This is a genomic window from Butyrivibrio sp. MB2005, from assembly GCF_000424285.1.
Taxonomy (GTDB): Bacteria; Bacillota; Clostridia; order Lachnospirales; family Lachnospiraceae; genus Butyrivibrio.
The window spans coordinates 115344-173014 of record NZ_AUJP01000010.1 but is presented as its reverse complement, the minus strand read 5'-3'; the positions used below and the strand labels follow the sequence as shown (position 1 = coordinate 173014).

55 protein-coding genes and 1 tRNA gene (2 of these 56 cut by a window edge) are annotated in these 57671 nt (G+C 41.2%); 43 read left to right on the top strand and 13 right to left on the bottom strand.

Annotated features, from left to right (window positions below; genetic code table 11):
• Both G610_RS0106495 and G610_RS0106490 read left to right on the top strand, forming a co-directional pair.
• On the top strand, positions 1-540 hold the 3' end of the coding sequence (locus G610_RS0106495) for a methyl-accepting chemotaxis protein (RefSeq protein WP_026524154.1). Its footprint begins 996 nt before the window's first position; only the last 540 of its 1536 coding nucleotides appear in the window; its start codon lies beyond the left edge, outside the window; its stop codon occupies positions 538-540.
• A 389-nt stretch (positions 541-929) separates the two neighbouring features.
• Entirely contained in the window at positions 930-1436 is a 507-nt protein-coding gene (locus tag G610_RS0106490; protein WP_026490262.1) for a nitroreductase family protein, read from the top strand.
• Positions 1437-2032: 596 nt separating this feature from the next.
• Here G610_RS0106490 and G610_RS0106485 read toward each other — a convergent pair.
• The 3 genes from G610_RS0106485 to G610_RS0106475 are packed head-to-tail and all read right to left on the bottom strand — an operon-like array spanning position 2033 to position 5991.
• Positions 2033-3124 (bottom strand): restriction endonuclease subunit S, encoded by a 1092-nt coding sequence (locus tag G610_RS0106485; RefSeq protein WP_026524153.1) that lies wholly within the window; start codon positions 3122-3124, stop codon positions 2033-2035.
• Complete coding sequence (locus G610_RS0106480; protein ID WP_026524152.1) at positions 3114-5138, bottom strand: HsdM family class I SAM-dependent methyltransferase; 2025 nt, start codon at positions 5136-5138, stop codon at positions 3114-3116. Before G610_RS0106480 ends, G610_RS0106485 begins: the two co-directional genes overlap by 11 nt.
• Positions 5139-5187: 49 nt before the next feature.
• Complete coding sequence (locus G610_RS0106475; protein WP_026524151.1) at positions 5188-5991, bottom strand: hypothetical protein; 804 nt, start codon at positions 5989-5991, stop codon at positions 5188-5190.
• A gap of 186 nt (positions 5992-6177) precedes the next feature.
• Here G610_RS0106475 and G610_RS0106470 point away from each other — a divergent pair, with 186 nt between their 5' ends.
• From G610_RS0106470 to G610_RS23015, 34 genes are all read left to right on the top strand, one after another.
• Positions 6178-6408, top strand: a complete 231-nt coding sequence (locus tag G610_RS0106470) for a hypothetical protein (RefSeq protein ID WP_026524150.1) — start codon at positions 6178-6180, stop codon at positions 6406-6408.
• Between the two features lie 17 nt (positions 6409-6425).
• Positions 6426-6881, top strand: coding sequence for a hypothetical protein (locus G610_RS0106465; protein WP_026524149.1), 456 nt, complete (start codon positions 6426-6428; stop codon positions 6879-6881).
• Complete coding sequence (locus G610_RS0106460; protein ID WP_026524148.1) at positions 6874-8163, top strand: FtsK/SpoIIIE domain-containing protein; 1290 nt, start codon at positions 6874-6876, stop codon at positions 8161-8163. The genes G610_RS0106465 and G610_RS0106460 overlap by 8 nt, the downstream gene beginning before the upstream one ends.
• A gap of 70 nt (positions 8164-8233) precedes the next feature.
• Positions 8234-9391, top strand: coding sequence for a replication initiation factor domain-containing protein (locus G610_RS22025; protein ID WP_026524147.1), 1158 nt, complete (start codon positions 8234-8236; stop codon positions 9389-9391).
• Between the two features lie 20 nt (positions 9392-9411).
• Positions 9412-9612, top strand: a complete 201-nt coding sequence (locus tag G610_RS0106450) for an excisionase (protein ID WP_026524146.1) — start codon at positions 9412-9414, stop codon at positions 9610-9612.
• A gap of 83 nt (positions 9613-9695) precedes the next feature.
• The gene (locus tag G610_RS0106445) at positions 9696-10826 is read left to right on the top strand and encodes a tyrosine-type recombinase/integrase (RefSeq protein ID WP_026524145.1); all 1131 of its coding nucleotides are present in this window, start codon (positions 9696-9698) and stop codon (positions 10824-10826) included.
• Positions 10827-10941: 115 nt separating this feature from the next.
• Entirely contained in the window at positions 10942-12039 is a 1098-nt protein-coding gene (gene ychF, locus G610_RS0106440) for a redox-regulated ATPase YchF (RefSeq protein ID WP_026524144.1), read from the top strand.
• A gap of 103 nt (positions 12040-12142) precedes the next feature.
• Positions 12143-13063 carry a CPBP family intramembrane glutamic endopeptidase gene (locus G610_RS19965; protein ID WP_051197739.1) on the top strand — a complete coding sequence of 307 codons (921 nt, stop codon included), beginning with the start codon at positions 12143-12145 and terminating at the stop codon, positions 13061-13063.
• A 278-nt stretch (positions 13064-13341) separates the two neighbouring features.
• A complete protein-coding gene (gene mraZ / locus G610_RS0106430; protein WP_026524143.1) occupies positions 13342-13782 on the top strand; it encodes a division/cell wall cluster transcriptional repressor MraZ in 441 nt (146 codons plus the stop codon).
• Positions 13783-13834: 52 nt separating this feature from the next.
• A complete protein-coding gene (gene rsmH, locus G610_RS0106425; protein WP_026524142.1) occupies positions 13835-14779 on the top strand; it encodes a 16S rRNA (cytosine(1402)-N(4))-methyltransferase RsmH in 945 nt (314 codons plus the stop codon).
• Positions 14780-14869: 90 nt separating this feature from the next.
• Entirely contained in the window at positions 14870-15316 is a 447-nt protein-coding gene (locus G610_RS0106420; protein ID WP_026524141.1) for a hypothetical protein, read from the top strand.
• A 22-nt stretch (positions 15317-15338) separates the two neighbouring features.
• Positions 15339-17648, top strand: a complete 2310-nt coding sequence (locus G610_RS19960) for a penicillin-binding transpeptidase domain-containing protein (protein ID WP_051197738.1) — start codon at positions 15339-15341, stop codon at positions 17646-17648.
• Positions 17649-17664: 16 nt separating this feature from the next.
• Positions 17665-19038: a UDP-N-acetylmuramoyl-L-alanine--D-glutamate ligase gene (gene murD / locus G610_RS0106410; RefSeq protein ID WP_026524140.1), complete on the top strand. Its 1374-nt coding sequence runs from the start codon at positions 17665-17667 to the stop codon at positions 19036-19038.
• Positions 19039-19056: 18 nt separating this feature from the next.
• Positions 19057-20205, top strand: coding sequence for an FtsW/RodA/SpoVE family cell cycle protein (locus G610_RS0106405; protein WP_026669164.1), 1149 nt, complete (start codon positions 19057-19059; stop codon positions 20203-20205).
• 85 nt (positions 20206-20290) lie between these two features.
• Positions 20291-21016: a cell division protein FtsQ/DivIB gene (locus G610_RS0106400; RefSeq protein ID WP_242829621.1), complete on the top strand. Its 726-nt coding sequence runs from the start codon at positions 20291-20293 to the stop codon at positions 21014-21016.
• A gap of 76 nt (positions 21017-21092) precedes the next feature.
• Positions 21093-22364, top strand: coding sequence for a cell division protein FtsZ (ftsZ, locus tag G610_RS0106395; protein ID WP_026524137.1), 1272 nt, complete (start codon positions 21093-21095; stop codon positions 22362-22364).
• Between the two features lie 185 nt (positions 22365-22549).
• A complete protein-coding gene (gene nrdR, locus G610_RS0106390; protein WP_026524136.1) occupies positions 22550-23062 on the top strand; it encodes a transcriptional regulator NrdR in 513 nt (170 codons plus the stop codon).
• A gap of 116 nt (positions 23063-23178) precedes the next feature.
• The gene (locus G610_RS0106385) at positions 23179-24792 is read left to right on the top strand and encodes an ABC transporter substrate-binding protein (RefSeq protein WP_051197736.1); all 1614 of its coding nucleotides are present in this window, start codon (positions 23179-23181) and stop codon (positions 24790-24792) included.
• Positions 24793-24847: 55 nt separating this feature from the next.
• Positions 24848-25792 (top strand): ABC transporter permease, encoded by a 945-nt coding sequence (locus tag G610_RS0106380; RefSeq protein WP_026524134.1) that lies wholly within the window; start codon positions 24848-24850, stop codon positions 25790-25792.
• On the top strand, positions 25792-26631 hold the full coding sequence (locus G610_RS0106375) for an ABC transporter permease (protein WP_051197734.1): 840 nt from the start codon (positions 25792-25794) through the stop codon (positions 26629-26631). Before G610_RS0106380 ends, G610_RS0106375 begins: the two co-directional genes overlap by 1 nt.
• Before the next feature lie 29 nt (positions 26632-26660).
• On the top strand, positions 26661-27455 hold the full coding sequence (locus tag G610_RS19955) for an ABC transporter ATP-binding protein (protein ID WP_051197732.1): 795 nt from the start codon (positions 26661-26663) through the stop codon (positions 27453-27455).
• A gap of 23 nt (positions 27456-27478) precedes the next feature.
• The gene (locus tag G610_RS0106365; protein WP_026524132.1) at positions 27479-28234 is read left to right on the top strand and encodes an ABC transporter ATP-binding protein; all 756 of its coding nucleotides are present in this window, start codon (positions 27479-27481) and stop codon (positions 28232-28234) included.
• Between the two features lie 128 nt (positions 28235-28362).
• Positions 28363-28779, top strand: a complete 417-nt coding sequence (locus G610_RS0106360) for a hypothetical protein (protein ID WP_026524131.1) — start codon at positions 28363-28365, stop codon at positions 28777-28779.
• Between the two features lie 73 nt (positions 28780-28852).
• Positions 28853-29407, top strand: coding sequence for a YqeG family HAD IIIA-type phosphatase (locus G610_RS0106355; RefSeq protein WP_026524130.1), 555 nt, complete (start codon positions 28853-28855; stop codon positions 29405-29407).
• Positions 29404-30792 (top strand): shikimate kinase, encoded by a 1389-nt coding sequence (locus tag G610_RS0106350; protein WP_051197730.1) that lies wholly within the window; start codon positions 29404-29406, stop codon positions 30790-30792. The genes G610_RS0106355 and G610_RS0106350 overlap by 4 nt, the downstream gene beginning before the upstream one ends.
• 24 nt (positions 30793-30816) lie before the next feature.
• Complete coding sequence (locus tag G610_RS0106345; protein WP_026524128.1) at positions 30817-31257, top strand: type II 3-dehydroquinate dehydratase; 441 nt, start codon at positions 30817-30819, stop codon at positions 31255-31257.
• 89 nt (positions 31258-31346) lie between these two features.
• Complete coding sequence (efp, locus tag G610_RS0106340) at positions 31347-31904, top strand: elongation factor P (protein WP_026497156.1); 558 nt, start codon at positions 31347-31349, stop codon at positions 31902-31904.
• 108 nt (positions 31905-32012) lie between these two features.
• On the top strand, positions 32013-32969 hold the full coding sequence (locus G610_RS0106335) for a DUF5688 family protein (RefSeq protein ID WP_026524127.1): 957 nt from the start codon (positions 32013-32015) through the stop codon (positions 32967-32969).
• A 31-nt stretch (positions 32970-33000) separates the two neighbouring features.
• Positions 33001-33072 (top strand) — tRNA-Arg (locus G610_RS0106330).
• Positions 33073-33111: 39 nt separating this feature from the next.
• The gene (locus G610_RS0106325; protein ID WP_026524126.1) at positions 33112-34542 is read left to right on the top strand and encodes an SH3 domain-containing protein; all 1431 of its coding nucleotides are present in this window, start codon (positions 33112-33114) and stop codon (positions 34540-34542) included.
• Between the two features lie 8 nt (positions 34543-34550).
• Positions 34551-35768: a Gfo/Idh/MocA family protein gene (locus G610_RS19950; RefSeq protein ID WP_081667272.1), complete on the top strand. Its 1218-nt coding sequence runs from the start codon at positions 34551-34553 to the stop codon at positions 35766-35768.
• 279 nt (positions 35769-36047) lie between these two features.
• Entirely contained in the window at positions 36048-37382 is a 1335-nt protein-coding gene (gene gdhA / locus G610_RS0106315; protein ID WP_026524125.1) for an NADP-specific glutamate dehydrogenase, read from the top strand.
• A gap of 259 nt (positions 37383-37641) precedes the next feature.
• A complete protein-coding gene (locus tag G610_RS19945; protein WP_035791717.1) occupies positions 37642-39177 on the top strand; it encodes a Na+/H+ antiporter NhaC family protein in 1536 nt (511 codons plus the stop codon).
• Between the two features lie 342 nt (positions 39178-39519).
• Positions 39520-39684 carry a hypothetical protein gene (locus tag G610_RS23015; RefSeq protein WP_155830974.1) on the top strand — a complete coding sequence of 55 codons (165 nt, stop codon included), beginning with the start codon at positions 39520-39522 and terminating at the stop codon, positions 39682-39684.
• Between the two features lie 128 nt (positions 39685-39812).
• Here G610_RS23015 and ptsP read toward each other — a convergent pair whose 3' ends face one another.
• The 5 genes from ptsP to G610_RS0106280 all read right to left on the bottom strand — a co-directional run bounded on the left by ptsP (position 39813) and on the right by G610_RS0106280 (position 45616).
• Complete coding sequence (gene ptsP, locus G610_RS0106300; protein WP_026524124.1) at positions 39813-41519, bottom strand: phosphoenolpyruvate--protein phosphotransferase; 1707 nt, start codon at positions 41517-41519, stop codon at positions 39813-39815.
• A gap of 100 nt (positions 41520-41619) precedes the next feature.
• Positions 41620-41883: an HPr family phosphocarrier protein gene (locus tag G610_RS0106295; protein ID WP_026524123.1), complete on the bottom strand. Its 264-nt coding sequence runs from the start codon at positions 41881-41883 to the stop codon at positions 41620-41622.
• Between the two features lie 16 nt (positions 41884-41899).
• Positions 41900-43831: a PTS fructose transporter subunit IIABC gene (locus G610_RS0106290; protein WP_026524122.1), complete on the bottom strand. Its 1932-nt coding sequence runs from the start codon at positions 43829-43831 to the stop codon at positions 41900-41902.
• Between the two features lie 94 nt (positions 43832-43925).
• On the bottom strand, positions 43926-44831 hold the full coding sequence (gene pfkB / locus G610_RS0106285; protein ID WP_026524121.1) for a 1-phosphofructokinase: 906 nt from the start codon (positions 44829-44831) through the stop codon (positions 43926-43928).
• A 29-nt stretch (positions 44832-44860) separates the two neighbouring features.
• Positions 44861-45616, bottom strand: coding sequence for a DeoR/GlpR family DNA-binding transcription regulator (locus G610_RS0106280; protein WP_026524120.1), 756 nt, complete (start codon positions 45614-45616; stop codon positions 44861-44863).
• Positions 45617-45883: 267 nt separating this feature from the next.
• Between G610_RS0106280 and G610_RS0106275 the strand changes: the two genes are divergently transcribed.
• The 7 genes from G610_RS0106275 to G610_RS0106245 all read left to right on the top strand — a co-directional run bounded on the left by G610_RS0106275 (position 45884) and on the right by G610_RS0106245 (position 55586).
• Positions 45884-47056, top strand: coding sequence for a glycoside hydrolase family 88 protein (locus G610_RS0106275; RefSeq protein ID WP_026524119.1), 1173 nt, complete (start codon positions 45884-45886; stop codon positions 47054-47056).
• A gap of 34 nt (positions 47057-47090) precedes the next feature.
• Positions 47091-49229 (top strand): DUF2264 domain-containing protein, encoded by a 2139-nt coding sequence (locus G610_RS0106270; RefSeq protein ID WP_242829620.1) that lies wholly within the window; start codon positions 47091-47093, stop codon positions 49227-49229.
• Between the two features lie 21 nt (positions 49230-49250).
• Positions 49251-49901, top strand: a complete 651-nt coding sequence (locus G610_RS0106265; protein ID WP_026524117.1) for an HAD family hydrolase — start codon at positions 49251-49253, stop codon at positions 49899-49901.
• Positions 49902-50011: 110 nt separating this feature from the next.
• Complete coding sequence (gene fliY, locus G610_RS19940) at positions 50012-50686, top strand: flagellar motor switch phosphatase FliY (RefSeq protein WP_330368101.1); 675 nt, start codon at positions 50012-50014, stop codon at positions 50684-50686.
• Positions 50687-50690: 4 nt separating this feature from the next.
• A complete protein-coding gene (locus tag G610_RS0106255) occupies positions 50691-51830 on the top strand; it encodes a DUF4317 domain-containing protein (RefSeq protein WP_026524116.1) in 1140 nt (379 codons plus the stop codon).
• A 15-nt stretch (positions 51831-51845) separates the two neighbouring features.
• A complete protein-coding gene (locus G610_RS0106250; RefSeq protein ID WP_026524115.1) occupies positions 51846-53594 on the top strand; it encodes an ABC transporter ATP-binding protein in 1749 nt (582 codons plus the stop codon).
• 54 nt (positions 53595-53648) lie between these two features.
• Positions 53649-55586 carry an ABC transporter ATP-binding protein gene (locus G610_RS0106245; protein WP_026524114.1) on the top strand — a complete coding sequence of 646 codons (1938 nt, stop codon included), beginning with the start codon at positions 53649-53651 and terminating at the stop codon, positions 55584-55586.
• A 102-nt stretch (positions 55587-55688) separates the two neighbouring features.
• On the opposite strand, the gene G610_RS0106240 is transcribed toward G610_RS0106245, so the two are convergent.
• The 5 genes in view from G610_RS0106240 to G610_RS0106220 are tightly spaced (at most 13 nt apart) and all read right to left on the bottom strand, a layout consistent with a single transcriptional unit that may run on beyond the window.
• Positions 55689-56129, bottom strand: a complete 441-nt coding sequence (locus G610_RS0106240) for a hypothetical protein (protein ID WP_026524113.1) — start codon at positions 56127-56129, stop codon at positions 55689-55691.
• Entirely contained in the window at positions 56119-56706 is a 588-nt protein-coding gene (locus G610_RS0106235; RefSeq protein ID WP_026524112.1) for a hypothetical protein, read from the bottom strand. The genes G610_RS0106240 and G610_RS0106235 overlap by 11 nt, the downstream gene beginning before the upstream one ends.
• Entirely contained in the window at positions 56703-57206 is a 504-nt protein-coding gene (locus G610_RS0106230) for a DUF4860 domain-containing protein (protein ID WP_026524111.1), read from the bottom strand. Before G610_RS0106230 ends, G610_RS0106235 begins: the two co-directional genes overlap by 4 nt.
• 6 nt (positions 57207-57212) lie before the next feature.
• Positions 57213-57569 carry a hypothetical protein gene (locus G610_RS0106225; protein WP_051197727.1) on the bottom strand — a complete coding sequence of 119 codons (357 nt, stop codon included), beginning with the start codon at positions 57567-57569 and terminating at the stop codon, positions 57213-57215.
• Between the two features lie 13 nt (positions 57570-57582).
• On the bottom strand, positions 57583-57671 hold the 3' end of the coding sequence (locus tag G610_RS0106220; protein WP_026524109.1) for a type II secretion system F family protein. 961 nt of this gene lie beyond the right edge of the window; only the last 89 of its 1050 coding nucleotides appear in the window; the start codon falls outside the window, past its right edge; the stop codon is at positions 57583-57585.

Here is a 57671-nt window from a genome sequence, read left to right as displayed (position 1 = left end):
ACGCTTGAACTTATTCAGGGAATTTCGTCATCAACAAGCCTTCTTGCTCTTAATGCTTCAATTGAGGCCGCAAGAGCGGGTGATGCTGGAAAGGGATTTGCTGTTGTAGCAACTGAAGTTGGTAAGCTTGCAGAAAACACGCAGAGCTCACTTAAGGACGTTGGTGCAATAATTGAAAGAGTTCAGAAGAACGTAGAAGAGATTACAGGACAGGTTGAGATAAATGCCAATAAGCTTGCTGAACAGAATGAACAGTTTAAGACAGTATTTGGCGACATAAGTGAAATGACTACAATGCTGAATGATTCGGTTAATGCAATTGAAGAGATGAATGAGGCACATAAACGCCAGTCAGAAATCATCAAAAAAACTGTTGAGATTAACCAGAATATCGCAGAGAGTATCAGAAGTGAGAACGAGCAGTTTGTGGCTATCAGTACCATGGCTGGAAATAATGCTACAAATACTGAGCATGTTGCACAGCAGGCTAGTGCAATCAATGACATGGTTGATGAGATTAATCGTCTTCTAAATAATTAAAAAGATGTGAGTGTCAAAAGACTGTGCCTTCTAAAAAAGAGGGCACAGTCTTTTTTTTAATACGAGGAAATTGCGCCTTGTCGGCGCAACCTTGAATTAAAGGCCCGGACAAGACCGGGCCATGCAAAGCGGAGGTATGCAGAGTATTATTATCAGTCTACCTCATCAAAGAATTCATCATCTTCGTGCATAAAGTAAGAAATTTTTCACTGACATTTTTAAAATTCATCCCGTATAATTGAGGATGAGTTATTTAACTTATACTTAGTAAATTCGCCGGAGGAACGAGATTCATGAAATTTGCTATGTTACTGTGGAGTTTTGGATTTTTTGAATAACTGACATATCTTTTAAATAACAGAATCAATGTAGCAAAGGAGATTATAGATATGGAATTTAATAAAGTTATTCAGAAGAGAGAGTCTGTTCGTAAGTACAGCGATACAAAGCCAACAGAAGATCAAGTGAAATATATTCTAGAAGCGGGGCGCTTAGCACCAACAGCTTTTAATAAACAACCACAACGAGTGTATATACTAAAAAGTGGAGAAGCTCTTCAGAGGATGGACAGTGTTCATCCATGCCGTTATGGAGCACCGATGGTAATTCTAGTATGTTCCGATAAAAATGCTGCAAGTAATTTTCAGGGTGGAAATAGCTATTTGACAGATGGTGTTATTGCAGCAACACATATGATGCTGGCAGCAACAGATATAGGATTGGATACATGTTGGGCTGGAGTGAATGATGTTCTTAAAACACAGAAGGTTTTTGACCTGCCAGAAAACATCTATCCTATTTGTTTCCTGGATTTGGGATTTCGCGCTAGCGATTTCAAAGGTGTATCTAGCGATAAAAAAAGGAATCCAATTGATTCAATGGTAACTATTTTATAAAAAATTGCGGCGTAGCCTTAGGGCGATTGTAAAGCAGGAGTCATAACCTGCCGCCGTATTTACTCCTGAAGAGGAGTATAGCGGAAAATTCCGCGTTAATTAATGCAGCGCTGTGTCGGAAAAGTCACTGCATGTTTTTACAAATCCGTCCTGACATGGTAATATATACTCGCTGTGTCAGGACTATTTTTATGTCACAATGTGTCATAACGCATAATTAATACAAAAATGGTGCCCGGCGTGGTGCTTGGTACAACAAGCTGAGATAACAAATGGCTTAAATAAAGCATTTATAGAAGGAGAAATATAAAAAATGAAACTAGGAATCGTAATTAAAAGCCAGTTCCTAGTATTTCCTTATAATTCTTTAGAAGTTGATAAATATAGGCATTAGCAGATTTATGATTGATTTCTAACTAGATGGATTTGCTTATAAATCCTTGTAAAACAAAATTGATTGTAACACTAAATGTAACACTGGACAGAAGTCTAAATACAGGTATGTTTATTTGATTATAAAGTTCACCATTTAATACTGGGTGCTTGGATAAACATATGATGATTTGAAAAAGAGCTTCCAAGATGGAAGCTCTCTTTTATATGATTTTTTTTGTTGTATTGATGATTTTGTCTTTCCAATTAATTACCGATTTAATGGATTTCTTTTCAAATATTGAAATGTATTTTTCCATATAATCATAATTGATGGTTTCGTCTTTATTTATAGGTATTTCTATTTTTAAGTCTTTAATCTTATTCCAAGTAGCCATTTCGTCATAAGAGAAAATTTTCTTGAAATATTGCATTTGACTAACTAGATAAAGACCAACTTTATCGTTTTTGATTATAGAACCAGATAAAGAAAAAACATGGTTATGAGTCGCCATTTTATATTTGAATGGTCTAAAATACACATTTCCAAAAAAATCCACAGTTATTGTGTTTGCAGCAAAAATTTTAGCAGGACGAGAAGTCTTCCCTTTTATACCATAATTTTGAAGACCTGAATTTATAAAGTATTCACCCTTTCCATCGATATCTTTTTGCTGCAAGTCAACATCACCAGTTTCTGATGTAAATAGCTCAGAAAGAGAGAATTGCTTTGTTAATGGTTTTTCTGAAAATAATTGTTCTTCAGAGGCTGTTATTTGATAATTATCTAGTCCGCTTGCTGATAAGTAAGCGGAGAGTTCACGTATACGTTCCTCCTCGAGTTCACGTATACGTTCCTCCATGTATGTATAATCAATTTCATCTGATGAATTAACAGGTAACTCAATATAGGTGTTTTTTAGTGCTATTTTTGTTGCTTTCTCATTATAAGCAAACTTCTTTGTGATGACTTTTTTAATGCAAGTTATGATATAAAGTGCATTTTTTTCGTTGAGCTTATCAGATTGAAGAACGCTAGTAGCACCGTGTCCATCTTTTAAATAAAATGGTGTTTCAAGATACACAATGTTTTGATTGTTGGAGTGTATTAAAATGGTAGGTTTTCCATCTTTGTTATTTAACACATTAGGAGTCAATGTTTCGAATGAAATGATTCCATTGTTAATTGTAGCCTGTCCGTAAAATGGATATGAAAAATCGCCTTCAATAGTAAGCTCATTTAGTTTTAATGGGTCGATTTCCTTTTGTGACTGCCATTGTAAAACATCGGAAATTTTAAAAAGCTTAGTTTTCATCTGACATTTCACCTTTCATAATCATTGAGACTTTCCAACTTAGATATTCTTTCACAACATCCATGAAATCATCTTGAGTAGGAACAGTGTCTATTTTTTGATGCTGTTTGTATGTCCAATCGTTTCCATCTAAAGAAATAACATCTTCGGTGTATTCATCCTCTGAAAAATAATGAAGATAAGACTTTCCATATAATACAAGGTTAACGATTTCGTCATATCTTTCGATGGCATGGTCTGTGTTTTTGAGGTTTGTTTCTAGACTAGATTTTTTTCGGTTTTGTCTAGTATAACCGTCGTTTGAAAAGTCGATGAATTTAACCATTTGCCTCTTATCATGTGGAACACCTACATTGAAGACGTATATAGCAGTCTGAACGCCAGCTTTTCCATGGAATATATCTGACATATGTATGCTTGCAAGAAGCGTATTCTTTTCAAGAATACGCTTTGTATATGGTAATCCATTACCACTACCAGCATTTTCTTGAATGAGAATTACAGCCCTTCCATTTTTCATATTATTAAGTGCTTTTTCTACAAATACAAAACCTTTACCTGCTGCAGAATATGGTGGATTAAGTAAAAAAACGTTTGCTGGATATGGCTTGTCTTTTAAATCACCTTGTTCATAAATGCCTTCATATTCAGTCAAACTATCTTTATGAATGATGTTTGATGAACCATCGCCCATAAGAATCATATTTAGTACAGCGAGTAAATAAATATCTGAACGTTTTTCTATACCAAGTAATTGCTGACATTTAATTTGTACAATTTTTTTCTCTAATTCTTTAGGACTTTTAATTTTTTCTTCAGCATCCTTAATCATTAGTTTCATTGATGAAATTAAGAATCCTGCCGAACCAGCTGCGTAATCCCAAACATAGCTGTCTTTGTTTACTTGAGCAAGCTTTGCCATAAGTTCAGTTACATATCTAGGAGTGAGAACAACATCATTTTTATCGCTATCTGGAATATCTACCCAAGCATTTAATACATTGAAAAGTCTACCAGTAAAATCAAGATGTCTAGCAGATGTAAAAATAGGCATTATATCGTTTTTGACACTTGTATAAACTGTTTTTAATTTGCTTTCACCATTAATAGTCTTCCATAAATCTGAGTAGATAAATACTCGTGAGAGGTCATTTATAATCATGGCTTTTTTCTCTTTAGGAAGATTTCTTTCTTCGAGGAAAGAATCAATCTTATTAATGATTACTTGACCATCATTTGTTTTTGAACCAGATTCACCTTTTAGGTCAGATATTTCGAGTGGAGAAACTTTTCCTTCTACACCGAGGGATGCCATAATCATTCCAGTGACTAATTCTACACGGGAGCCGACAGATATTTTGAGGTCGTCCTGCATAACTTGATTTAGTTTTTTTAACTTTATTTCAATTTCATTTTCAAATTCCTTTGCCTTTGCTTCTAATTCCTCTTCTGTAAGGCTGGACTTATCGATTTCATCAATTAATTTATCGATGTTCTTTGGTAATAAGAATGATAAATCTGCATATGACTTTAATCGTTTTGGAATGCAGTAGTTATCAAGTGATACATAGTATGTTTCAATTTCTATAATTCGTCCGCTTGGCTCATCATAACCATTTAAGCCTATGGCAAGTACTTCCTTGTAACTAGTGGAATTATTTATGATTGCATTAGCGTAATGAATGGCACCATTTACAGCATATTTATTAATGTTGGTGAAATTTGGCGTTCCATCTTTTTTTACATTATCGACATCGCCAGAAGCTGTTAGTTTTTGTAAAGCTCCCTTTGTACCTTTCACTTCAATCATTACAGGAATTTTTCTTAGTGATTTAGTTTCTATAAATAGTTTAATGTCTGGATAGTTAGTACCAGAACCACCACTTTTAGAAGGCGCAGTTTTTAACGCATTTTCAATTTCGGGATTGATGCTTTCTGTCTTTGTGTAATATTTTGTTTTTCCTAATTGTTTTTTGCCCCAATCTTCAATTTGTTCTTCAATACTTTTTGCCATGAATAAGGTCTCCTTTATGAATGTTGTTATAATATCTAGTAATATATAGCTATGACTTCTTGATGAAATCCAAATCTTTTAACATTTTTAGATAAGCAAAGTACCGTCTGTTTGCTTGAATTATGCGTTCTTGTTCTTCTGGTGGTAAATTAATAGTAGGGTCGTATTTATCGAGCAATTCATTGTCGCTAACGTCAAATGGTACATTTTTGAGAAATGTAAGGCATTCTTTTATTTTGTCTGTATCTATAAAACTGTTTGAATTCGATGAGTATTCTTTTAGTAGCGTTTGTAGTATTACATGGTCTATTTCTGCTTGCGTTGCTTCTATAGTGTCATCTTCTTCATAAAAATCTGATTCTTCATAGGTTCTTATATAATCATATGGTCTGAGAGGATTGTTACACCAGTCATCAAATGAAGGGGTTGGTGCCTTCGCGTTTTTGTTATGGATTGCGTGGCATAAGAGTTGGTATTTCTCCCTTTTGACTGATTCAGTATCATCAGGATTATAGTACTGTTCATAGATTGCTCCTATAATTGAATTATGTTTTCGCAATGCTAAATCAGATTCCAAAATTGAAAATTGATTTTTTAAATAATCATCGATTCTCTTATTGATTTTATTATGCTTTGAAGCATCGACATATTTATCAAGGATTTTTTGACGAATAGTGATGTATACAAAAGCATCCTTTTCAATTTTTGAAAGTTCATTCCAAGTTTTCCCAGCATAGTTTTTTTCTAAGTGTCTTTTTACAAGACTTCTAATTTTTTCTTTTGTGGGTTTTGATGCTTGTTTAAGACCGTATATTTCAAAAACTACGTCGTAAACAGTTTCGATTTTTGACATATTTTCTCCTGAATGTGATTAAAAATTTAAAAATATACTTTTTTAAAAATGCGATATTTATAGATAGTATAAGGCATATTTGATGAAAATGGAATGATTTAAATAAATATAAATGTACTTTTTAATCGTGCTATTCTTTTATCAATCAAAGAGCTCATTGATTAAATAATAAAGGAGGTTTTCGATATGAAACCAACAGTTTCTTATTTTGATTCGGAATTCCAAATGGGTGATTTACTTACTCATTACAGAGTACCGTTTGAAGAGTTCACTGACGATGAACTTGAAAGTCTTCGTAACAATCTTATTGATTACATGAAGTTTCGACCATGTGAAGAAATAAAAGTAGATTTGAAATCTATCTACTTGCTAATCAAAGGTGAAGACGAAGCAAGCATGTTACTTTATTATCTTTAATTTTGGAGGAAAAGATTATGGCATTACAGAATTTATATAAGTTTGCCCGTACAGTAATTGATGCGGATAAACTTCTCGAAGCTTTTCATAATGAAATGCTCGTTGTTGCTTGTAGAGATTACAGTGACAAGAAAGGTGTTTTGAAGGATGGCAAAACCCTTACATTACAGGTTCTTTATGATGATACGGATTATGGTATCAATAAGAAGACAGGAAAACCTATACAGGACAATGTTATGCAGAACTTTGATGTAACTGTACTGGGTTGCGACACTGATTTTCAGAGGGGCGATAAGGTGGCTCTATTCGATTTTGATGAGGAACATTCTTATTACATCGATAATAATTTGATTCTTAGATTTAATAGTTGTAAGAAGCTTTCCTCGACAGGAGCGTCTGGGGGCAATGCTCCTTCAGTTCCGACAGGATCAGCAGGAGCATTGTCTAAAGGTTTAGGCAAGCTACATGCGTAAGCAACAAGCTACGAGACTATTGTTTTTAATCCTTTCTATTTCAATCCTTGCGTGTGGTCTCGGCGCAAGGATTACATATAAAAAACTGAATATTGTGGTATTGAATTCTTTATCAATGGCTATGTTTCGTATAGGTATAGTGTTTTTAGTATCTGTTGTTATTGAGTATATGCTTGCTCATAAAATACATAAGGGATTCAAATACTTTTTTCGACATGTGATTGTAATGAATTCATTGGAATTGCAAATGATAGATGCAGGCATCTATATACAGAGAGGGAAAATATTTGAGTTGCCAAAGATAGAGCTTTCTTTTGATAAGCGACTTGATAAAGGTATTTTGAAGATTAGGAATTCTATTAAATTTGATAAGAAACTTGATGGCATGTCTTTATCGTCAGCGTTGGAAAGATATATTGTTGAACGTCATTATATGACAGATGATGGCAACTATTATATCTATGAACTTTTAGATGGCTCTATTGATTTCAAAATGAAATTCAATTCTTTTGAAGAGTATATTAAGCACAATGAGGCTATCCCAACATATTCCTTGTTTCTTGATAGGAGAAGCATAGTTAAGTTGCAACATACTCTTTTGGTGGGTGTGACAGGAAGTGGGAAGACTTATTGTTTGTATAATTTGCTTTTGCAATTCTTTAATAAATCCATTCCTTATGTGATTTATTTTGCAGACCCTAAAGGAAGCTCTCTTGCTGTGATTGGACAGATTATAGCACCAGATAAGACTGCTGTAGACATGAGTAAGATTATTGAGCAGTTGGAAGAATTTGTCTTTAAGATGCGTGAGCGTAAAGAAGAAATCAAAGAATTGCTGAAAAGCAAATTGGATGCGGATTATTCTGATTTTAATAAGTCACCCTATATATTCTGCTTTGATGAGTATGCGAGTTTTGTGTCTGTGTTAGCAAATGAGGATAAGAAAACTCGCGACAAGGTAAATGGACTAATGGCAGAAGTGATATTGCAAGGCAGACAGTTAGGATTCTTCATGTTCATAATAATGCAGAAGTCTGATGCAAACTTAATCAGTACATCTTTGAGAGATAATATTCCGTTAAAGGTTGTGCTTGGCAATTCGGAACAACAGACCTATGTGACAGCTTTTGGTACGGGAGTAGATATACCGAATCGTCATTATAAGGTGGGCGAGGGGGTTTTTACAGAGCCAGTGATTGCTTCTGAGCCGAAACTTTTACAATGTCCTTTTCTTAACTTTGACATATTAGAAGCTGTGAGAAAGGCAACCCCCGTGATGTAATCACGGGGGTTGCTGAAAAGGGCAAGATAATTATATATGGATGCAGACCCTTAGAAGGAAGGTGGTGTGATTGCTTGAATTAGGGGTTGATGAAATAACTTTAGTTCTTCAATTGCCTACTGTTAATAAAAGCTTATTATCAGTATCAGATTGGAGAGATATTGCAGAATATCTAATACATAAATTTGAAAAGAAGTCGGATGTATTAAATATTTTTGGTGAAAAAGAATCAGAACCGAAATCACCTGCAGGATATACAGTGGCTTATAAGTATGGAGAGCATAATTTTTATTTTGCAGTAGCTTATCATGAATTCATGATTGATATGGGGGTTGTGATAAAGTTTTCTGCTCAAGCGTTGGATTTCTATTTAGAAAGTACAGGTATAAGGGTTTATCAATTCCTTCAAATGGTGTCATGTGCTGATTATGAGCAAAGACTTTCGAGGATTGATTTGACGGCTGATTTTATTGATGAAGATGTTGATATATCTGAAATCTATCAAACTTTAATGGATAAGAAAGTTGCTATATTTCGTGAACAGTACAATGCAAGAATTGGAAAAAAGGAATATAGAAAAGTACCAATGAAGTTTAAAGGGATTATTACAGGAGAAGAGGTTGGAACAATCTATGTAGGCTCAGAGAAATCAAATTCTCGATTGAGAGTATATGATAAGAAAACAGAACAGATTTCTAACAAAGGTAATAAGTTAGATAAGGCGTTGCAATGTAAAAACTGGGTGAGATTTGAAGGAGTATTTAGAAATGAGTATGCGCATCAATTATCTAGTGCCTTGATGAATATACAGAATGATGATGAATTTGGAAATCTTATTGCTTCGACAATTTATCAAAAGTATTTATTTATGCAAATTGATAATGGTAAAGCAGATGCTCCAACATATTACGCTCAAATGATAATCGATTGTGTTTATGATAGCAGTTTTAAACTGAGAGCTTCGCTAACAAGGAATTATGAACTTGCAAAGAACATAGCTTACATTTTTTATGGCTCTGGTGTTATGAATACTTTTTATAAACTAAAAGAGTTTTGGGGAATGGATGCTGTTATGTGGGTACTAGAGTACATTGCTGAAAAACTTCAAGATGATTATATTCCAAACGATGATTGTAGATATTGGATAAAGAAGAATAAGACGGATTATTTGAAGGATTATCCTGATTTTAATAAATACGTAAATGACAATCTTACGAAATTGCTTTAGAAAAAGGATGGTGGTTAAAAATGGAAAAAGAAATACCAATTTGGGAAAAGTATCTTCTTACCATTGATGAAGCTGCTTTGTATACAAATGTGGGGCAAAATCGATTGGCTGAAATGCTTAGAAAACCCTCATGTAGTTTTGTCCTTTATTGCGGAAGGAAGAAACTTGTGAAACGCAAAGAATTAGAGAAGTTTTTGGATGAAAACATAGAACTAGATTAAAGAAATGTAACACAAAGAAGCTTATATATGGTATTATATAAAATACTGTATTTAGGCTTCTTTTTTATTGAAAGGAGCTTATTATGGGAAAAGACTTAAAAGGTAAAGAGTTGGGCGTAGGTATTACCCAACAAAAAAATGGTCTTTATAATGCAGGCTTTGTAGATAGGTTAGGAAAAAGGAGAGTAAAGCGTTTTAAAAAAATACAGGAATGTAGGAAATGGCTTGATGAAGCAAAGTTTATAGATGAGCATAGTAGCATAACAGAAGCTAATTCTATGATGGTGGATGCTTTCTTTGATTACTGGATTTCTATAAAAGAAAAAACAGTAAGACCCAATACTGTGAGGAATTACAGAGAGCGTTATCATAGAAATATCAGCAAGGTTATAGGTAAAATGCTTCTTGTTGAGGTTAAGCCCATTCATTGCCAAAAGATTTTTAGTGATATGGCTGATGAGGGGTATAAGACAACAACAATGTACCAGACAAGAATTGCATTATATAATATGCTAGAGTTTGCCAAGGAAAATGATATCATTATTCATAATCCTTGCAAAAAGTCGGTGCGAAGCGATATGGGTAAACCTTCTGAGAAGAAACATGCGTTGGAGATTGTTGAACAGCAGAAATTCTTGGAATATGCGCATGGGCGAAGCTACGAGAATCAATATAAATTCATTCTGCAAACTGGTCTGAGAACTGGTGAACTTGTTGGATTGAAATGGAGTGATATTGATTTTGAAAAAAGAGTGCTAACTATTAGCAGGTCTATGGAATATAGACATTCTTCGAAGATTTGGAGAGTGGGAGAGCCAAAGAGTGCATCTGGTTATAGAACAATACCTCTTACTGATGAAGCCATAAGGATATTAAAAGACCAAAAACTAAAGAACAGTACAATTAAAGTAATTCCTATTGAGTGGAGAGAGTTTGTATTTCTTTGTCGTAAAGGAACACCGATAAAGAATAGTACTTATGATACTGGACTGTATAAAATATGTGAAATGGCATCAATTAAGCCATTTGGAATGCATATTTTGAGACATACATTTGCTACTCGGTGTATTGAAGCAGGGATGAAACCGAAAACACTTCAAAAAATCCTTGGACATTCTAATATAGGAATTACAATGAATTTGTACGTAACAACTACAGAGGATGAAAAGCAAAAAGAAATCGAGCTTGTTGCAGAAGCATTGATGGTTATGTAACTTTATAAAAGTCCTTATAATTATCAAAACAATGTAACACCAATTGTAACACCAAATAATTGGAAAGCTTTGAAAACCTTGTAAAATCAATACTTTTAAAGGAGATACATAGAAAATGAAACTAGGAATCGTGGGGCTTCCGAACGTCGGAAAGAGTACCCTTTTTAATTCACTTACAAATGCAGGAGCACTTGCTGCAAACTATCCTTTTGCAACAATTGATCCCAATGTGGGAATCGTAGCAGTGCCGGATAAGAGACTAAAGCTTCTTGGCGACCTTTATAATTCCAAGAAGGTTACACCTGCAACAATCGAGTTCGTTGATATTGCGGGACTTGTTAAGGGTGCATCCAAGGGTGAAGGACTTGGAAACCAGTTCCTTGCTAACATCCGTGAGACAGATGCAATCGTACATGTTGTAAGATGTTTCGAAGATCCCAACGTTGTTCACGTTGATGGAAATGTTGATCCTGCAAGAGATATTGAGACAATCAACTTAGAGCTTGTATTTGCTGATCTTGAAGTTCTTGAGAGAAGAATTGCCAAGACCACCAAGGCTGCAAGAATGGATAAGAGTGCAGCAAAAGAGCTTGAGCTTCTTAATAAGATTAAGGAAGTTCTTGAAGCCGGCAAGATGGCAAGGGAACTTGAGCTGGATGATGAAGATGAGAAGGCTCTTATGAATTCTTATGATCTTCTTACATGGAAGCCTGTAATTTATGCAGCAAACGTTAAGGATGATGATCTTGCAGATGATGGTGCTTCTAACCAGTATGTGGCAGCAGTTCGTGAGCTTGCTGCAAAGTCAGGAAGTGAAGTATTTGTGATCAGTGCTCAGATTGAAGCTGAGATTTCAGAGCTTGAAGCTGATGAGAAGGCAGAGTTCCTTGAGAGCCTTGGTCTTAAAGAGTCAGGTCTTGATAAGCTCATCGCAGCAAGCTACAGAACTCTCGGTCTTATGAGCTTCCTTACATCCGGAGAGGATGAGACCAGAGCATGGACCATCAAGATCGGAACAAAGGCTCCTCAGGCAGCAGGTAAGATTCACACAGACTTTGAGCGTGGTTTCATCAAGGCTGAGGTTATCAATTACGAAGACCTTCTTCGTGAGGGTTCCATTGCAGCAGCAAAGGAGAAAGGCCTTGTCCGCATGGAAGGTAAGGAATATGTAGTACAGGACGGAGACGTGATCCTGTTCAGATTCAACGTGTGATAATTTAAAGCATAGCAGCAAAATATCGAAGGTACCAATGCAAGACAGATTGCCGATTGGTACCTTCTTTTAGATTATTTAATCCCAAAGAAAGAGGTATATTATGAACACTACAAAAAACACAGACTCTAATTTAATGAAATACCTTCGCTGGGTATTTATCATTGCATGGACAATGCAGGTTGCCGTATGGATGCTATATCAGAATGGAGGAAGGTCTGAAGGGCAGCTTCTTATGGCTGTTATGATGTATGTTCCATTGATTGCGGTTCTTATTTCCGGAGAAAAACTTAATGGAATGGGCTGGAAACCCAAATTAAAAGGCAATATAGGAACGCTCCTTTTTGCATGGTTTGCACCGACAGTGCTCACAGCAATTGGCGCGGTAATATACTTCCTGATTTTTTCAAAACATCTTGATCTGACCGGACAGTATATACTCTCTGCATCGGGAGATGCCGGAACGGCTGCTCTGAAGGAACTGGATAATCAGGGTATTTCCTATTTTCAGTATATTCTGATCACATCTGCCAGCGCTTCGCTGTATGCGCCTTTTCTGAATATGTTTGCTGCAATCGGTGAGGAAGCAGGCTGGAGAGGATATATGCAGCCGGTGCTTAATGAGAAATTCGGCAGAACAAAGGGAATCATAATAGGCGGAATAATCTGGGGCATGTGGCACTGGCCGATTATAGGGCTTATTGGATATGAATACGGCTCCAACTACTTTGGATATCCTGTTACCGGAATGCTGCTGTTTTGTGTATTCACAATTGCCATGGGTATCTTATGTGAGATGGTTTATGAAAAAAGCGGATGTATATGGTTTCCTGCGATTTTGCATGGGTCAATAAATGCAGCTGCAACAATTCCGATAGCGCTATGCGTGCCGGATACCGGAAGCTTCAGACTTTTAGGACCTGCACCAAATGGCCTTCTGGCAGGGCTCCCGTTATTTATTGTGGCCGGACTTGTATTTAAATCAAGGTATGCGAGCAGTAAGGAAAAACAGTCTGAGTTTTGATAAAACGAACAAATACATCCGCATGAAAGTTCCGGCATAAAAGTTTATAAAAATTTAGCAATTTACAAAAAATATCACTGGCACAATATATGTCGGCAAAATGTCGACAAATACAATATCTTGTATGGGCGAGCCTCCCACCGGACGGTGAGGGGCTTTTTTGTGCCCAAAATCAGACAAAATGAGCTTTTCGCAAGGTTGTTAAATGAAAAAAAATGGTTTATTATACATGTAGGTGGTAAAAAGTGTCACAAAGTGGTGAAATGTGGTAGAGAATAATGGGAAAGGCGTACAAGGGCGAATATAGCCATTCAATCGATGCAAAAGGGCGACTGATCATCCCGGCCAAGTTTCGCGACCTGCTCGGAGAACAGTTCGTTGTAACAAAAGGCTTTGATGGATGTCTTTTTGCGTTTGATCAGGAAGGCTGGGACGCTTTTGAAGAGAAGCTTAAAGCTTTGCCCATGGATATACCCGGAGCCAGACAGCTTGGAAGATTCTTCATGGCAGGAGCAGATGATGTTGAACTGGATAAGCAAGGAAGAATCCTTCTTAAATCCAACTGGCTGACCCACGCTTCCATAGATAAAGAAGCTGTTGTTGCAGGTGTCGGCAATCGTGTCGAAATCTGGAGCAAGGACAAGTGGGAGGAAGCTACTACTTTTGATGATATTGACAGTATTGCAGCCAAGATGAGCGAGTACGGTTTGAGCATCTAAACCGCAGCTTTTGAGTCCGGAGCATTGCGCCCGGTACAAGGGAAGAGAACAAATGGAATTCAAGCATTACTCAGTACTTCTTAATGAAGTAATAGATAATCTGAATATAAAGCCTGATGGCATATATGTAGATGGAACACTGGGCGGTGCCGGACATTCCAGCCATATTGCCGAGAAACTCTCTGATAAAGGAAGGCTTATCGGTATAGATCAGGATGAGGATGCTATCAAAGCCGCCAGTGAGAGACTTAAGCCCTTCGGCGACAGAGTGACCATCATCCGCGATAATTACGAGAATGCAGTAAGCAGAATAAAAGAGCTTGGAATAGACAGCGTTGACGGGATTCTGCTTGATCTTGGAGTCTCTTCATTCCAGCTTGATAACGAAGAAAGAGGTTTTACCTACAGATTCGATACTCCGCTCGACATGAGAATGGACAGAAGACAGGAACTCACAGCCGGAACAATAGTAAATGAATTCTCTGAAATGGAGATTTTTCATATTATCAAGAATTACGGCGAGGATAAATTCGCCAAAAATATCGCCAAGCACATAGTTGCCAGACGAAGCGAGAAGCCGATTGAGACTACTTTTGAACTAAATGACATCATAAAGGCTGCCATTCCTGCGAGAATGAGAGAAAAGGGAGGACACCCCTCAAAGAGAACTTTTCAGGCTCTCAGAATAGCTTGCAACAGAGAACTCGACGTCCTCGAAAACTCTCTGGATGGAATGATAGATTTTCTCGCTCCCGGCGGAAGGATATGTGTAATAACCTTCCATTCGCTTGAGGACCGAATTGTTAAGAACAATTTCAGGAAAAACGAGAACCCATGCACATGCCCTCCGGAAATTCCGATATGTGTATGTGGCAAAAAATCAAAAGGCAAAGTAATTACACGAAAGCCTATCCTGCCTTCGGAGCAGGAACTTGAAGAGAATAGCAGAAGCGCCAGTGCAAAGCTTCGCGTATTCGAGAGAAGAGAAGAGGCGTAAGAGCCGATCATTTCTTATGGGGGAACAACAAAATGACTAGACGTTAAATCCCATTGCGCTAATTTTTAGGGGATTTACGAGGGGTATATTATGGAGAGAAATTACGTTTACGGTAACACCGTAAGAAAACAGAATGAGCCTGTCAGAAGACAGGAAAGGGAAGTGCCGCTTCACGTTCAGAAGAGAGCACAGGCCAGAAAAAGAGCGCACAGAATGAGTCTCCCTACACTGCTTGGACTTTCACTTGCAGTAGTACTTGCGGGCGGCGTACTTTCTATGTATATAACACTTCAGGCTGATATTAAATCCAGTGTAAAAACCATATCAACCATGGAGGCCAGATTAAATAGTTTGAAACAAGACAATGATGAGGCTTATAATAAAGCGGTTAGCAATCTTGATCTTGAGGAAATAAAAAGAATCGCCATAGGCGAATATGGTATGACTTATGCTACTGAAGGACAGATTGTTACTTATTCCGGTGGCGGCGGAAACGACTATGTAAGACAGGTTGCACCGATACCGGATGGAAATTAAGAGGAATGCCCGGAAGTAAGTTATGAGTAAGAAAAAGAACACCCAAAAATTCACATTGGCAATGAAAAAGAAGCTGGCAGTACTTTTTGCAATTGTACTGCTAGCTTTTGTACTGCTTGGAGTCAGGCTTTTTGTTATAACCAGAGATAACGGGAAAGAATATGAAAAGCAGGTTTTATCCCAGCAAAAATATGACTCATCAACAATTCCCTTCAGAAGAGGCGAGATTGTGGATGCAAACGGAACGGTTCTTGCTTACAGTGAGAAGGTTTACAACGTAATCCTGGATGCCAAGATCATTCTTTCTGATGAAAAGTTCTTAGAACCTACAGTTGAAGCGCTGGTTTCACATTTTGGCTTTGATGAGGGTGAGCTTAGACAGTACATCAAGGATAATCCTTCATCCCAGTATTACACACTGGCCAAGCAGCTTTCTTATGATGAGATCAGTGAATTTCAGTCCATGATAACCTACGGTACTGATAACTATAATAAGCTTATCCAGGGTGTGTGGTTTGAAGAAAACTACATCAGAAAATATCCAAACGGCTCAATGGCAGCCGATGTTGTAGGCTTCACCACAAGCGATAACAACGGAATTTTCGGACTTGAAGAATATTACAACGATGAGCTTAGCGGATCAAACGGCAGAATTTACGGCTATCTTGACGAGGATTCCAACCTTGAGAGAACAACAATTCCTGCAATTGACGGAAACACCATAGTTTCCACAATTGATGGCAATCTCCAGTCCATAGTTGAGAAGCATCTTCGTGAGTTCAACGAGACATATAAAGACAGTGCCCGTGAAGGAAACGCTGCAAATAATGTAGGCTGTATCATGATGGATATCCATACAGGAGATATCCTTGCTATGGCCAGCTATCCTACTTTTGATCTGAATGATACCAAGAATACAGATAATCTTATCGGTATGCCGCGAGTTGATGAAAACGGAAACAAAGTTGCCGGAGAAAGTATATATGATTCCGGTGTGTACATCACTCAGGAAATGCTTGATGAAATGAGCGATGAGGAGAAAATGTGGAACCTCAACGCTCTATGGAGGAATTTCTGTATTTCCGATACTTATGAGCCCGGTTCTGTAGCAAAGCCTTTTACTGTGGCAACAGGACTTGAAGCAGGCAAAATAACAGGTAATGAAGTATATGACTGTAACGGTTATCTCGAAATCGGCGGATACAAAATCCACTGCCACAACAGATACGGTGACGGCGCTGTTTCTGTTGAAAGAGGTATAGAGATTTCCTGTAACGTTGCCATGATGAAAATCGGTCAGGTTATCGGCCAGGATACTTTCTGTAAATTCCAGAAGCAGTTTGGCTTCGGTCTTAAGACAAACATTGATCTTGCGGGAGAGGCCAGAACAGAAGGCCTTACCTACACGGCTGAAAACATGGGATCCACAGAACTGGCAACAGGTACCTTCGGACAGGGCTTTAACGTCGATATGATCGAGATGATCTCTGCTTTCAGCTCACTTGTAAATGGCGGCAATTTTTACGAGCCTCACATTGTAAGCAAAATTCAGAATTCATCCGGTGCTACTGTTAAGAGCATCGAGCCAAGAATCTTAAGACAGACAGTTTCTGAGTCTACCTCAGATAAAATAATTGAGTATTGTAACCAGGTTGTAGCCGGGGATGAAGGTACAGGTAAAACTGCAAGACCTGCAGGATATATGATCGGTGGCAAAACAGGAACCGCTCAGACAGTACCCCGTGGAAACAGACAGTATGTCGTTTCTTTCATGGGCTATGCTCCTGCAAATGATCCTCAGATTGCAATCTATGTTGTAGTAGACAGACCAAATACAGTTGAGCAGGACGATGCAAAGTTTGCTACAAGAATAGTAAGAGCGGTCCTTACAGAAGCGCTTCCTTACCTTAACTTCCCTATGACAGAACCTGTTACAGAGGAAGAGCAGGCAGAGCTTGAAGCACTCAGAGAAAAAGAAATCATGATGAGTGCTGCCCAGGAAGCAGAGGTTGTGGAATCCGAAGACGGCGAAGAAGGCGAAGCTGCTGAAGGTGCAGAAGAGGCTACAGGCGAGAATGCCGAAGGCGAAGAAGGCACAGTAGAAGGTGATGATGCCGATGGCGGCGACGGAATCTGGGAAAAAATTCCTGAGGGCGAAGAAAAACCTGAAAATGCAGGCGAAGCCGAGGATGAAAACAAGGAACCTATTTGGAAGTCATTTGAAATGGATCCAGAAACGGGGTATTATATTGACCCGGAAACAGGCGGATTTATAGATCCGGAAGACGGACATATGATCGGCGGAGATCCGCTTCCTGATTTTGGTGAGTAAAAGGGGAAATATTGTTATGAAAGCACAGGATTTAAAAGGTAACAAGGTACTTATAATCGGAACAGGTATTTCGGGTATCGGAAGCGCGAAGCTTCTTGGAAAAGCCGGAGCTGTTCCTGTTATCCTTGATGAAAATACCAAGGTATATGAGAGAGAAGTAAGGACAAAGCTTGAGGGATACACCGGAGAAGAGCCGGAGATAATAATCGGTCAGCTTCCCGATGAAAAAATAAAGGAAATCGTTCTTGTGGTACCAAGCCCTGCTGTACCCATGGACTCACCTATAATGCTCAGACTTAAAGAAGCAGGAATCCCGGTATGGAGCGAGATCGAACTTGCTTACAATTTTGCAAAGGGCAGAATGATTGCGATCACAGGAACAAATGGAAAAACCACCACAACAACACTTGTGGGCGAGATAATGGCTGCTCATTTTGCATCCACTTATGTGGTTGGAAATATTGGATATTCCTATGCAGAGCGTGCTCTTGAGATGACAGACGACACAGTATCAATAGGCGAGATAAGCAGCTTCCAGCTTGAAGCTGTTGAGAATTTCCATGCATCCGTTTCTGCGATTCTCAACATCACACCGGATCATTTGAACAGACATCACACCATGGAATGCTATGCATCCATGAAGGAGAATATTACCAATAATCAGACAAAAGAGGACACCTGTGTCCTTAATTATGATAACGAATATACAAGGGCTTTTGCAGACAGATGTCCTGCTAAGGTTGTATTTTTCTCATCTGCATCAAAGCTTGAAAATGGCTATTATCTTGCGGATGACGAGATCATGTATGCAGAAAACGGAAGTTCAACCTTTGTTATGAATGTTCATGACATGAATCTTGTGGGCACCTGCAATTATGAGAATGTCATGGCGGCTATCGCTATGGGCAGAGCCATGGGCGTGCCTATGGAGACGATTCTTAAGGCGGTCCATGATTTCAAGGCGGTTGAGCACAGAATCGAGTTTGTGGCAACCAAGAACGGTGTGACCTACTACAATGATTCCAAGGGTACAAATCCCGATGCTGCCATCCAGGGTATCAAGGCAATGTGCAGACCCACATACCTTATCGGAGGAGGCTACGACAAGGGCAGCGAGTATGATGAATGGATAAATGCTTTTGACGGAAAAGTGAAAAAGCTTGTTCTTATCGGAGCAACAAAGGAGAAGATAGCGCAGTGTGCCGATAAAAACGGTTTCCATGACTATGTTTTCATGAATTCTTTTAAGGAAGCGCTTAAATATTGCAGCGATAATGCTGTTTCGGGAGATGCGGTTTTACTTTCGCCCGCATGTGCAAGCTGGGATATGTTCCCCAGTTATGAAGTGAGAGGTAAACAGTTCAAAGACTATGTAAATAGCCTTAAATAAACCTTTGAGGGGAGATTTATGCAGGCAGCCAGAACCATCGACAGACCAAAGAGAGAGCTGTACGTAGATTACAGTATGATATTTATCGTACTGTTTCTGCTTGCTTTTGGTCTGATCATGCTATATTCAACAAGTTCATACGAAGCGTCGATCGATTATCATGATTCGGCGTACTATTTCAAGAAACAGCTAGGCTTTACCATATTCGGAATAGGTGTAATGGCTGTTGTTTCAAGAGTTCCATATCGTATTTACAAAAAGTTTGCGGTTTTTATGTATGCATTTGCAGCGGTTATGGTACTTCTTGTAAAAACAAGTCTTGGAAAAGAGGTAAACGGTGCCAGGAGATGGCTCAGATTCGGACCTTTGGGTATTCAGCCCGCAGAGGTTGCTAAGCTGTGTATGATCATCGTTATGGCTTCGTTTATCGCTGCAGCCAACAGGAAAATAGCCACGACCAGAGGCTTTTGGACCACGTTTTTGATCCCTGCTCCAATCAGTATTATGGTGTGGCAGATAACTGAGAATCTAAGTTCAGCCATAATAATTTACGGAATTACGTTTTTGATGCTCTTTGTTTCAACTCCGGGATATCGACGATTTATCCTGATTGCTACGGGAGCGGTAGGCCTTGCGGCGATAATCGTATTCGCCATTGCCAAGGCCGGATATAACAGTGAACTAAACTTCAGATTTGTGCGAATTCTTGCATGGCTTGATCCGGAAGCCTATGTAAACGATAAGGGGTATCAGACCCTTCAGGCTCTTTATGCCATCGGCTCCGGCGGAATTTTTGGAAAAGGCCTGGGGGAAAGTATGCAGAAGCTGGGCTTTATTCCTGAAGCTCAAAATGATATGATATTCTCTATTATATGCGAAGAATTGGGGCTTTTAGGCGCCATTGCGGTTCTTTTCATGTTTGCGCTGCTTATATGGAGAATGGTCATTGTAGCCAATAATGCACCGGATATGTACGGGGCTCTCCTTGTTATAGGCGTAATAGGTCATATCGCGCTGCAGGTTATCCTGAATGTGGCGGTTGTGACCAATACTATTCCCAACACGGGTATTACTCTGCCTTTCATCAGTTATGGTGGTAGTGCGACGGTATTTTTGCTGGTCGAAATAGGAATAGTGTTTAACGTGGCGAGAAATATTGAACTTTGAGTAGAACAAAAAGATGGTAAAAAGACGAAGGCGTGTAAAAAGATATAGGGAAAAGGCTCCCCGAATGAGCTTTGGGGAGCTGTTTATGTTACACAAAAGTCTTTTCATTCTTGGCGCTTTTGCCATTATTCTTCTGATAGCGATTTTGTCTGCCGCCATATATATTTATAAAAATTATACGGTTGTAAATACATATGTTGACGGAAATACGCATTATACCGACCAGGAAATAATGGATATGGTCATGGATGGCAGATTTGGTCATAACTCCATCTACCTGTCCTTTAAATACAGGGATAAAGCCATTACAGGTATCCCTTTTGTTGAAAAAATGGATGTTGAGGTCGTTTCACCTGACACCATCAAGATAAATGTGTATGAGAAGGCTGTTGCGGGTTATGTTAAGTATCTCGACAGATATATTTATTTTGACAGGGACGGAATAGTGGTTGAGACCTCCAGTGAGCCTTCAGAAGGCGTTCCGCTGGTTTTGGGCCTCGATTTTGACTACGTGGTGCTCCATGAGAAGCTTCCCGTTGCAGATGACAATATTTTTGCAGAAATTCTCGATGTTACACAGGTTTTGACCAAATACAATCTGGATGCCGACAAAATATTTTTTGACAGTGAATTTCACATTTACATCTATTTCGGCTCTGTAGAGGTAAGCCTGGGAACTAATGAAAATATTGATGAAAAAATCATACAGTTACAGTACATTTTGCCGAAACTTGAAGGGAAAAGCGGCATATTGGAAATGTCAGATTACGATGCAAATACTCAGAACATAACTTTTGAGGAGAAAAAATAAAAATTCTATGTTGTAAAATTTCTAAAAAAATTATAATATAGTTTAGGAGTTTTAGTTATGAAGGAGGAGCACTATCTTGCTTGAAATAAAGTCAAACGAGGCAGAATCCGGTGCCAAGATCATAGTTGTTGGGGTTGGCGGTGCAGGAAATAACGCTGTTAACAGAATGGTGGAAGAAAGTATTTCCGGTGTAGAATTTATCGGAATTAATACAGATAAGCAGGCGCTTCAGCTTTGCAAAGCACCTAAGCTTTTGCAGATCGGAGAGAAGTTGACCAAGGGCCTTGGTGCGGGAGCCAAGCCTGAAATCGGTCAGAAAGCAGCTGAAGAGAGTCAGGAGGAGATTACCGAAGCTCTTAAGGGAGCAGACATGGTATTCGTTACCTGTGGTATGGGTGGCGGTACCGGTACCGGTGCAGCTCCTGTTGTTGCCAAGCTTGCAAAGGATATGGGTATTCTTACTGTAGGTGTAGTAACGAAGCCTTTTGCTTTCGAGGCAAGAGTTCGTATGCAGAACGCACTTAATGGTATCAATACCATCAAGAATAATGTTGATACTCTTATCGTTATTCCCAACGATAAGTTACTTCAGATTGTAGACAGACGTACTACTATGCCTGATGCTCTTAAGAAGGCTGACGAAGTACTTCAGCAGGCTGTTCAGGGAATCACTGATCTTATCAATGTTCCTGCAGCAATCAACCTTGATTTCGCTGACGTACAGACAGTCATGAAGGATAAGGGTATTGCTCATATCGGTATCGGATCCGGTAAGGGTGATGACAAGGCTACAGACGCTGTTAAGATGGCAGTTGAGTCACCTCTTCTTGAGACCAAGATCAATGGTGCGTCCAATGTTATCATCAATGTATCCGGTGATATCTCTCTTATGGATGGTTCCATTGCAGCTGATTACATCCGTAATCTTGCAGGTGATGATGCTAATATCATCTTCGGTGCTATGTATGATGAGACTATGTCTGATTCCTGTAACGTAACTGTTATCGCTACAGGTATCGAGGATAAGAACAACGGACCTTTACCCAAGGTTACAACTCGTCCTCAGGGAGCAGCTCAGCCTACAGCTACACAGGCAGCTCCTGCACAGACAGCAGCACAGCAGCCCACAGCTCAGACGGTAACTCCTCAGACAACTGTGCAGCCCACAATCAGTACTCTTGAGAATGCTCATACAGCTCAGGAAGTGACAGCACCCAAGACTGCTCCTACACCGGCACCTACTCAGCAGGCAGCTAAGCCTACATCAGGTCTTAGATCTACACCTGAGGTACGCAGCAGTGTAGCTCCCAGAAGTCTTACAATTCCGGATTTCTTACAGAAGAAATAATAGATAGTGTTTAATGAATATATAAGAACAACTGCAAACCTGCAGTTGTTCTTTTTTACACCTTTCTGCATGATATTTTGTGTGGATTATTACGAAAAATGGTGTTACAATAACTTGTGTGGGTAAATTTTGCGAGCCCCAAATATTGACATTGGTTGTGTGCAATACACAGAAAGGTTAGTGTTATGAAATGTCCCTTTTGCGGTAAAGACAACACTCGGGTAATTGATTCCAGACCTGCTGATGAGAATACTTCCATCAGACGCAGACGTGTCTGCGATTCATGTGGTAAGAGATTTACCACCTATGAGAAGGTCGAGACTATTCCTCTTATTGTTATCAAGAAGGATAATAACCGCGAGCCTTATAATCGTGCCAAGATTGAGGCCGGTGTTTTGAGAGCTTGCCATAAGAGACCTGTCAGTGCTGAACAGATTACCCAGATTGTTGATGCTGTTGAGACAGAAGTATTTAACCTTGAACAGAAGGAGATACCCAGCCGTATTATCGGTGAGCTTTGCATGGAAAAGATGAAGAATCTCGATCCTGTTGCTTATGTAAGATTTGCATCTGTTTATCGTGAGTTCAAGGATGTTAACACCTTCATGGATGAGCTCAAGATTGTTCTTGAGAAGGAAGAGGAAGGCGTTATCACTGACGCAACTGATAAAAGCACACCGCTTCTTAAAAAAGAATAATAGTGCCCTTGACACGTGACCTATCTTTCCGTATAGTTTATAGGCGTGGGTAAAAGGTGCTTAAACCAGGTGCCTGAATACTCGGAAAAATTTAATACAGAAAGAAGGATTGTAACATGATGAAGAAAAAGATTGAGAGGAAAAGAGGCCTTTCTATTCTCTTAGTTGTGTTGACGACACTGACTCTTACATTGGGCGGATGCTCAAGTAAAAAGGCAGACGATTCCAGTACAGATGCGAATGGACAGACTGCAGATGCCAGTTCAGAGGTGAACGGTGAAGCAGGTAGCGAAGATGGCACTGTATCAGCGGAAGATCTTTCACAGATTACTATCGGTATTCCTCAGGATATTGACAGTATGGACCCGCATCTTGCAAAATCAGCGGGAACCAGAGAGATACTGTTCAATGTTTATGAAGGACTGGTAAAGCCCGATGCAGATGGTAATCTTCAGCCTGCCATAGCCAGTGACTACACAATTTCAGATGATGGAAAGACTTACACTTTCACACTGAGAGATGGAGTTAAGTTCCATGATGGATCCACGGTTACGGTAGAGGATGTAAAATATTCGATTGAGCGTAATGCCGGTACCGATGGAAGTGATCCGTTGATATCGGCTTTTTCTAATATTGAAAGCGTTGAGACACCGGATGAGTCCACTATTGTACTGACACTTAAGGAAGCAAACACAGAGTTCCTTGCATATATGATAGTATCTATCATACCTGCATCTAATGAGGATCCTGAGGGTAATCCTATCGGAACAGGCCCTTACAAGTTTGTATCCCGTTCTCCTCAGGAGAATGTCATTCTCACAAAGTTTGATGATTACTGGGGTGATGCAGCTTACATCAAGGATATCACTCTCAAGGTTGTAGCTAACTCAGATTCAATCGTAATGGAGTTAGAAGGCGGCTCACTTGATATGTACGCACGTGTAACAAGTGCTCAGGTTTCACAGCTTTCCGATAAGTTTGATGTTTACGAAGGAACCATGAACCTGGTTCAGGCTCTTTACCTCAACAATGCAAAGGAGCCCTTTAACAACGTTCAGGTACGTCAGGCTCTCTGCTATGCAATTGATCCTCAGACAATCATGGACTTTGTTTCAGATGGTAAGGGTACAGAGATCGGAAGTAGTATGTTCCCTTCATTCGGTAAGTACTTTGATGAGAGTCTTAACGACACATATAACCAGGATATAGCTAAGGCTAAGGAGCTTCTTGCAGAAGCAGGATATCCTAACGGCTTTGATTTCACAATCACTGTTCCTTCCAACTACACACAGCACGTTGACACAGCACAGGTGCTTGTTGAGCAGTTCAAGGAGATCGGTGTAAACGCTACTATCCAGGAAGTTGAATGGAATACATGGCTTGATGATGTTTATACTAACCGTAACTTCCAGTCAACAGTAGTAGGTGTTGATGCTTCTACACTTACAGCTTATGCGCTTCTTTCCAGATATGGTTCAGATGCACATAACAACTTCATCAACTTCAGCGATGCTGATTATGATGCAGCTCTTGCAGCAGCAGTTAAGGCAACTGATGACGCTGAGAAGACAGCTAAGTACAAGGAATGTGAGAAGATCCTTTCCGAGAAGGCTGCAAACGTATACATTCAGGACCTTCCTGAATTCGTAGTTCTCAATAAGAATTACACAGGATATACATTCTATCCGCTTTATGCGCAGGATTTTGCAAAGATCAAGCCTGCACAGTAATGACTGCTTAATAAGAGCAGGGATTCAATAATTTTGTAAAAAGAGGAACACGCATATGAGATATATATTGAAAAAGGTTTTAAGCATGGTGCTTACTTTGTTCGTTGTATCTCTGTGCGTGTTTTTAGCTTTCAGCCTTATCCCCGGAGATCCTGTAACCAGAATGTTCGGAACAGAGGCTACACCGGAGCTTATAGCTCAGTACAGAGAGAAGATGGGACTTAACGACCCGCTTCTTGTGAGATATTTCAGATGGTTTACTTCTTTTATTCAGGGAGACATGGGTACTTCTTATGATTACAAGATTCCTGTAGCAGGAATGATAGCTGAGAAGATACCGATCACTCTTACTTTGGCGATTATGTCATTCGTAATCATGGTTCTTATTTCAATTCCCCTTGGAATATATATTGCCAAGCATGAAAACGGAATCATGGATCATATCATTTCAATATTAAATCAGATAATAATGTCGATCCCGCCTTTCTTTTCAGGTATTCTCATAACCTTCTTTTTCGGAGTTATATTGAGGGTATTTAAGCCCGGCGGTTTCGTTTCATATACAAAGGATTTTGGAGCATTTATTAAGTATTTGATTCTTCCTGCGGTTGCCATTGCTCTTCCTAAGGCTGCTATGGCAACCAAGCTTCTCAGAGGTTCGGTTATTGAGGAAGCGGGCAAGGATTATACAAGAACTGCTTACAGCAGAGGAAATACAACCAATGCGGTGCTGTACCTCCACGTGCTTAAGAATGCCATGATTCCCGTAGTTACTTTCATGGGTATGGCTCTTGCAGACATGGTTGCGGGAAGTATTGTTATCGAGCAGGTTTTTGGTATTCCCGGAATCAGCAGGATTTTGCTCACGTCCATAAACAATAGAGATTATCCCGTTGTCGAAGCCATTATAATGGGCATAGCGATAATGGTTCTTGTTATAAATCTTTTGGTTGATATCATTTACAGGATCATAGATCCCAGAATCGAGGTGGAGGAGTAATGAAAAGATTTTTAGCACTTTTCAGAAAAAACAAAGCCACCGGCAAAAGGAATTCATACCTGATTTTGGGATGCATATTTACAGGTGTGATCCTGCTCATGGTTTTAATAGGAATTTTTTATATGCCGTATTCACCCACCAAGATGGATGCGTCCTCCAAGCTTCAGGGCTTTTCCTTTAGGCATTGGATGGGAACTGATCACATGGGAAGAGATGTTCTTAGCAGAGTTATGTACGGAAGCAGAGTGACTCTTGCAATTGCGGCATCCACCATTGTTATCGGCGCCGGACTTGGCACTATCATTGGGGCTCTTACGGGATATTTTGGCGGAATATTTGATGAGATCAGCATGCGAATCATTGATGCCATGCTGGCTTTCCCAAGTATTTTGTTGTCTCTTGTGTTTGTCAGCCTTTTTGGAACAGGTACATATCAGGTGGCTGTGGCTCTTGGTATTTCCTTTGTTCCAAGCTTTGCAAGAATTGTAAGGGGCGAATTCCTTAGAAGTAAGAACATGGATTATGTAGAAGTTGCAAGGCTTCAGGGCGTATCAGACCTTCGAATCATTTTTGTACATATATTGCCCAACACTGTGGGTGTCCTTATGTCATCTATTATGATCGGCTTCAACAATGCGGTACTTGCTGAGGCGGGACTCAGTTTCCTTGGAATAGGAGCACAGCCGCCTTATGCCAGCCTTGGAAATATGCTCTCGGATGCGCAGAGTTATCTTTTCAACAGACCAAGCTATGTTATCAGCATAGGTGTCGTGATAGTAATTATGGTTTTGGGCTTTTCGTTCCTCAGTGAGGGAATTAAGAGAATCTCAAATTATTGATTCAGACCTGTAAATTTAGGAGCATTTACATGGAAGTTATTTTGGATGTAACAGATCTTCATATTGAGTTTCATGATCATGATAAGCCTGAGACTGTGGTTGAGGACTTTGATCTCATGCTGGAAAAGGGTGAGATCGTCGGTATAGTTGGTGAGTCCGGATCAGGTAAGAGTATGAGCGCCCTTGCAATTGCAGGACTTCTTAAGAGACATGCCCTTACCAAAAACGGAAGAATCATGTTTGACGGACATGACCTTCTTACCTGTGACCGTAAGATATTAAGGTCATATCAGGGAGATGAGATTTCCATTATTTTCCAGGAGCCTATGACATCCCTTAATCCTGTTAAGAAGATTGGCTGGCAGGTTGAGGAATCCCTTAGAATCCATCACAAGGAGATTGATAAGGCTACCAGGAAAAAGAAAGCTATTGAGATGATGGATGCCGTGGGCCTTCGTGAGCCGGAGAAGGTGTACGACATGTATCCCCATGAATTATCCGGCGGTATGAGGCAGAGGGTTATGATCGCAGCAGCAATGATAGCAGAGCCAAGAATACTTATAGCCGATGAGCCTACAACAGCCCTTGATGTGACGATACAGGCTCAGATAGTCGATCTGCTCAGGAAGCTTAACAGGGAAAAGGGAACAGCTATTATTTTCATATCACACGATCTGTCACTTATCAGACAGCTCTGTCAGAGAGTAATAGTTATGCAGTCCGGCAATATAGTTGAGACCGGAAATGTTGAGGAGATATTCAGAGCTCCCAAAATGAGTTATACAAGGAAGCTTATAGCAGCAATACCGCAGATTGATCTGTGAGGTTTTTGTATACAGGAAATAGTATGGAACAGAGAAGAGTAATTCAGATAAGAAATCTGAATGTTTATTACAAAAATCATAAGAAGACACCCTTTAGTAAGGACAGAATGAATCATGTATTAAAAGGTGTTGATCTTTATGTTTACGAGGGCGAGATACTGGGACTTGCCGGTGAGTCAGGCTGCGGTAAATCTACCCTTGCCAAGACTATTGTTGGCATGAACAAGATTTATGACGGTGTGCTGAGTCAGACATATTCTGATCCGCAGATGGTTTTTCAGGATCCATATTCATCTCTTAATCCCAGTAAGAAGATTGGCTGGCTTTTGGAGGAACCTCTTAAATCCGATAAGAAGTATAAATGGACAAAAGAGGAGCGTGAAAAAAGAGTTAAGGAAATTATTAAGGCAGTGGGTCTTACGGAGAATATGCTGGATAGATATCCTTCCCAGCTATCAGGCGGACAGAGACAGCGTATCAGCATAGGAGTTGCTCTTATGAGAAATCCCAAGGTGCTGGTGGCTGATGAGCCTGTTTCTGCATTGGATGTTACGATCCAGGCCCAGATACTTGAGCTTTTGCAACAGCTTCACAGAGATATGGGAATTACCATTCTTTTCATATCTCACGATCTTAGGGTTATTTACCAGATATGTGACCACGTTGCCGTAATGAAAGGCGGAGTTATTCAGGAGTACGGAGAGACCAAAAGTGTCTACAAAAATCCTTCTTCCGAGTACACCAAAGAACTTTTGCGAGCAGCCGGAATCAGAAAATGATGTTAAATTTCATTTTAGCTATTAAGCTTTGAAACATTCTTGCCGATATAGCTTATAGATGCGGGTCAGTTATTGAATCATACCATGTTTTAAGATAGAATATGATGGTATGAAGAAAGGAGGGGGCCATGCGTTTAGACGGTTATAAGGTAGAAAACGCATATCTGAATACATCTTATGATAAATCAATAGCTTCCCCCGGGAATGTTGGATCTCCAAGATATGATGCACCTTCATATCAGCCTGAACAGGGCGATAAGAAACCTGTTGCAGATGCTGTGAAGGAGCCTGAACAGAAAACTCAGCGTAGAAATTCTTCGCTTGATAATATTCAGATAACACTTGGTAATAGAGACAATTCTTTAGTTGGACTTGGCAACATTGGGGGCATTCAGTCAGGAGTTATGAAAAAGGCAGTTTCCACGATGCAGAAGGATTCAGTTCTTCACGAGTATCAGTACTTCGTAGGAAACGGAGCTTTGACTACAGGTAAGAACACTGACGTTATTCTCAGCGATGAGGATGGTACAGTTATAAGAAAATAAATTCAGAAACTTTTTCGAGCAGGATTGAACTTCCTGCTCGATTTTTTTATGCATATATTGTAAAATTTGTCCCATGAGACATTTACTATTCCCGAGTGATACCTCGGATTCAACTTTTGAAATTCCATTTGAAGAACTTTATGAAAAAGGTTACAGAGGAGTTATTTTCGATATTGATAACACTCTGGTTCCTCACGGAGCACCGGCTGATGAGAGAGCTGTGCTGTTTTTTAAGAGACTCCACCAGATAGGCTATGATACTGTGCTTTTATCCAACAACAAAGAGCCAAGAGTAAGCTCTTTTGCTGATGATGTGGAATCAAAGTATATCTACAAGGCCAATAAGCCTATGAAAAAGGGCTACATGAGGGCTATGGAGCGCATGAACACGGAGCCTTCCAATACACTTTTTGTGGGAGATCAGATTTTTACAGATGTGTGGGGGGCTAACAGAGTGGGAATCCGCACATATCTTGTGAACCAGATCGATAAGAAGGAAGAGATCCAGATAGTTCTGAAGAGAAAAATAGAAGCTGTGGTCCTGGTATTTTACAAGCTTCATCTTCATAAACAGAAGAGAGCTGAAAAGAGGAGAAAGCATCAGGGCACCGGTGGGAGGATAAAATGAGAAGAGACATCTTGGGAACCACCAGGGTTTGCGGTCTTATAGGTAACCCTGTTCATCACACAATTTCGCCGGATATTCACAATACTCTTGCGGCAAAAACAGGAACGGATCTGGTATATGTTCCTTTTGAGGTTCAAAACGATAAGGTGGGAGATGCAGTTAAGGGAGCGCTGGCCCTTGATATTTTGGGGCTTAATGTGACTGTTCCCCATAAGAGCGCTGTTATTCCATACCTTTCTGATATCGATCCTGTGGCTGAGAGAATCGGCGCTGTTAATACGCTGGTCAGGACAAAGGACGGCAGTGGTTATAAGGGATACAATACCGATTACTATGGCATCAAGAAATCCTTTGAACATGAGAAGGTTAAGTTAAAGAATAAGTCAGTCATAATCCTTGGGGCAGGCGGCATCAGTAAGCCTGCAGCATATCTTTGTGCTAATGAGGGGGCTAAAGAGGTGTTTATTCTTAACAGAACCCTGGCAAACGCAGAGAAGGTGTGCAGTGATGTGAACGATTTTGCCGGTAAAGAGCTTTGCAAAGCCATGGAGCTTTCAGATTATAAAAAGCTTCCTTCCGACAGGACATATATTTGTTTTCAGATGACATCAGTAGGACTTATGCCAGATTCTGATAAGGCTGTCATTGAAGATCCTGATTTTTACAGCCTGATCGAGGTTGGATATGATGCGGTTTACAGACCCTTTAAGACCAAATTCCTTCGCTGCTGTGAGGAAGCGGGATCCTACGTAATAACAGGACTAAGGACTTTGCTTTATCAGGGTATTTGTGCCTACGAGCTTTGGAATGACACTCAGATCTCCGAGAAGGACTGCGAGGAGGTTTACAGAACCCTTCTGAAGACTCTGCTTAATGGCGAGAATATCATTCTTGTGGGCTTTATGGGCAGCGGCAAAAGTGCTGTTTCAAGAGCTGTATCAAAATTCTTTGGCTATGATAAAATCGACTCCGACGCAGCTATTGAGAAGGAACAGGGCAGGAAGATTAAAGAAATTTTTGCCACAGAAGGTGAGGAATACTTCAGGGACACAGAGACCAGGTATCTTGAAAAGCTCATAGAATCCGGCAGGAAAAATATGGTGCTGGCTGTGGGCGGAGGGCTCCCTTTAAGAGCAAAGAACAGAGAGTTTCTTAAAAAGATAGGCACTGTTGTTTATCTGAAGGCTACTCCTGAGACAGTATATAAAAGAGTAAAGAGGGATACCTCAAGACCACTTCTTAATACTGATGATAAGCTTACAAGGATCAGGGAACTCCTTGATTCAAGGAGGGAGATCTACGAATCCGCTGCGGATGTTGTAGTTTCAACCGACGGGAAGAATATTAAAAGAGTAGCGGTAGAGGTGGCAGAGACTGTTCTGTAAATATCATTTGGGGAGATGCGACTTATGAAGATACTTGTAATAAACGGACCAAATCTGAATTTCCTTGGTATCAGAGAGAAAGCTGTCTATGGAAATCAGGATTATGATTATCTGCTTAAGATGATAAGCGATAAGGCAAACGAGCTTGGGGCTGAGGTTGAGAGCTGGCAGTCCAATCATGAGGGAGCTATTATAGATAAGCTTCAGGATGCATATTTTAACGGCACTGACGGAATCGTAATAAATCCCGGCGCATATACACATTACAGCTATGCAATACATGATGCCCTTAAGAGCCTTGAGAACATCATAAAAGTTGAAGTTCATATATCAGATATTACTAACAGAGAGGCTTTCAGAGCTAATTCAGTTACAGCCCCTGCCTGCGATAAACAGATTTATGGACATGGACTTGACGGATATCTTATGGCCATGGATTATATAGCTGATATCATTAAAAAATGATAAAGCTTTGAAAAAAGGGTATTGAAAAAAAGAAAACATTAGTATAATATTATGTAGTTGTTTGATTTGTAATTATTAGGAGGATTTTTATGATTTCTGCAAGTGATTTCAGAAACGGTATGACTATCGAAATAGATGGTAATGTATGTCAGATAATCGAATTCCAGCATGTTAAGCCCGGTAAGGGAGCAGCTTTCGTAAGAACTAAGCTTAAGGACATCATCAATGGTGGTGTTAAGGAAACAACTTTCCGTCCTACTGAGAAGTTCCCTGCTGCACGTATTGATCGTAAGGATATGCAGTATCTTTATGCTGATGGAGATCTTTTCAACTTCATGGATAATGAGACTTATGAGCAGATCTCTCTTACACAGGATCAGGTTGGCGATTCAATGAAGTATGTTAAGGAGAATGAGACAGTTCAGATTCATTCTTACAATGGTAACGTATTCGCTGTTGAGCCTCCGCTTTTCGTAGAGCTCGCTATTACTGAGACAGAGCCCGGCTTCAAGGGCGATACAGCTACAGGTGCTACAAAGCCTGCTACTGTTGAGACAGGTGCTGTTGTTCAGGTTCCTCTCTTCGTTAACGAGGGTGACGTGATCAAGATCGACACAAGATCAGGAGAATATCTCTCCAGAGTTTAATTTACCGTTTTTCTGAAACATAATGTATAGACTTGTAAGGCAATGAAGAATTTAGATTTTTCATTGCCTTTTTTGTCGTTATTTTTTAGAAAAAGGAGAATTTTAGGTATGAAAAAAGAAGAATTTTTTGAAAAGGTATTTGAGCGCATTAGCGCATATTATGGTGACAGCGCAGATGTTTCTGCACATGAAGTGTGTAAGAACAACGGACTTAAGAAGTATGGCCTCTGCGTAAGGAAGAACGGTAGTAACTGCGCTCCAACAATATATTTGGATGATCTGTATCAGAACTATATGGGTGATGAGAATGTAGAGGCTATGGCCAATGCGGCGATTGGTATTTTTAATGAACATCTTGTTGATAAAGAAGTGGATGTCTCCTTCTTTGAGGATATAGAAAAGGTGCTTCCAAAGATTTGCTTTAAGCTTATTTCCGGAGAGAGGAATGCAGAGAGACTTCAGGAATTGCCGCATCGCATGATGGGAGATATAGCCGTGGTCTATATGGTGTCACTTGAAGTTGCAGGAGAGAGTGGCTCTGTCCTTATCACCAATGAGCATGCAGATATGTGGGATGTGTCCGAGGAGGATCTCTATGAAGCAGCCATGGACAATACTCCAAGGCTTTTTCCTGCGGCATGCTATTCGATGTGGGAGTTCTGTGCAAAGCTTGCAAAGAGTGGCACAGAAGATACCAGGATCGGTTATGAGTATGAGTGTGATGATGAGTTTTGGGCACACCTTCCGGATGACGGATTTATTGTTGCAACCAACAACAGGAAGATTCAGGGTTCAGCGGTAATTCTCTATCCGGGACTCCTCAGGGATGTTGCAGAGAAGTATAACAGTAACTTCTATATTGTCCCCAGTTCCATCCATGAGATGATACTTTTACCGGAGAGATTTGCGCCCGGAATAGAGGAACTCAGAAGCATGATCAGAGAGGTAAATAACAGCTGCGTTCCGGATGAGGATTTTCTTTCAAACAGCGTCTATTACTATGATAGGGAAGATGAAAATAATGTGAAAAAGGTTGAACAAGCAAGTGGGGCTATGGTATTATAATCGGGTACGTAATAAATCCGTAACATTTTCCGCACCCGTAGTCTAATGGATAGAACGGAGGCCTCCGACGCCTTTAATGCAGGTTCGATTCCTGTCGGGTGCATATTTTACGAAAATGTGGCGGTGGATAAGGAATTAAGAAATGAATTTTAAGAAAATGAACTTTAAAGGTAATAAGAAGGAGTCTAATCCGTTCGCAGCACAGGATAAGAGGACTTTTTTTGAGTACATCTCAGATAATAAAAAGCTGGTAATGCCGCTTGTTCTCGTGGTGGCAGTGGTTCTTACCATTGTACTTGCCCTCAAGGCAAACAAGAGTGACGTGGCTACTGAGCCTGAGAATGCAGTTACATCAGTAGCTGAGGATGGAAGCTATATAGTTCCTGAGGTAGAGCTTGAGAAGAATGCGTATGATGATGTTAATTCGCTTATGAATACGTATTTTAGTGCCTATGCTTCAGGTGATATGGATACTCTCAAGTCCATTTATCAGGGCCTGGAGAGTACCGAGGAGCTTAGATTAAGCGAGGTTTCCAAGTATATCTCAAGTATTCCTGTTGTTGATGTTTATACTAAGCCCGGTCCTGTAGAGGGAAGTTATGTGGCTTATGTTTACACAGAGGTCCTGTTTGAAGGCTATACAACCGCGCTTCCCGGAATGCAGACTATGTATGTTTGCACCAATGAAGCAGGTAATCTCTATATTAATGGAGATGTGGTTGATGACCGTGTGACAGATTATATCAGTAACATTTCATTGCAGGCGGATGTGGTTGATCTTAATAATTCTGTAGCTGCGCAGTACAACGACATTATCGCAGCACATGAGAATCTTGCTACATTCCTTTCGGACATGAGTGCCAATATCCAGGTATCTGTTGGAGAAGCCCTGGCAGCAATTGAGTCAGGTGAAGTGCCTACTGCTGAGACAGTTTCTGAAGAAGGAGAAGCACAGGAAGGCGAGTCTGCAGAAGAGACTACTGAGGAGACAGCAGAGGCTCAGGAGACTGATGCTGCAGAGGCTGAAACTACAGAGGAGACTACAGAAGAGACTGCAGAAGAGAGTACTCCTGCAGTAACCAAGATAAAAGCTAAAGATGTAGTAAATATCAGAAGTTCTGATTCCGAAACAGCTGATAAGCTTGCCAAGACTGAGATTGGTGAAGTATACACACAGCTTGAAGCACGTGCAAACGGATGGAGTAAGATCGAGTACAATGGCGGCACCGCTTTTGTTAAAACCGAGTATTTCGAAGAAGTAGCAGAAGAGGGCGATACCGCTGAGACTGAAGAAACTACAGAAGAGACCACCGAGGAGACTACAGAGGAGACTCAGACTGAAACCGCTGAGAATACCGAGAATAAGTCCAAGGTTGATTCCAGTGCAACCGGTAAGATGAGAGTATCGGAGACAGTAAGACTTCGTAAGTCACAGAGTACTGATTCAGATATTCTTCATACAATCTATGCCGGTGATACAGTAGATGTTAAGCAGCAGTACGCTAACGGATGGGCAAAAGTAGAATATAAGGGTGATACAGGCTATATTATGGCTGAGTATCTTACCGAGTAAGGAGCTGTATGTTTAATTCAAAAAGAGTAGGTATAATGGGCACCGGTAGTATTGCCGGAACTATGGCAAGGACTCTCAAGGGAATGAAGGGAGTAACCTGCTATGCGGTAGCATCAAGGACATATGAGAAGGCAGAGGCTTTTGCCAAGGAAAACAAGGTGAAGCGTGCCTATGGCTCATATCAGGAGATGTGCATGGATCCCAAGGTGGATCTCATATATGTAGCTACGCCCCATTCTGCTCATTTTGAGAATACCTGTCTTGCTCTTGAATATGGCAAGCCTGTTCTTTGTGAGAAGGCTTTTGCATTAAATGAGAAGCAGGCAGCTGAGATGTTTAAAATGGCAGCTGAGAAGGATCTGTTCCTTGCTGAAGCTATGTGGACAAGATTTATACCTCTTGCAGGTAAGCTTAAGGAGATTCTCTCCAGCAATAAGATTGGCGATATTATGATGGTTACAGCCGATCTTAGCTATAATATTGCATGGAAGCAGAGAATAACCGATGCTTCTCTTGGTGGCGGTGCACTACTTGATCTTGGTGTATATGGACTTAATTTTGCATCCATGGTTTTGGGTAATGATGTTGTTAATATCTCCGCAGTTTCCAAGAAGGGTGACGGCGGCATGGATATGCAGGATAGTATTACTCTCAGCTACAGAGACGGTCAGATTGCCGTTATCACATGTTCAGCTATTTCCTGTGGAAGCGGTAAGGGATTCATCTTTGGTACCAATGGACATATTGAGGTCGAGAATATAAACAATTTTGAAAGCATTACGGTATATAACAACGCCGGTATTAAAGAGGGCTTCTACAAGAAAGAGAAGCAGATAACCGGATACGAGTACGAGGTTATGTCTGCTATCAATTCTCTTAACGAGAATTGGAAGGAATGCCCTGAGATGCCTAAGGCTCAGTCTCTTGAGATCATGAAGATGATGGATTTCATCAGAGAGCAGATAGACGTTAAATTCCCTCAGGATGATGATAATCTTGATGAAGAGCAGACCGAGACATCTGAGAGTGTAGAATCAGCTGAAACAGTAGAAGAGATCATTGATGAAGTAACAGAGAGCCTCTCAGAGGAAGTATCTGAGGATAGTCCAGTAGATGATTCCAATGGTGAAGCTGAAACTGTAGAAGCTTCTGATTCTGAGGAAACAGAAGAGACTGAGAATGCCGAAAATTCTGATGAAGAAGCAGAGGAAAAGGACGAAGAATAAAATTTTTTCGATTTAAAGCAATAAAGTGCTTGACGATTTTTGAGGTATGTGGAATAATACTTGACAGACAGTGGTGTCTGCGCAAGGGAGCGTAAAGACCTTTAGATCTTTACGCTCTTTTTTATTACCCAAAAATAATTTTGGGTAATAAAAAAGTGCTCCGCAGGATGCGCAGCTCGCAGAAACGAAGATAATTGCTTCGCAATTCTGCTCGCGCGCGAGGATTCTGCAAGCATAATCCTATTTGTACACTTTTTTTAAAAACAGGAGGAAAGAAAAATGTCTTACGTTGATGAAGTCTACAACTATGTAGTAGAGAAGAATCCCGCTCAGCCGGAATTCCACCAGGCAGTTAAGGAGGTACTTGATTCACTTAGAGTTGTTATCGAGGCTAACGAGGAGGAGTACAGAAAAGACGCTCTTCTTGAGAGACTTGTAACACCTGAGAGACAGATCCTTTTCAGAGTACCGTGGGTAGATGATAAGGGACAGGTACAGGTTAACAATGGTTTCCGTGTACAGTTTAACTCAGCAATCGGACCTTACAAGGGAGGACTTCGTTTCCATCCTTCAGTAAACCTTGGTATCATCAAGTTCCTTGGCTTCGAGCAGATTTTCAAGAACTCACTTACAAGCCTTCCTATCGGCGGTGGTAAGGGTGGTTCAGACTTCGATCCTAAGGGTAAGTCTGACAGAGAAGTAATGGCATTCTGCCAGAGCTTCATGAATGAGCTTTACAGACACATCGGTGCTGATACTGATGTACCTGCAGGTGATATCGGTGTAGGCGGACGTGAGATTGGTTATATGTTTGGTCAGTACAAGAGAATCCGTGATTCATACGAAGGCGTTCTTACAGGAAAGGGTCTTACATACGGTGGATCACTTGCTCGTACACAGGCTACAGGATATGGTCTTCTTTACCTTACACAGGAGCTTCTTAAGTGCAACGGCTCTGACATCAAGGGCAAGACAGTAGTTGTTTCAGGTGCAGGTAACGTTGCTATCTACGCTATCGAGAAGGCTCAGCAGCTTGGTGCAAAGCCTGTTACATGTTCTGATTCTACAGGTTGGATCTATGATCCCGAAGGAATCGATGTTGCACTTCTTAAAGAGGTTAAGGAAGTTAAGAGAGCACGTCTTACAGAGTATGCAGCAGCTAGAAAGTCAGCTGAGTACCACGAGGGCAGAGGCGTATGGAGCATCAAGTGTGATGTTGCTCTTCCTTGCGCAACTCAGAACGAGCTTGATCTTGAAGATGCTAAGCAGCTCGTTGCTAACGGTGTTCAGGCAGTATGTGAAGGTGCTAACATGCCTACAACAATCGAGGCTACAGAGTACTTACAGGCTAACAAGGTTATGTTCGTAGGTGGTAAGGCTGCAAACGCAGGTGGTGTTGCTACATCAGCTCTTGAGATGAGCCAGAACTCTGAGAGACTTAGCTGGTCCTTCGAAGAGGTTGACGCTAAGCTTCAGCAGATCATGGTTAACATCTATCACAATATTGATGATGCTGCCAGAAAGTACGGCATGGAAGGCAACTATGTTGCAGGTGCTAACATCGCAGGCTTCCTTAAGGTTGCAGAGGCTATGAAGGCTCAGGGTATTGTGTAACTTAGTTGGAGATCTAACTCCAACTAAGTTACATGCTCCGCAAGGATGCGCACGGATTCGGATAGGAATATGTCTGCCATTGCAGACCCGAATCCGGCGCTCAAGACTCGCTTGCGAGTCTTGAATTACAAATCTGACTAAATTAGAATTTAGTTTATTACTTTAACGTAATATAGTATAATGTTTAAAACTAATACCGCATCAGTACTACCTGGTGCGGTATTCCTTTAATAAGAAAAAAGTTTAGGAGGGGAATTCTATGTTTGCTAACAGTTTTTGGGCGCTGGTTCCGGCTATTATCGCGATAGCTCTGGCGCTGATCACAAAGGAAGTTTACTCATCCCTGTTCATCGGAATCGTTGTGGGAGGTCTTCTCTACACGAATTTCAGCTTCACAGGCACAATGCAGCATGTTTTTGTTGATGGTATGATTGGACAGCTTTCTGACAGCTGGAATGTAGGTATTCTTATATTCCTTGTAATTTTGGGAAGTATGGTCATGCTAATGAACAGAGCGGGCGGCTCGGCTGCTTTTGGAAGATGGGCAGTAGAGCATGTTAAGACCAAGGCAGGTGCTCAGGTTGCGACAATTGTTCTTGGATGCCTTATTTTCATCGATGACTATTTTAACTGCCTTACAGTAGGTTCTGTTATGAGGCCGGTTACCGATAAGCATAAGATATCGAGAGAGAAGCTGGCATACCTTATTGATGCCACAGCTGCTCCTGTTTGTATCATCGCTCCCATATCTTCATGGGCTGCTGCTGTAACAGGCTTTGTTGACGGAGCTAATGGTCTTACACTTTTCGTAAGAGCTATCCCTTATAATTTCTATGCACTTCTTACTATCGTAATGATGCTGACACTGACTTTCACAGGTCTTGACTACGGTCCTATGAGAAAAGCAGAAGATGCCATGAAGAGTTCTAAGTCTGCTAAGGTAGATGAGGTAACAGGCCATTCAAGTATGACAGGTGCTGAGGATCAGCCTAATCCTCCTGTTTCCGGAAAAGGTAAGGTTATTCACCTTGTACTGCCTATCATTTCACTTATTCTTTTCTGCGTAATAGGAATGATCTACACAGGTGGATTCTTTGAAGGCGAAAGCTTTGTAGATGCCTTTGCAAATTCAGATGCCTCTGTAGGCCTCGTATATGGCTCTGTAGTGGCTTTGGTTGTAACAGTTATATTTATGGTGGCTACAAAGGTTCTTAGTTTTAATGAGTGCATGAATGCTATTCCTGAGGGCTTTAAGAGCATGGTGCCTGCAATCCTTATTCTTACCTTTGCATGGACACTTAAATCAATGACAGATTCCCTTGGCGCAGCAGATTATGTAGGCGGTCTTGTGGCTAATATTGCAGACAATAATGCTCTTATGAGCCTTCTTCCTGCAATCGTGTTCATAATCGGTGCTTTCCTTGCATTTGCAACAGGTACATCCTGGGGAACCTTTGGTATCCTTATTCCTATAGTTGCCAAAGTATTTGGATCAGATATGAACAATGAGCTTATGATCATCGCTATCTCTGCCTGCATGGCAGGTGCTGTTTGCGGAGATCACTGCTCACCTATTTCTGATACCACCATCATGGCCAGTGCAGGTGCACAGTGTAATCACATCAAGCACGTATCAACTCAGCTCCCTTACGCTATCACAGCTGCAGCAGTTTCAGTAGTTGCTTATGTGATTGCAGGTTGGGTAAGGAACTGGCTTGTATGCCTGCCTGTTTCAATTGCGCTTATGGTAGTTTGTCTGTTGCTGGTTAAGACCTTTGGAGCAAAAGAAAAATAAATTTGGTTGATGAAATTTTGAATACATTGATGCGAAATTTAGAAGAAGCATTTTAACCAAAATCATAAAATTTTTCTCCATTTTGGCGTCATCCGGAAGAAACAAAATTTTTTCAATAGTGCATTTAGTATAGAGAAAAACAGGGCTTACACTAGATGTTGTACAACATAGATAAATCACAGAATTTTAAGATTTTCTTAATCTTTTTCCCTTGATTTAAGCCTTTTCTTGCTTTAATATAAACACTGCACTTGAAAAAAGCGATATCTTTATTGGGAGGAGATACTGACGCGTGTTTCAAGATCTGATGGCGGGGACCTTCAGATTAGCAAGGAGAGAATTATGGAATGGAAAAAAGCTTTTGATCGCATCATGGACCAGCTGTACAATCACCCCGAGGAGATGCGTAGCAGATTACTTGGAAAGTATGACAGCAATACTACCACGATTACAGTCGCTGAGGGTAGAACAGCTATTGAGATGTTAAAAAGTATTCAGAATGCCTGATAGCAGGTATTAAATGTTAAAATAATTGCCAGTACGAATAAGATGTTCGTGCTGGCATTTTTTATGTCAAAATCTAATTTAAAAGGGTAAGCAGCGGAGCTTCGCAGCTTACCCTATATTATTATTTATTATTCTTTTGCTGCCTCTTTAAGGGCTGCTACGATCTCTTCTTCGGTGTCCATAGCCATGACTCTGGCTGTGAGGGCATCTGCTTCCTCCTTGGACCATTTGGAGATGATGCAGCGGGCTGTGAGAACAAGTACAGGGTTTACGCTGTATTCATCAAGACCAAAGGACATAAGAAGAGGAATCATAAGAGGATCTGCTGCGGCTTCTCCGCACATTCCAACAGGAATTCCTGCTGCGTTAGCACATTCTATGATGTGCTTAATGGACCTTAATACTGAGGGCTGGAAAGAGGAGTAGAGGTATGCCACCTTGGGATTTCCTCTGTCTACGCTCATGGTGTACTGTGTGAGGTCGTTTGTTCCGATTGAGAAGAATGCGGCTTCCTTTGCAAGAAGATCAGCTATAAGTGATGCTGATGCAGTCTCAATCATGCAGCCTACTTCTATGTCATTATCAAAAGCGATTCCTTCATTTTTGAGCTCGTCCTTAATCTCAGCTACAAGGTTCTTTACGCTTCTTACTTCATCTACAGTGGTTACAAGAGGAATCATGATCTTAACCTTGCCAAAGGCACTTGCCCTTGTAATGGCACGGAGCTGAGTTCTGTACATATCGGAATTACCAAGGCAATATCTAACAGCTCTGTAACCAAGGAAAGGATTTTCCTCCTTCTCAAGTCCAAGATAAGGGATATCCTTATCACCGCCGATATCCAGAGTTCTTATAATGACTGTTTTGCCCTCCATGGTCTCTACAGCCTCTTTATAGGCTTCAAACTGCTCGTCCTCTGTAGGAAGGTGTGTATTGTCCATAAAAAGGAATTCTGAGCGGAAAAGACCGATACCTTCGCCGTCGCATTCCATAGCTTTTTTTGCATCCTTGGGAGTTCCTATGTTGCAGAAAAGATCAAGCTTTGTACCATCTGCATTTACGGTTTCCTTACCTACAAAGGTCTTAAGCTCAGCCTGCTTCTTGATGAACTCCTCACGCTTTAACATATATTTTGACAGGATATCGCCGTCGGGATTGATGTAAACATCGCCTTCTGTGCCATCGATTATGGCTGTATCCTTGTCCTTAACCTCGTCCACGATTCCGGGAACGGAGAGGACAGCAGGGATTTCAAGAGCCCTGGCGAGGATGGCAGAGTGAGATGTTTTGCCACCGATTTCTGTGATGATTCCTGTTACGTTCTCTTTTACTATCTGTGATGTCATGGAAGGAGTAAGATCCTTGCATACAAGCACAGTTCCTGGTGCTACCTTGCTGATATCGATGTCCTCGATGCCAAGGAGCTTTTTTAGTACACTTACCTTTACATCAGAGATGTCTGAAGCTCTCTGACGCATCATGTCATCGTCCATTTTGGAAAACATACCGATGAACATGTCGCAGACAGCGGTAAGGGCTGATTCTGCGCACTGACCTGAGTCGATCATTTTATCCATTTCGCCTGACATGGCAGGGTCGGAGATCATAACAGCATGACCCATGAGAATTTCAGCTTCCTTGGGACCTATGCGTTTTTTGATATCTTCAGCCATGGCATTTGTTTCTTCTACGAAGTCAGCAATAGCCTTGTGAAAACGTTCCTTCTCAGCAGCTGTGTCAGTTACCTGTTTTGCCTCAAAAGAAAGATCATGTTCAATTATGCGGCAGATACTTCCAATGCCGATTCCTCGTGATGCTGCAATTCCTTTATACATTTTATGCCTCCGATTTGATTTTAATGAAGTTCCGGACTGCAGCCTGTGCAATCCGGAACATATTAGTTTGCCCTATAAAGATGATTATGGGGTAAGCAGATCAGTCACCCATTCCTGATTCGATGAACTCTGAAATCTCTGCAAGAGCTTTCTCTTCATCGGGACCATCGCAAACAAGTTCAATCTCTGAACCGCATTTGATGCAAGCGCTCATAAGGAACATAACGCTCTTTGCGTCATAGCTGTTTCCGTTGAACATGATTTTTACGCTGCTTTCAAAGGGTGTTGCCTTCTGTGAAAGAAGACTTGCGGGACGCATGTGCATACCCTGTTCGTTTTTTACTGTAATATTCTTTGATACCATATTTTTTTCCTTTCTTTTACTGCTCTACGTCCTTTTTGAGGATACCAAGCATAAAGCATCCAACAAGAGAACCTGCAAGGAGTGCTACGAGATACATAGCAACGTTGCCTACAACAGGGAATACAAAGATTCCGCCGTGAGGAGCTCTGAGTGAGCACTTAAAGAGCATTGACAGAGCACCTGAAACAGCTGATCCAACCATAAGTGAAGGGATTACGTGAAGAGGATCTGCTGCTGCGAAGGGGATTGCACCCTCTGTGATAAAGCTAAGACCCATGATGAAGTTAACGGGACCTGACTTTCTCTCAGCTACTGTGAACTTTTTCTTAAAGAAGATAGTTGCAAGTGCAATTGCGATGGGAGGAACCATACCACCAACCATGATTGCTGCCATGATCATGAATCCTGTCTCATTCTGTGCTGCAAGTGAAGCAAGACCGAATGCATAAGCTGCTTTGTTGAGAGGGCCACCCATGTCAGTTGCCATCATTGCACCAAGAAGTGCACCAAGGATAAGTGTTGATCCTGTGCCCATTCCCTCGAGGATGTCATAAATCCAGTTGTTAAGAGCACCAACGATAGGGTTGATTGCACACATTACAAGGCCAATGATGAGGATACCGCAGAGAGGGTAGATAAGAACGGGCTTAATTCCCTCAAGGGCTGCAGGAAGTCCTGCTGTAATCTTCTTAAGACCATTTACGAGGTAACCTGCTGCAAAACCAGCTACAAGAGCTCCAAGGAAAGCAGAAGGAACATTTCCGCCGGGAGCTGCAAAAGTTGCGCCTGATGCAGCGAGAGCACCACCTACGAAACCGACTGCAAGACCGGGACGGTCAGCAATACTCTGAGCAATGAATCCAGCAAGGATAGGAAGCATGAATCCGAATGCTGTTCCGCCGATTGACTTAAACCATGCAGCAATAGGTGTATTTGAACCGAAATTGCCGGGATCGATTGAATAGTCATCCAAAAGGAATGCAATTGCTATAAGGATACCGCCGCCGATAACGAAGGGAAGCATGTGTGATACACCATTCATAAGGTGCTTGTATGCTTTTCTTCCTGCGCTCTCATTGTCGAATGATGCACCTGCTTCAACAGGACCTGAGTGCTGATAAACAGCAGCATCCCCTGCGATAGCACGATTGATGAGATCGGCTGAGTGATGAATTGCATCGGCTGTGGAAGCTTTGATAACCTTCTTGCCGTTGAAACGAGCCATCTCTACATTCTTATCAGCTGCAACGATAATGATGTCAGCTGCCTTGATCTCAGCATCTGTGAGAACATTCTTGGCACCGCCTGATCCATCAGTCTCAACCTTGATTGAAATGCCATTGTCATTTGCGCTCTGTTCAAGAGCTTCAGCTGCCATGTAGGTATGAGCGATACCTGTAGGGCATGCTGTAACTGCAAGAATGTTGCAGGTCTTTTTAGCAGGTGCAGCAGAAGCCTTTCCAGCTTCTTTTTCAGCTTCTTTCTTGTCTCTTTCAGCTTCCTGTTTGTCAATGAGTGATAAGAACTCATCAGCGCTCTTTGCTTCAACAAGAGACTTGGTGAAGTTTACATCCATAAGCATGGTCATGAGCTTTGAAAGAACTTCAAGGTGTGTGTCTGCAGCGCCTTCAGGAGCAGCGATCATGAAAAGAAGATTGCTTTCTTTTCCGTCCAGTGACTTGTAATCAACGCCGTTTGGAACAGTGATTGCTACGAGACCCGGCTGCTTAACTGCAGCAGACTTTGCGTGCGGAACGGCTATCCCCATACCAACCGCAGTTGAGCCTTTTGCTTCTCTTGCCTCGATAGCTGCCTTGAAAGCAGCCTTGTCGTTTAAGTTGCCTACCTTGTCATGAAGAGCCACCATCAGGTCAATTGCTGCGTTCTGATCAGCAACTGTCTGATTCAGGCTTACCCCTTCTTTTTTGAGTAAATCTGTGATTTTCATGTTTTCTCCCTTTCTACGCTTAGCGCATTTGAATTTTGAGGTCATCCCCAATAACCTGTGTCTTATATATTGACGAAACTACCCGGTGAAATACCTACAGAGTTTCGTAAATACTGTTGATAAGCTCGCCTGTTGCGAGATCATCGGAAAAAGCAGTGGCACTGCCTGCAGCAGTTCCCATATTGAGAGCTGTGCGGTAATCCTTTGTTTTCATGTAGCCTGCAACAAAGCCTGCTACCATTGAATCACCTGCGCCAACTGAGTTTTTAACTGTTCCCTTTGGAACACCTACGCGGAATCTTTCTCCGTCTTCTGTTATGAGCATTGCTCCGTCACCAGCCATGGAAATAAGTACGTTTCTTGCACCCATAGCCTGAAGCTTCTTGGCATGCTCCTCGATTTCATCGTCAGTTTTAAGAACTGTACCGAACATCTCACCAAGCTCGTGATTGTTGGGCTTAATGAGGAAGGGCTTATACTTAAGGACATTCATAAGAAGATCCTTTGTAGCATCAACTACGAAAATAACGCCTTTGCTTTCAAGTCTCTCAAGAATTATCTCGTAGACATTGCTTGGAAGAGTGCTTGGAATACTTCCCGCAAGAATGAGAATGTCATCCTTTTCAAGCTTATCAAGCTTAAGTAAAAGCTCATCCAATGCATCCTGGCTGATTGCAGGCCCCTGAGCGTTGATCTCGGTCTCTTCATCGGACTTGATCTTTACGTTAATTCTGGAAATTCCTTCCTTAAGCATGATAAAGTCCGCAATAATACCTTTTTTTACAACGCTTTCAACTATTGCCTCGCCTGTGAAACCAGCAGCAAAGCCAAGGGCTGTGTTCTCGATACCCAGGTTCTTAAGGACAGTGGAAACATTTATTCCCTTACCGCCAAAGAAGCAATCCTCGGATACGGATCTGTTGGTCATCCCGGGATCAAGCGGCTTGTCCATGCGAACAATATAGTCGATTGCCGGATTAAAAGTTACAGTGTAAATCATTTGAACCTCCTTATGGTTTTAAATGAAGTTTATTTCTGAATGACAGCTTTTATGATTGTCTGGTCAGAATACTTTTTGCTTGGAGCAGTGTCGGTGATGATGCAGCAGCTTCGAAGATCTGAAAAAGTAACGGAGCTTACAACACCAAACTTGGTGTGATCTGCCAGGACGTAGGAGAGGTAGGTGTGCTTGATTGCCTCAGCTTTAACCAGTGCCTCGTCCACATCAGGTGTGGTAAAACCTGCAGGAACGGAGATTCCGTTAGTACCCATAAATGACTTGGTAAAATGGAATCTTGAAAGTGCCTCCACGCAGTCAGGACCGATAACCGCCTCTGTAACGGGCTTGATTCGTCCGCCTATTATCATGGTTGAAAGTCCTAGCTCAAGCATTCTCTTTGCATGTACGATTCCGTTTGTTATGTACTTTGCATTTTTATTGGTGATGTGATCGATAAGATGCAGAGTAGTGGTACCGGAATCAATGTAGACAAAGTCGTTGTCCTGTATGAGTGATGCGGCATACTCTGAAATCAGATCCTTTTCCTGAGTGTTGCGGCTTGCCTTTTCAGCAACGGTAGGTTCAACGGTGTTGACATCCTTGGCCTTAAGAGAAGTAGCACCCCCGAAAACCTTGATAATCCTGCGTTCATCATGAAGTACTGACAAATCTCTGCGTATGGTTGCTGCAGATGCATCAAGAGCATCAACCAGTTCCTGAACGGTAGCAGCATTATGCTTTTCTATATAAGCTACGATTTCGTTTCGTCTTTCTTCTGTGAGCATTTTTGATCATCCCCTATTCAATATTCATACTCTGAAATCAGAATAGCATCACAAATAATCAAAGTCAATCAAAGAAAATCAATATACGCGAATAAAAATAACCAAAATTATCAGAAAAGATTATAAATAATCACTAACGCTCAAAATTAACTCAGGACAAAATAATCGATAATAGTGAAAGCTTTTTCTATACATTAAGGTTTTAAAACATTTAAAATATACAATGAGGTAGGCATGAACTTTTTACATTAGAGAAGGAGTACAAAAATGGGAAATCTTACCTGGGCTGAAGATGCCCTTTCAAAGGTGATTAAAAAAGAAAAGCAGGTGGTAGGAAGAAATTATGATAAGCTTCCTTACACTGCTAAAAACCACGTTTTTGATGATAAATCAGAGGATAACGTGTGCTGGTGGACCAATGGTTTCTATGGTGGAATGCTGTGGCAGCTATTTAGGGAAACCGGTGATGAGGAATATGAGAGAGCAGCTAAGAGGATTGAGGAAAAGCTTGATGCCAATTTCCTTCAGTACAACGGAATGGATCATGACAGCGGCTTTAAGTGGCTCCTTACAGCTGTTGCCAATTACAGGTTTACAGGAAATGAGCAGTCAAAAAACAGAGGACTTCTTGCTGCAGCAAATCTGGCAGGTCGTTTTAATGTAGAAGGAGAGTTTATCCGCGCCTGGAATGACTGGGGCGATGACAGGGATACGAGGGGCTACGCCATAATTGACTGTATGATGAATTTACCGCTTCTTTATTGGGCAAGCGATACGGTGGATGATCCGAGATTCAGACAGATAGCCGTAAGACATGCTGACACTGCCATGGACTGGTTTATCAGAGAGGATGGTTCATCAAGACACATCGTTGAGTTTGGTTTAAACGGCGAAGGTTTTGTCAGAGAGCATGGAGGTCAGGGCTACGCTGAAGGTACAGCCTGGACAAGAGGTCAGACCTGGGCAATTTATGGCTTTGTAATGAGCTATATTCATACAGGTGATTTCAGATATCTTGAGACTGCAATGAATGTGGCTGATTTCTTTGTAGCGCATATTCCTGAAAGCGGGCTGATCCCTGTTGATTTCCTGCAACCGGCGGAACCTGCCTATGAGGATTCGACAGCTGCTGCAATAGGTGCCTGCGGACTAATGCATCTTGCAGATGAGCTTTCAAAAGCTTTAGAAAGTGCAGATAGTTCAGAGCTTCCTGAAATGATCAAAAACGCTCACGGGGTAAAATACAGCGATGCAGCCATAAAAATACTTAAGACTCTTACAGAGAAACGCTGCGATTTTGATCCTGAACATGATGAGCTTCTTATTAACTGTACAGCGGCTTACCATGACAAGGAGCATCATTTCCCCATCATTTACGGTGACTACTACTATATAGAAGCCCTTCTTTATCTTTTGGGAAGAGGCGAGTATTTGTGGTGACTTAGAGCTTGCATAGATTACCCGGAGGAGAATTATGACTGAAGATTTGAACATGAATTCCAAAGAAGTATTTCAGGTAAAAGAGCCTGATTATGAGCTGAGCCCCTATACGGGAGTTACAAGAAAGCACTGGATAGATGCAGGAGTCTATCTTTTAAGAGGACTTTTTGAAAATCTAAAGAGTATAGACGATGCACCTGTTGTGCCAAGAACGGAAACAGAGGTGACATATCCTCACCTGAACTCAGATGAAGGAAGGCGCGATGCTGAGAGAAGAGCTGAGATTTTCGAGGGACTTACCCGTACTTTTTTCATAGGCTCTGTACTTATTCATGAAAATCCTGAAATCGAGATTGGCGGAATAAAGCTCAGGGATTACTACAGTGAGCATATTCTTCGTGCGCTTACAATTAAGGACAGTGATGAATATGTGAGCACCTATGAGGAGCTTATGGCCATAACGGGAAGTAAAGATCCCACAAACTGTTTCCAGCAGACTGTTGAGACCTGTGCTCTGGTAATAGGTCTTTGGGCCTGCAAGGAAGAAATCTGGGACAGATATTCTAAGGAAGAAAGAGATTCTATAGCAACTTTTCTTAAAGGCTATGCCCATGCTGCAACCGTTCCTCAGAACTGGCGTCTTTTCAATATGCTGGATATGGCATTCCTTTATATGGAAGGATATGAGATCGACGAGCATGTGATGAGAGAGCATGCACAGGCAATTCTTTCCTATTATGTAGGGGATGGCTGGTTTAGGGATGGCCACAGCTTTGATTACTATTCCTGCTGGGCATTTAATGTATATGCGCCTATATGGAATCTATGGTATGGCTATGAAAATGAGCCCTATATCGCTGAGAAATTTGAAGAAGCTTCAAATAAGCTGATGGAGACCTATCCCGACTTCTTTGACGGGGATGGCTATACCATGATGTGGGGAAGAAGCTGTATTTACCGCTTTGCGGCAGTAAGTCCTCTTGATGCAAATTTCCTTCTGAAGAACCCTAAGGCAGATCCCGGAAGAGCAAGAAGAATCTCATCGGGTTCACTTTTGCAGTTCCTCACAAGGGATGACTTTTTGGAGAACATGGTTCCTGCCCTTGGTTTTTATGGGCAGTTTACTCCTCTTGTACAGGGATATTCCTGCGCAGAGTCCGTTTACTGGATTGGAAAAGCGTTCCTTTGCCTGCATCTGCCAGCAGATCATCCTTTCTGGACGGCAAAAGAAAATAACGGTGACTGGGATAAAGACAGTGTTAAAGTAACTACCCTTGATGGCCCTGCCCTTAGCTTTTCAAATCATCCTAAAAACAAGACAACAATCTTAAGAACAGGCAAGGTTGTTAAGGATGGAAGCGACATCCACGGAATGTGGAATTACAGTAAGCTTTCCTTTAATTCAAAATATCCCTGGGAGTCTGCTCCTGCTGAGGATGTAGAGTCCATGCAGTATGTGCTTACCGATGGCACAACGGGAGATATGGACAGATGCAATGTGACATTCTGGGGTGGTGAAAAGGACGGAGTTTTATATAGAAGACAGTTCTTCAATTACAGGCTTGAGACTGAGTGCCACTGGTTTAATGCGGTTAATCTTGCAGATTTTCCTGTAAACTACGGCATTATAAGAGCAGACAAGCTAAGGCTTTTCAGACCGGATGTGACAATAACTCTTGGAGCATACGGTTTTCCTGATAATGGAAGCACACAGGCGATACGCAGAGAAAAGAAGGTTAAGATATCATCAGGCATAACAGGCGAAGCAAAGGAAATAACGGCAAAGGCAATAATCCTTAAGGGGCATGATAGTCAGGGCAGAGAGAAGCAGCTTGCCATGACTGTTTATACCGGCTTCTATGATCTTGAAATCATAAAGAGCACCGGCACCAATCCCGACAGTGAAAAATCTGTTATTATATATGGAAAGTATTATAAGAAAAACCTCTATGACAGCTCGGAGGATTATGTACTGATCTCACAGACCATCACAAAAGAGAGCCATGAAGATTTTGGTGAGGATGAGCTTTTCCCTATAAAGGAGATCGTATACTCAGACAAGGACATGACAGGAGCTTACGGATCTGTAAGCATAACTTTAGCAGACGGAGTCTCAAATAAAGCGCAGTACGATATAAATTACGAGCTGCTCGAGGGCAGAATGATGCTTTAAGAAAAAATAAGGCGGTAAGTAATGAGTATAAAAGCAGTATTATTTGACCTTGACGGAACACTTATAGATACAGAGAGATGTTATCAGATAGTCTGGCCCAAGGCAGTAGCCCACTTTGGCTTTGAGATGACAAGGGAGCAGGCACTTATGCTAAGAAGCCTTGGAAGGCCCTTTGCACCAAGACAGTTTAAAGAGTGGTATGGTGACAGCTTTAATTACGACGAAGTAAGAGCCTACAGGAAGGAGCTTTTCGAAGAGCTGATTGCAAGGGAAGGTCTTAAGCTAAAGCCCTACGCAGAGGAAATCCTTAAGTACCTTAAGGAGCGCGGAGTGATGATTTCCACCGCCACAGCTACAGACGAGGAGCGCACCACCAGGTATCTTACAAAGGTGGGACTTCTTGACTATTTTGATAAGATTTGCTGTGCTACACAGGTAAAAGAGGGCAAACCTTCCCCTGATCTGTATTTGTATGCAGCTGAGCAGGTAGGCTTTTCAAAGGATGAGTGCATAGCCGTTGAGGATGCGCCAAACGGTGTAAAATCTGCGGCGGCAGCAGGCATCAGAACCATTTATATACCTGATACCAATGATGACGAAGCGGCAATTGACGGGCTTTATTATAAGAAGATGAATAATCTCTTAGAACTTAAGCAGCTTTTTGAACAGTGAAGGTCCAAATAAGGGCATAAATATGAACTTTTTCGCCCGATTAGGTAATAGAAAATTTATATTTAATATCCCGAATCTTTCTTTACACTTTTTAGTTGGTAGACTAAAATATATGTATACGCGAGTTCTTACGCGGTTCTGAATCGAAAACAGAAACTAAAATAGAGGGGTATTATATGGATCAGGCATTGTCTAATGAACAAATCGATACTATTGGAGAAATCGCCAATATCAGTATGGGTAATTCTGCGACTACCCTTAGTATGATGGTTAATCGTAAGGTTGATATTACGACACCTAACGTTTCTGTCATAAAAAGAAGTGAATCACTTGATGATTATGCGAAGACCTGTGTGTTTGTTCAGATTCATTATGTAAAGGGACTTACAGGTAATAACGTTCTCATTTTGAAAGAAAATGATGTTAAAGTAATGACCGATCTGATGATGGGCGGAGACGGTACCAATACCGCCGGTGATATTTCAGAACTACACCTTAGTGCAGCTTCTGAAGCGATGAATCAGATGATGGGAGCAAGTGCCACATCTCTTTCAATGATGCTTGGTGTTCCTACCGACATCAGCACGCCTATTGTAAATAAGATTGATGTAGACAGTGTTAAGATTTTTGAAAAGAGTTTTGAAACGGAATATGAGTATTTTGTAAAAATAGCTTTCAGAATTACTATCGGAGATCTTATAGATTCAGTTATGGTTCAGCTTTATCCGGTTCAGTTTGCCCGTGAGATGTGCGCGAAATTTATGGCAAATGAAGCGGAGAGTTGATTTAATGAACAAAGCAGAAGTACTTGAAATACGTAAACAATTCACACCCGACAGATGCACGATCGATCACATCTGCGGGTGTTATGTTGATTACGAGAAAAATAAGCGTCTTGTTTTCAAAAAGGCGTTTGGTTCTATTCCGGAAGAGGAGATGTTTAAATATCTTGATATCTTCAAGCATACTCTTTCCGGTGTCTTCGGAAGAAGTCTTATAGGTCTTGAATTCCCGGTTGATCAGGAGGTTGAAGGTGGTACCCAGGAGTTTTTGCTGCGCCTTCGTGACAGCCATCTTGAGGATGATTCACTCATTGATGAATTCTACGACAAAATAATAGCTAATTATTTCTACGGCGAGAATTATTTAATAATCCTTGTACATGCGATTTATGATATTCCGGGTATCACTAAGGATGGAATAGAGATGGAGGATTCCTCTGATAATATCTATGACTACATCCTTTGCAGCATCTGTCCTGTTAACCTGTCCAAGGCTGCTCTTGGCTACAACGAGAGGACAAATGAGATAGAGGACAGATTCCGTGACTGGGTTGTAGACGGCCCTTCAAAGGGATTCCTTTTCCCTGCATTTATTGATAGGAATGCTGATATCCACAATATGCTTTACTTCACCAAGAAGCCTGAGGATCTTCAGCCTGAGTTTGTGGAGGCGCTTTTTGGAGGAAGATCACCCATGTCAGCTCCCCAGCAAAAGGACCTTTTCAATACACTTGTCGAGGAAACAATCGGGGATCAGGCAGATTATGATGTGATGCGTAACGTTCACGAGAATCTTGCATCCATGATGGAGGATCATGAGGACGATGATGAGCCCTTCGAACTGGGAAAAGAGGATGTTAAGCATCTTCTCAAGGACAGCGGTGTATCAGAAGAGCGCATGGAATATTTTGATCAGAATTACGAGAAGATCGCCGGTGAAGAGGAGATGCCTTTTCTTGCGACTAACATTGCAAGCACAAGAAAATTCGATATCAAGGCTCCGGACGTTGTTATCAAGGTCAATCCCGACAGGACAGATCTGGTGGAGTCCAGAATAATAGATGGAAGACAGTGCCTTGTTATTGCAGTAGATGATCATATCGAGGTAAATGGCATTAACGTAAGGACGATTCTTCAGGGACAGTAAAGAGAGGACTTGAGTATGGTAAAAAAACTTTTAGGGGAATTACATGAATTTAAACTTCCCAGTATTCTTACTCCCATTTGTATGATAGGTGAGGTTATCGCTGAGATGATCATCCCTGTACTCATGGGAAGAATGGTGGATCTGGGAATAAACGGCGGGGATATGGCATACATCGTTAAGACAGGTGTCATAATGATTCTCGTTGCGCTGTTTGGCCTTTTATCAGGTATAGGCGGCGCGGTATTCGGAGCAAAGGCATCCACAGGCTTTGCCCGCAACCTTCGTAAAAAAATGTTTGATAACGTTCAGACATTTTCTTTTGCAAATATCGATAAGTTCTCATCTTCAGGTCTTGTAACAAGACTTACAACAGATGTAACGAACATTCAGAACGCATTCCAGATGATACTTCGTATGGCAATGAGAGCGCCAGCTTCCATGATCGTAGCAATGGTGATGTCATTTATCATCAGCGCAAAGCTTGCAAGCATTTATCTGGTTGCTGTAATTTTTCTTGGCATAGTAATAGTGTTCATCATGAATAATGCCACCAAGTACTTTAAGCAGGTATTTGAAAAGTACGACAGCCTTAATGAAAGCGTTCAGGAGAACGTATCAGCTATCAGAGTAGTTAAGGCATACGTTCGTGAAGAGTATGAAAACAATAAATTCAAGATAGCTGCTCTTAATATCTACGAGATGTTTGTAAGAGCAGAGAAAATCGTTACACTGAACAGCCCTATCATGACAGGTACCGTATATGCCTGCATCCTTCTTATAAGCTGGGTGGGTGCGCACATGATAGTTGCAGGAGAGCTTACTACAGGTGAGATGATGAGTCTTCTTACCTACTGTATGAACATCCTCATGAGCCTTATGATGCTCTCCATGATCTTCGTAATGGTTACAATGTCACAGGCAAGTGCCAAGAGAATTGCAGAGGTTATAGATGAAAAGACAAGCCTTGGCAATCCTTCTGATCCCATTATGGAAGTTAAGGATGGAAGCATTGACTTTGAGCATGTTGATTTTGCATATTCAAGCGATTCAGAGGAGCCTGTACTTAAGGATATAAACATAAGTATCAAATCCGGCGAGACCATCGGAATCATCGGTGGAACAGGTTCTGCAAAATCATCTCTTGTTAACCTTATAAGCAGACTTTACGATGTCACCAAGGGAAGCATCAAGGTAGGCGGAGTTGACGTAAGAGACTACGATATGGAAGCTCTTAGAAATCAGGTATCCGTAGTTCTTCAGAAAAACGTCCTCTTTAGCGGAACAATCTACGATAACCTTCGCTGGGGCGATGCAAATGCAAGCGAGGAAGAGATTAAGAGAGCCTGCAAGCTTGCCTGCGCAGATGAGTTTATAGAGAGATTCCCTGACGGTTACAACACAGTTATAGAACAGGGCGGAACAAACGTATCAGGCGGACAGAGACAGAGACTTTGTATAGCAAGAGCTCTTCTTAAAAAGCCCAAGATCCTTATCCTGGATGATTCTACAAGTGCTGTTGATACAGCTACAGATGCCAAGATAAGAAAGGCTTTTGCGGAGGAAATCCCCGGTACAACCAAGCTTATTATCGCACAGAGAATTTCCAGTGTTCAGGAGTGCGACCGAATCATTGTTATGGATGATGGTAAGGTTAACGGATTTGGAACACATGATGAGCTTGTTAAGAACAATGAGATTTACAAGGAAGTTTATGAATCCCAGGTTGGCAGCAGCGGCGATGCTGATTTTGATGAGCCAAGCTGATAGGAACCTGCGAGATAATCATTACTTCATTGTTTACATAGGAGGAATTTCCACATGGCAGAAGAGAAGGTAAAAGAGGTACGAGGCCCCGGCGCAAGACGCGGAATGGGACCAAGACCCAAGATAAAAAATCCAGGAAAATTATTTAAAAGGCTGATGTCTTATGTATTTAAAGACTACGGCATTCACATGATACTGGTAGTTGTCTGCATCATCCTTACGGTTGTTGCAAGTGTACAGGGAACTATGTTCACAAAGACCCTTATCGACAGCTACATTACCCCTATGATAGGGCAGGAGAATCCTGATTTCGGACCTCTTGCAGGAGCTATCGGCAGGGTAGTAATATTCTACGCACTTGGCGTAATTGCAGCATTTGTTCAGGCCAGACTGATGATCTATGTGGGCCAGGGAACCCTCAAGAATCTCAGACTTGAGCTTTTTGAACACATGGAATCACTTCCAATCAAATACTTTGATACTCACGCTCACGGCGATATCATGTCAATCTACACCAACGATATTGATACCCTGAGACAGATGATCTCTATGAGTATTCCTCAGATGCTCAATAGTGCCATCACTATTGTCAGCGTGTTTATCTCAATGGTAATCCTCAGTGTTCCGCTTACGATAGTAACTATCTTGATGGTTGCCATCATGCTTTTTGTAACTGCAAAAGCAACGGGCGCTTCAGGTAAAAACTTCGTAGCACAGCAGAAGAACCTGGGTACACTTAACGGATATATTGAAGAGATGATGACAGGACAGAAGGTAGTTAAGGTATTCTGTCATGAGCAGCAGGCTATAGAGAAGTTTGACGAACTCAACGAAGAACTTTTCCAGAGTGCATACAAGGCTAACGTATTTTCAAATATCCTTGGCCCTATAAATACTCAGCTGGGTAACCTGAGCTATGTAGTATGTGCTATTGTGGGCGGTGCCATTGCTCTTAATCAGTATCTTGGATTCACAGTTGGCGGACTTGCAAGCTTTTTGACATTCAACAAGAATTTCTCAATGCCTATAAACCAGGTGTCCATGCAGTTTAACAGTATAATCATGGCTCTTGCGGGTGCTGAGAGAATTTTCGCTCTCCTTGATGAGAAGCCTGAGACAGATGAAGGCTACGTAATGCTGGTTAATTCCAAGATGGTAGATGGCAAGATTGTAGAGTCTGATGAATTCACAGGACACTGGGCATGGAAGCATTACCACAAGGCTGAAGGAACAACCACATATCAGCCCATGGAAGGTGATGTTACATTTAACGATGTGGACTTTGGTTATACCGATGAAAAGATGGTTCTTCACAACATCGTGCTTCATGCTAAGCCCGGACAGAAGATAGCACTTGTCGGATCTACCGGTGCAGGTAAGACCACAATTACTAATCTGATCAACCGTTTCTACGATATTCAGGATGGTAAGATCAGATATGACAATATCAATATCAACAAGATCAAGAAGCCTGACCTTAGAAAATCTCTTGGCATAGTACTTCAGGATACACATCTTTTCACAGGTACTGTTGAGGAGAATATCCGCTACGGTAAGCTTGATGCCACCCATGAAGAGGTAGTTGCAGCCGCAAAGCTTGCAAATGCCCACAGCTTCATAAAGCGTCTGCCTGAGGGGTACGACACCATGCTTACAGGTGATGGCGCAAATCTTTCACAGGGTCAGAGACAGCTCCTTGCAATTGCAAGAGCGGCTATTGCCAATCCGCCTGTACTTATTCTTGATGAAGCTACAAGCTCAATCGATACCCGTACAGAGAAAATCGTTCAGGACGGTATGGACAAGCTCATGAGTAACAGAACAACCTTTGTCATTGCTCACCGTCTGTCCACTGTAAAGAACAGTGATGTTATCGTAGTACTTGAGCAGGGCCGCATCGTAGAAATGGGTAACCATGACGAGCTTATCGCTAAAAAGCAGCGTTACTATCAGCTTTACACCGGTAACAAGCCTGAGATGGTTACAGCTTAAAGCCCGAGTATAAAAAAGAATAGCAAAATTAAAGCCTCTGTGCCTTAAGGAAAATATCCTAAAGGTACAGAGGCTTTTAGTTTTGGAGAATTAGAGGGCTGATCATTTCATTACAGGAAGTCTTTGATCAAGCTCAATGCGGTCATCATGGGTGACAACGCGATAGGATGTGACCTTGTATGCGGGCTCATCCATGGAATCCGGATAAGTGGGTATTATTGTGATATCCAGAGTCTGAGTATCGTTTATGGGGAAGCTCTCTGAGAAGCTTTCTGCGCCAACCATGTTGTAGAAGGCATCCTCTGAAGATGAGAGCATATAACTGTTGGTTAAGGATGATCCTGTTCTTGCTATGAAGGCATTGGCTTCATGACAGGCATCATAGTAGCTGTTACAGCGCTGCTTCATTTTACTGCTAAGAACAAAATCCGCTCTGGAATTAACAAGAGTCAGGGTGGCAAAGGATATAAGGCCCAGAACCATGAAAATCAGCATTATGGAAGCTGCGCCTATATGTGTTGAATTTATTGAATTACGGCCCATCTGTTTCTGCCTCCATGTCACCGATATAGTAGTCAACGCTCCTGGACATGATAAGAAGTGGATCTGAAAGAGCAGGAGCTTCAGCGATTATCTCATCACCCGGGAGATTTAGAATGTAAATATCTCCCTTAAGGGCGTTGCCTTTATATTCAGCTGTGCTGCCACCGCAGTCGCTGTAAACTTCTGAAGCGGGTAGCTGTGAAACTGTCAGCAAAAGCTCATATTTTGCCCCCTCCGGAGCACCATCGCTCAGGGGAAGTTCAATGATTTCCCAGTCTTCATCAAAAAACATAACCAGAGTCCCGATTTCTGGATTCTCTTCAAAGGAAACAAGGATTACGGATGATTCTGAGTAAAAGTCAGCTATATCACGAAGATTTCCTTTTTTGCCATTGAATACCTCTGCCAGATTCTGAACCCACAATACTGAATTGTTTATGCCGATTGATTCCTGAGACAGGAGATGGGCAGACACAAAAAGGCGCACGCAAATAGTGCTGGAAACAGCAAAAAACAAAATGGCTATTATGAGCTCCATAAGAAAGAGACTTGTTTTGTTGTGCTGATTACTGTTCATGCGTCTACTTGTCCTTTTTCAGACCTTTTGGAAGTTACAAAGGTTATTTCTTCGCCATCGGTTAATACCACAGTTATGCGGAGAATTCCGCCTCCTAAGGTATCAATCTCAAGGCTGTCGATATCCATAATTTTCTGACCGGTTTCCGGCATGAGATTTTCTACGTCGGCTCTGGCTTTTATTTCCATAAGAGCGCCATCGTAGTCATAGATATAGGTTACATAGTCTTTTCCGCCTTCCGTACTGTCGATGCGGATGGCACCTGATTTGTTGAAGGTATCTGTTGAAACATTGCCCTCTGAATCGTTCTGTCTTAGTTTTTCTGTGATATAAGCATAAGCGGTTCTTCTGTCATAGTTTTTTTGCATGACGGAAACACCCCTGCTGTAAATGCTTGAGCCGATGGCGATCAGCATGAGGGCGCTCATGGCAAACAAAAACAGCAGAGCTACGACGAAGATCATATCGATTATGTGTCTTTCGTGGCTTTCCTTTTTCATAAATAATTACAAATCCTTCTTTGCATCACCCTGTATGCGGATGATTGTGACGTCAGGGTAGATATTTGCACCTATGGGCCTGTAGTCCACAAAGAACAGCTCCTTGTCGTAGATAAGACCATAGTGCTGCTCAAGGTAATCAAGACTTGGAGGATAGACTCCTTCAAGGCAGTAGCACTGGATTATGTCCCTATCTATAGCCTCGGACAGGCTGGTTTCCTGCTTGTCGATATTGGAGGTGCTAAGCTCATTTACGCCGTTCCAGAATATGAAAATAAGAACGACGATTATAAGAGTATAACCAATCTTTGAGATGGTTCCGGATATTCTGTTGGCTCGTTTTCCGATATAAATCTCTTCCATTTAATTTCCTAACTTAACCTATAGATGACATGATTCCCATAAGAGGAAGAATTACTGATAACAGAATCATTCCAACTACCAATGAGAGAATGATTACGAGAG

What these genes read in the sequence shown, in the direction of transcription:
- G610_RS19965 (WP_051197739.1), top strand. Translation starts at nt 12,143, where the DNA reads ATGAACACTACAAAAAACACAGACTCTAATTTAATGAAATACCTTCGC.
- G610_RS0106470 (WP_026524150.1), top strand. Translation starts at nt 6,178, where the DNA reads ATGAAACCAACAGTTTCTTATTTTGATTCGGAATTCCAAATGGGTGAT.
- G610_RS0106265 (WP_026524117.1), top strand. Translation starts at nt 49,251, where the DNA reads ATGAGTATAAAAGCAGTATTATTTGACCTTGACGGAACACTTATAGAT.
- G610_RS0106375 (WP_051197734.1), top strand. Translation starts at nt 25,792, where the DNA reads ATGAAAAGATTTTTAGCACTTTTCAGAAAAAACAAAGCCACCGGCAAA.
- G610_RS0106250 (WP_026524115.1), top strand. Translation starts at nt 51,846, where the DNA reads ATGGTAAAAAAACTTTTAGGGGAATTACATGAATTTAAACTTCCCAGT.
- G610_RS19960 (WP_051197738.1), top strand. Translation starts at nt 15,339, where the DNA reads ATGAGTAAGAAAAAGAACACCCAAAAATTCACATTGGCAATGAAAAAG.
- G610_RS0106490 (WP_026490262.1), top strand. Translation starts at nt 930, where the DNA reads ATGGAATTTAATAAAGTTATTCAGAAGAGAGAGTCTGTTCGTAAGTAC.
- G610_RS0106240 (WP_026524113.1), bottom strand. Translation starts at nt 56,129, where the DNA reads ATGGGCCGTAATTCAATAAATTCAACACATATAGGCGCAGCTTCCATA.
- G610_RS0106225 (WP_051197727.1), bottom strand. Translation starts at nt 57,569, where the DNA reads ATGGAAGAGATTTATATCGGAAAACGAGCCAACAGAATATCCGGAACC.
- G610_RS0106480 (WP_026524152.1), bottom strand. Translation starts at nt 5,138, where the DNA reads ATGGCAAAAAGTATTGAAGAACAAATTGAAGATTGGGGCAAAAAACAA.
- murD (WP_026524140.1), top strand. Translation starts at nt 17,665, where the DNA reads ATGAAAGCACAGGATTTAAAAGGTAACAAGGTACTTATAATCGGAACA.
- G610_RS0106400 (WP_242829621.1), top strand. Translation starts at nt 20,291, where the DNA reads ATGTTACACAAAAGTCTTTTCATTCTTGGCGCTTTTGCCATTATTCTT.
- G610_RS19955 (WP_051197732.1), top strand. Translation starts at nt 26,661, where the DNA reads ATGGAAGTTATTTTGGATGTAACAGATCTTCATATTGAGTTTCATGAT.
- ychF (WP_026524144.1), top strand. Translation starts at nt 10,942, where the DNA reads ATGAAACTAGGAATCGTGGGGCTTCCGAACGTCGGAAAGAGTACCCTT.
- pfkB (WP_026524121.1), bottom strand. Translation starts at nt 44,831, where the DNA reads ATGATTTACACTGTAACTTTTAATCCGGCAATCGACTATATTGTTCGC.
- G610_RS0106275 (WP_026524119.1), top strand. Translation starts at nt 45,884, where the DNA reads ATGGGAAATCTTACCTGGGCTGAAGATGCCCTTTCAAAGGTGATTAAA.
- G610_RS0106355 (WP_026524130.1), top strand. Translation starts at nt 28,853, where the DNA reads ATGAGACATTTACTATTCCCGAGTGATACCTCGGATTCAACTTTTGAA.
- G610_RS0106335 (WP_026524127.1), top strand. Translation starts at nt 32,013, where the DNA reads ATGAAAAAAGAAGAATTTTTTGAAAAGGTATTTGAGCGCATTAGCGCA.
- G610_RS0106295 (WP_026524123.1), bottom strand. Translation starts at nt 41,883, where the DNA reads ATGGTATCAAAGAATATTACAGTAAAAAACGAACAGGGTATGCACATG.
- G610_RS0106255 (WP_026524116.1), top strand. Translation starts at nt 50,691, where the DNA reads ATGAACAAAGCAGAAGTACTTGAAATACGTAAACAATTCACACCCGAC.
- G610_RS0106360 (WP_026524131.1), top strand. Translation starts at nt 28,363, where the DNA reads ATGCGTTTAGACGGTTATAAGGTAGAAAACGCATATCTGAATACATCT.
- gdhA (WP_026524125.1), top strand. Translation starts at nt 36,048, where the DNA reads ATGTCTTACGTTGATGAAGTCTACAACTATGTAGTAGAGAAGAATCCC.
- rsmH (WP_026524142.1), top strand. Translation starts at nt 13,835, where the DNA reads ATGGAATTCAAGCATTACTCAGTACTTCTTAATGAAGTAATAGATAAT.
- G610_RS0106460 (WP_026524148.1), top strand. Translation starts at nt 6,874, where the DNA reads ATGCGTAAGCAACAAGCTACGAGACTATTGTTTTTAATCCTTTCTATT.
- G610_RS0106465 (WP_026524149.1), top strand. Translation starts at nt 6,426, where the DNA reads ATGGCATTACAGAATTTATATAAGTTTGCCCGTACAGTAATTGATGCG.
- nrdR (WP_026524136.1), top strand. Translation starts at nt 22,550, where the DNA reads ATGAAATGTCCCTTTTGCGGTAAAGACAACACTCGGGTAATTGATTCC.
- G610_RS0106475 (WP_026524151.1), bottom strand. Translation starts at nt 5,991, where the DNA reads ATGTCAAAAATCGAAACTGTTTACGACGTAGTTTTTGAAATATACGGT.
- G610_RS23015 (WP_155830974.1), top strand. Translation starts at nt 39,520, where the DNA reads ATGGAATGGAAAAAAGCTTTTGATCGCATCATGGACCAGCTGTACAAT.
- G610_RS0106385 (WP_051197736.1), top strand. Translation starts at nt 23,179, where the DNA reads ATGATGAAGAAAAAGATTGAGAGGAAAAGAGGCCTTTCTATTCTCTTA.
- G610_RS0106235 (WP_026524112.1), bottom strand. Translation starts at nt 56,706, where the DNA reads ATGAACAGTAATCAGCACAACAAAACAAGTCTCTTTCTTATGGAGCTC.
- G610_RS19950 (WP_081667272.1), top strand. Translation starts at nt 34,551, where the DNA reads ATGTTTAATTCAAAAAGAGTAGGTATAATGGGCACCGGTAGTATTGCC.
- G610_RS0106290 (WP_026524122.1), bottom strand. Translation starts at nt 43,831, where the DNA reads ATGAAAATCACAGATTTACTCAAAAAAGAAGGGGTAAGCCTGAATCAG.
- ptsP (WP_026524124.1), bottom strand. Translation starts at nt 41,519, where the DNA reads ATGTATAAAGGAATTGCAGCATCACGAGGAATCGGCATTGGAAGTATC.
- G610_RS0106325 (WP_026524126.1), top strand. Translation starts at nt 33,112, where the DNA reads ATGAATTTTAAGAAAATGAACTTTAAAGGTAATAAGAAGGAGTCTAAT.
- G610_RS0106345 (WP_026524128.1), top strand. Translation starts at nt 30,817, where the DNA reads ATGAAGATACTTGTAATAAACGGACCAAATCTGAATTTCCTTGGTATC.
- G610_RS0106280 (WP_026524120.1), bottom strand. Translation starts at nt 45,616, where the DNA reads ATGCTCACAGAAGAAAGACGAAACGAAATCGTAGCTTATATAGAAAAG.
- G610_RS0106365 (WP_026524132.1), top strand. Translation starts at nt 27,479, where the DNA reads ATGGAACAGAGAAGAGTAATTCAGATAAGAAATCTGAATGTTTATTAC.
- mraZ (WP_026524143.1), top strand. Translation starts at nt 13,342, where the DNA reads ATGGGAAAGGCGTACAAGGGCGAATATAGCCATTCAATCGATGCAAAA.
- G610_RS0106230 (WP_026524111.1), bottom strand. Translation starts at nt 57,206, where the DNA reads ATGAAAAAGGAAAGCCACGAAAGACACATAATCGATATGATCTTCGTC.
- efp (WP_026497156.1), top strand. Translation starts at nt 31,347, where the DNA reads ATGATTTCTGCAAGTGATTTCAGAAACGGTATGACTATCGAAATAGAT.
- G610_RS0106405 (WP_026669164.1), top strand. Translation starts at nt 19,057, where the DNA reads ATGCAGGCAGCCAGAACCATCGACAGACCAAAGAGAGAGCTGTACGTA.
- G610_RS0106350 (WP_051197730.1), top strand. Translation starts at nt 29,404, where the DNA reads ATGAGAAGAGACATCTTGGGAACCACCAGGGTTTGCGGTCTTATAGGT.
- G610_RS0106445 (WP_026524145.1), top strand. Translation starts at nt 9,696, where the DNA reads ATGGGAAAAGACTTAAAAGGTAAAGAGTTGGGCGTAGGTATTACCCAA.
- G610_RS0106485 (WP_026524153.1), bottom strand. Translation starts at nt 3,124, where the DNA reads ATGAAAACTAAGCTTTTTAAAATTTCCGATGTTTTACAATGGCAGTCA.
- G610_RS0106450 (WP_026524146.1), top strand. Translation starts at nt 9,412, where the DNA reads ATGGAAAAAGAAATACCAATTTGGGAAAAGTATCTTCTTACCATTGAT.
- G610_RS0106270 (WP_242829620.1), top strand. Translation starts at nt 47,091, where the DNA reads ATGACTGAAGATTTGAACATGAATTCCAAAGAAGTATTTCAGGTAAAA.
- G610_RS19945 (WP_035791717.1), top strand. Translation starts at nt 37,642, where the DNA reads ATGTTTGCTAACAGTTTTTGGGCGCTGGTTCCGGCTATTATCGCGATA.
- G610_RS0106420 (WP_026524141.1), top strand. Translation starts at nt 14,870, where the DNA reads ATGGAGAGAAATTACGTTTACGGTAACACCGTAAGAAAACAGAATGAG.
- G610_RS0106380 (WP_026524134.1), top strand. Translation starts at nt 24,848, where the DNA reads ATGAGATATATATTGAAAAAGGTTTTAAGCATGGTGCTTACTTTGTTC.
- G610_RS0106245 (WP_026524114.1), top strand. Translation starts at nt 53,649, where the DNA reads ATGGCAGAAGAGAAGGTAAAAGAGGTACGAGGCCCCGGCGCAAGACGC.